The sequence below is a fragment of the Proteus hauseri genome (assembly GCF_040139125.1).
In the GTDB taxonomy this organism is placed as follows: domain Bacteria; phylum Pseudomonadota; class Gammaproteobacteria; order Enterobacterales; family Enterobacteriaceae; genus Proteus; species Proteus hauseri_B.
Genome location: NZ_JBEEUB010000008.1, coordinates 173,014 through 230,684, shown reverse-complemented (window position 1 = coordinate 230,684; position 57,671 = coordinate 173,014). Strand labels below are relative to the sequence as shown.

Here is a 57,671-nt window from a genome sequence, read left to right as displayed (position 1 = left end):
TCGCACTATGCGCTTTTATCATCTCTTTACTTATTGGGTGAATAAAATGCAGCTCGCTTGCATGTAGCATCAGTCGTGGAGTCTGTTCTGTACCCAGTAATAATCTGCCACCATACAAATCACAACCCAAAATAGGATGACCTAATAGCTGACAATGTATTCTGAGTTGGTGAGTGCGTCCTGTTTCTGGTGTGAGTTGAACCCGCGTTAATGGCAGTAATGTGCCGTTTTCTAATTGGCGATAAAAGCGTTCAATCACTCGATAATGAGAACGCGAAGGTTTGCCGTGGATTTCAGAAATGGTCATCAACGGAAACAATGCGGGATCTTTAGCAATTGCTGCATCTATTATCCCTTCGTTATCGTCTACATGCCCACAAAGTAGTGCGCTGTAGACTTTGGTTACGGTACGCTGACTAAATTGCTGACTAAGTTCGGCATTTATCGCTTTATTACGAGCTACTACCATCAATCCTGAAGTACCAAAATCAAGGCGATGAACTAATGTGCAATCAGGGAATAACGTTACTAACCGATGATGCACTGAATCGATATTTTGTGGATTTTTTCCTGACAAACTAAGAAGCCCTGAAGGTTTATTGATAAGTACTAGATGAGCGTCTTGATAGAGAACCTCAATTTCATCATGGCAAGGTGGGGCAATAAAGGTATCAATAATCTTAGACATCAGGCTATCCGAATAAAAAGTAGGTGTGGATAATAGCGAATTTTAAGCTGACTAGCGACAACCCATCTTGCGGCTTATAATGTTCAAATATTCTATATTACAGTTTCCATTTTTAAGCGACTACGATGTAGGCAATAATAGATATCAGCATTAACCCTTGAGGGCGACCTATGAATAATGAAATACCATTTAAATATTATGACATCGTGGAAGAATATGCGATGGAATCTGCAAAACCAGTAGATGAAGCAGAAGAAGATGCCCTGGCACGTTATTTTCAGTTACTGCTCACTAGCTTGACGAATAACGAAGAAATCAGTGAAGATACGCAGAAAGAAATGGCGAAAGAAGCGGGAATTAATGCGCAACGCATTGATGATATCGCGACATTTTTAAATCAATGGGGTAATGAATAACTCTGATTGATAGCGTTATTAGATGAGCAACAATATCTTCAATATATTGTTATTTATCACTATTTTTTAAAGCGGTCGATAGTTCGACATTTTGTGGCGAAACGTCCGCTTTTTATTACAGCTTTCTTGTTCTTTATTTTTTTCTTAGATTACTTAATAATCATCCTAACTCACAAAATTGCTATGTGAATCCCTGCATAAGCATATGATTTAACGTATACTCAATCTCTTGACGAGAAGCTATAATTTCATATATTACGATATCATCAAAGGCAATTTATTAGGTGAGATATGCTGGATTTTTTAAAAAATTACGACAATTTAACGGTCAGCGAAAAAAAAGTATTAAAATATCTCACTGATAATATTTCTGATATTCCATTTTTAAATATTAATGAATTAGTAGAGAAAACATTTGTATCAAAAACCGTAATCATTAACTTATCGCAAAAGTTAGGGTTTAGTGGATTTAAAGAGCTTAAATTTCAAATTAATAATTATAACTTAACAAAAAATAAAGTAGAAAAAATCAATTCTTCATCTTATAAAAAACAGCTAGAAAAAAATATTAATAAAAGTTTTACCTTAATTAATGAAGAACAGATCCATGATTGTGCCAAAACATTACGCCATTCTAGAAATATCTTTATTGTTGCAAGAGGCACCAGTAAAGCGGTGGGGTATTACCTTGAGCATCTATTGTTTGCGTTAGGACTTCACTGTTTTTTTATTAATGATTACAACTTATCTGATTCTTTTACTCGACTCGTTAATGAAGATGATACGGTGATTTTTATCTCCCTTTCTGGTGGAACTAAAAAAATTATTGAAACGGCTAAAATTGTGCAGTTAAAAGATGCCAACATCATTAGTATGACCGCCTTTCATACCAACGAACTTACCGCTTATGCAAACAATACCCTGTTTTGTTTTGCAGATAGTCACGACACTAAAAGAGATGATACAAAATCTAGAATTGGTTTTTTTATTCTAGTGGATTTACTTATTAATGAACTGGAAAATTTACTTTAGTTTTATAGCAATAATAAGTTTTTCTAGAGATGATAATTTATTTACAATTATTAATTGATTAATATTAATCAATAATCACTTATATTTAAAAATCAAAATAAAATATTTATTCAATAATAACAGCTATTTTCTTATTAACTTATTTTTCTTAAATTGGAAATATATGAATGATATAAAACTATTTTATATCAGTTATTGCTATTTCATTTTTAATCTTAAGACCTAGGTCATAAATAATGACCTAAGATAATATTTAAAACCGCAACGTCATTCATTTTATAGAACACCCAGTGCTAGAGTAGCTCTGTAATTTTTTATATTCAGAGTCATAAGGAAAAAAATATGGCCAGAAAAAAGTTCAGTGAATCCATTCAACGCTTTGGTAGAACCCTACTGCTACCTATCGGCGTTTTAGCGCCAATTGGTATGATACTGGGGATTAGTGGTGCTCTCGTTCAGTCTTATATGATTGCTCGATTTCCATTCTTAGGGAATGAAACAGTCAATGCATTATTAGTCAGTATCCGCTCTATTGCCGGCGTTATTTTTGACAATATCCCGCTCCTATTTGCCATGGGGGTCGCTTATGGCATGAGCCATAAAGATAAGGGGATAGCGGTCTTTGCCTCCGTCGTCGGATACTTAACCTTGATAAGTACCATCAATATCTGGTTGGTATTGACGGGTAAACTTGCGGATCCTGCGATTATGACGCAAGTGGGGCAAATCAAGGTTCTAGGCATACAAACCATGAATATTAGTGCCGCAGGAGGGATTATCACTGGATTAATTGCCGCTTGGGCGACCGATAAATTCTATAATCTTGAGCTTCCTACCGCATTTGCCTTCTTCTCAGGTAAAAAATCCGTCGCCATTATTATGGTCGGGTTAATGATTGGTGTTGGTTCGTTACTACCCTTTATTTGGGAAGTCTTAGTGATGGGATTAACTAAGCTTTCAGCCGTATTTTTAAGCCCTGTAGGACCTTTCTTTACCGCAGGGGGTGAACGACTGTTTATTCCATTTGGCTTACACCATGTATGGAACGTTCTGTTTAGATTCACTGAAGCCGGTGGTTCTTACATTATTGATGGACAAACCTATGTCGGTGTTGTTCCTGCAATGACAGAAGTGCTGTTTAACCAAGGACCAAGCAGTGAATATTGGGCGATGATGCCAAGCTTGACTCGCTTTATGGCACAACAGCAAATGCTGGTCACGCTATTCTTATTCCCTGCTATCGCATTGGCAATTTACAAAACAGCTAAAAAAGAGAACCGTGCTGAAGTTAAATCAATGCTGGTTACCATGGTATTAACCGCGATGCTCGGAAACGTTACTGAGCCGTTGGAATTTACCTTTGTCTTTATTGCACCGCTCTTATATTTAATTTACGCCATTATTGTGGGTATTGGTGCGGTTTTACTCTCTTTCGCGGGTGTTGCTATTGGTTATATCCGAGGAACGGTCTTTGACTTCACTATCTTTGGTTTGCTTTACGAAAATACAAACTGGATTTTCTTAGTCATTATTGGCACCAGTTTAGCGGTAGTGACTTACTTTATCTTCTGCTGGGCTATCGTGAAATTTGATATCAAAACACCAGGAAGAGAAGAGTCTAGCAACCTTAAAAATACATTAATCAAAGAAAAACGTTATGGCGAAATTGCAGAGATCTTAATTCAAGCATTAGGTGGTAAACAAAATATTCGTAACGTTGATAACTGTATTACAAGACTTCGTATTGATATTTCAGAAGTGAATCAAATAGATAAAGATCTAATGTTGGAATCAGGTTGTACAGCATTCTTTATACCTGCGGCAAATCATGTCCATGTTGTTTACGGACCAAAAGTAGAGTTTGTCCGAAATGCTGTTGATGAAGCAATGAAGAAATAAAAAGGATACATGATGAGAGCGTTATACGATTCTAAAAGTAAAACAATTGATGATCGCGGTATAAAAGAGCTGCTATCCAATGAAGCCAAATATTCAACTTGGTTAATGTTTGAATCAATGTTAGCTCAAGCTCAAGCAGAACAAGGTTTTATTCCACAATCTGCCGCAGATGAAATTAAAGAAAAGGCAGTTATAGAGAATATAGACTTTGAAGAGATGAGCCGTATTTATCAAAAAATCGGTCATGGTTTTGTGCCTTTTTTAAAGGTATTAGTGAACGCATGTTCAGAAGAGAGTGGTAAATATATCCATTACGGTATTACCACACAAAATATACAGCAAAGTTCACAGCTCTATATGATGAAAACAGTGCACCATAAATTTATGTTGCTCTTAAGTGAGATCATCGAAAACTTATCAGGTTTAGCTGAGAAGACTAAGCATATGGTGATGGCAGGAAGAACGCATGGACGCCATGCGATTCCTATCACTTATGGTTATAAAGTCTCTGTATGGATAAGTGATTTTATCGACTGTTATCAGCGCATGAAAGAGTGCGAAAAGCGAGTATTTACTATCATGATGGGTGGTGCTGTTGGTGCATTTAACTCAATGCCTGAAGTGGGAATGAAAGTCCAAAAACGTGTTGCTGAATTAGTGGGTATGGAGGCGATGGAAGTGCCATCGCGTAATCTCAGTACGCATAAATTAGAATATATGGCTAATTTAGCGCTAATGGCAAATATCTGTCATAAAATTGGCGAAGAAGTGTATAGCACTACACTAGAAGAGATAGCCGAGGTTTCTGAAGGATTTACTAAAGGTACAGTGGGTAGCAGCACTATGCCTCATAAAATAAATCCAAAACTGGCAAAAGGAATTATTGCTAACTCACAAAAACTCTACTCTTTACCGAGTGTTGGTATGTATTCCGCGGTGAGACCTTATGAGGGTGATAGCAGCTCTTATATGTTATTTGATGGATTACTTGAAGAAGCCTTAGAGCTGACAACGGAAATTCTATTAAGAACAGAAGAGCTTTCTAGAACAATCGTGCCTCATGAAGAAAGAATGCTACATAACGTATTAAGAAACAAAGGATTAGATAATACTGAATACGTTATGATGAAAATGGCAGAAAAATTAGGTAAAGATAAAGCGCACTCATTGCTCTATGAAGAGGCAATTAAAACTGCCGCTGATGGTGAAGATTTTTATACCAACTTGACCAAAAACGAGGTCATTACCGCCGCATTTAGTCATGATGAAATCAAAGCAATGTTAGATCCTCGCTCTTATATTGGTTTATCTGTCGAAATTGCAGAGAAAGAGTCAAAACGCGGGTTAGCGATTGCTCAAGAAATTAAGCAAAACTATAAATAAAGTCATCAAGTATCCATAAATAAATCATTATCAGTTAAGTTTAGAGCCACTCAAATGAGTGGCTCTTTTTGTTGTCTCCTCGCTAAGATAATACCTTTTTATATAAAAAGAACGACATGCTCAAAAAACTAAAACAATGTTTTATATTTTTATTGATGGTTGTGTTTTTTATTGATATCGTGTCTCTATAAAAGTGATGCATTTTCACACATTATCATTAATGCCTATCAAGGCTAGGAATTGAGGTTCATTATGCAAACTCGTCAAAGCATTCATAGCGACCATGCCAAACAACTTGATACCGAAGGCTTGCGCCGCGAGTTTCTGATAGAAGAGGTTTTTAGCCCCAACAAACTGACGATGACTTATAGCCATATTGATCGCATTGTATTTGGCGGCATTATGCCAGTAGGTTCTGCGCTAACTTTTTCTAATGAATTAGGTAAATCTTTTGGTGTCACATACTTCTTAGAGCGCCGTGAATTAGGTCTTATTAATATCGGCGGTGCGGGTGTTATTACCGTTGATGGCACAGATTATGAGGTGGGTAAAGCGGAAGCACTTTACGTGGGTAAAGGTGCTCGTGATGTGAGTTTTAAGAGTATTGATTCCACTCAACCTGCTAAATTTTATTACAACAGCGCACCCGCACATACAACGTATCCAACACGTAAAATCACACAAGATCAGGCTTCTCCTGAAACATTAGGGGACGCAAGTACCAGTAATCGCCGTACTATTTATAAATATTTAGTGCCGAATGTATTACCTACCTGCCAATTAGTGATGGGTATGACCCAGCTAGAGGAAGGAAGCCTTTGGAATACCATGCCTTGCCATACACACGAACGCCGTATGGAAGTCTATTTTTATTTCAATATGAAAGAAGATGCTGCGGTATTCCATATGATGGGTAAACCTGATGAAACTCGTCATCTATTAGTCCATAACGAACAAGCCATTATTTCGCCAAGTTGGTCTATTCATGCTGGTGTTGGAACACAGGCTTATACCTTTATTTGGGGTATGGTGGGTGAGAATCAGGTCTTTAGCGATATGGACCATGTTGCGGTTCGCGATCTGCGCTAATCAGATAAATGTATTACTCATAATAAAGTAGCTGCCAAGTATATGAATTGGCGGTACATATTTTCTATATTCGAGGTAATAGTATGATCCTGAATGCATTTGATCTGAAAGGTAAAGTCGCCATTGTAACTGGCTGTAATACAGGTTTAGGACAAGGCATGGCATTAGGTCTTGCTCAAGCGGGTTGCGATATTGTGGGAATTAACCTTGTTGAACCGACAGAAACTATCGCTGAAGTGGAAGCATTAGGTCGTCGCTTTTTGAGTATAAAAGCGGATGTTAGCAAAACCAGTGAGTTACCTGCATTAGTTGATAAAGCGGTTGCTCATTTTGGTCATGTCGATATTTTAGTCAATAACGCAGGTATTATTCGCCGAGAAGACGCGATCAATTTTACAGAGAAAGATTGGGATGATGTGATGGATCTCAATATTAAAAGTCTCTTCTTCATGTCTCAAGCGGTGGCTAGAAAATTTATCGCACAAGGTACGGGTGGCAAAATTATTAATATTGCGTCAATGCTCTCTTTCCAAGGTGGTATACGTGTACCGTCTTACACGGCTTCTAAAAGTGGCGTTATGGGTGTCACCCGTTTGTTAGCGAATGAGTGGGCAAGTAAAGGCATTAATGTTAATGCTATCGCTCCGGGCTATATGGCAACCAATAATACAGCAGCGCTACGTGCTGATGAAGAGCGCAATGCGGCTATTTTAGAACGTATCCCCGCAGAGCGTTGGGGTGTTCCGAGTGACATGATGGGACCTGTTGTTTTCTTAGCATCATCAGCTGCTGATTATATTAATGGCTATACCATCGCAGTTGATGGTGGTTGGTTGGCTCGTTAATGCACTATTATTGAAGAAGGCGCCCAAAGGCGCCTTTTTTCGTTGCGCTAGGAATAGGGGAAATCGCATGTTTTTTGAAAATTATTGGTTTGCCCAAGGGATCGGTGTTCTGGGTTGCCTTATTGGTGCCACTGCCTTTATGCAACGACAAGATAGTAAACTCAGGTTTCAGCTCACGTTAAATGGCTTTTTGATGTCGATTCACTTCTTTTTAATCGGTTCAACGGTAGGCGCCATTAACTGTTTACTTTGTGCAATACGAAATTGGGTATCGGGCTATTCGCGTAATATTGGGATCATGTTGATCTTTATTGCTTTGGCATGGTTTTTAGTGATCCCAAACATCATCCATCCAATACAGATCTTAACGTTACTTGCGACAACATTAACAACCTATGCATTATTTCGCTTTAACGGCATTGTCCTTAGATTATGTATGTTGACGAGCACGTTGTGTTGGTTAACACATAATATTTGGGCGGGTTCAATTGGTGGGATTATACAAGAAAGCCTATTTTTGGTAGTGAATAGCCAAACCATTTTTAAACTCTATAAAGCCAAATTACAGAGTTCTTAATCATGATGTGTAAATAAAAAAATCCATCAATATAAAATTAATGGATTTTTATTATTAATAGTGAGTTATAAGCGAATCTTAAATGTTTTCAGCGATGGCATTGGTATCTGTGTAGCTAAAAGGGTAGTCATGAAAACCTAATCCCGCTGAAATATTCGCTGCCGCTTCATGCAGTTGAGAGATTAGCGTTTCTTTGTTCTCTTCTTGGAAGCGAATTAAAGGAAGTGATAACGACAGTCCGGCAATAATTCTGCCCATACGGCTATAAATAGGCACAGCAAAGCAACGTAAGCCGTGTTCCATTTCTTCTTTATCTTCGGCATAGCCTTGTTTGCGAACTTGTTCTAATTCAACAAGTAACGCGTCAATATCTTTCAGTGTGTATTTTGTAAAAGGTTCAAATGTTACGTTGGCAAGGATCGCGCGAATTTCTGTTTCAGGTAGCCAAGCGAGCATGATTTTACCTAGCCCAGTGCTGTAAAGCGGACGACGACGACCAATACGAGAATACATTTGTAGATTATATTCAGAATCTATTTTATGCAGATAAACAATGCTGTCTTCGTCTAATGTACCTAAATGCAGTGTTTCTTTAGTCAGTTTTCCAAGACGATACATCTGTTCATCAGCCAGCTTAATTAAGTCTTGGTTTTCGAGCGCCTTGGCGCCTAACTCAAATAATTTTAAGTTAAGAGAATATTTATCCGTTTCACCTTCTTGGGAAACATAGCCTAATGTTTTCATGGTTTGTAAAAAACGGTAGACGGTACTTTTAGACATCATGATCCGTAAGGATAACTCAGTCACACCAATGACTTTTTGCTCGCCAAGTGCTTGTAATATAGCGAATACTTTAAGTACGGATGATACTGATTCCGGTGAGTTTTCTATTTCAGACATTGTGAGTCCCAAAAAATGGTTTATTGTTTCATTATATTTGAAATGCTACAAAAATTATAGCGATTAGCCGTGATCATTCAATAAGCTTAACGGCTTTTCATAAGGTAACGTGCTGGTAGTCACACTATTTTTATATAAAAAATATCTAATATTGATCTCTTTTTTATGGTTATCACTTTGAATTTAAACTAAATCAAGATAATAAATCGTGATGATTTTGTGTACCTTATATGATGTTTGAATACGATATAACAAGGTAAGTACTTAATTGCTTTTTATGAATTTTGTTTTTAAGCATAGCGTTCAGGTGTTTTAAAAATTATATCGCTATCACAAAATTAATGAAATATTGTTTTAAATCTTTTTAATTAAATGTATTTAAAATAAAATAGCATCACTGCTAATGTGAAAATGGAAAGCGCTATGGCTATCAATGTTGCTGTTATTGGCGAATGTATGATTGAACTCTCTGAAAATCAGGCGAGCATTGTGCGCCATTTTGGAGGCGATACCCTTAATACGGCGGTTTACTTAACTCGAGCAAATCCCAATTTATCGGTCCATTATGTGACTGCATTAGGGACGGACTCAATGAGTAGCACCATGTTAGAACAGTGGCAAAAAGAAGGTGTACAGACTGAATTAGTCCAAAGGTTAGAAAATAAGTTACCTGGGCTTTATTTGATTGAAACGGATGAGCAGGGAGAACGTACTTTTCATTATTGGCGCAACGATGCCGCTGCTCGGTATTGGTTACAAACACCAGAAGCGCCTCTTATTTTTCAACGATTACTGGATTTTGATTACATCTATTTAAGTGGCATCAGCTTAGCGATTTTATCGCCCGAAGACCGAGCGTTACTTTTACAACAATTGGCTAAGTGTCGTGAAAAAGGCGTGAAAATTGCCTTTGATAATAACTATCGACCAAGACTATGGGAAAGTCTCAATGCTGCACAAAAAGCCTATCAAGCTATTCTGTCATTAACTGATCTTGCTTTTCTCACATTAGATGATGAATTTCTTCTTTGGGGTGATAGTAAAGAAGAGCATTGTGTGTCTAGGACCATGGAATTTGGGGTCAGAGAAATTGTTATTAAAAAAGGTGCTGAGCCTTGCCTGATTATACATAAAGGGCAATGTAATGAAGTTCCCGCGATGAAACTCAATAAGAAAAATGTGATTGATACAACTGCCGCGGGTGATTCCTTTAGTGCGGGTTATCTTGCTGCACGTTTAGCTGATAAATCAGTGCTTGAAGCTGCACATTATGCGCATTTGCTCGCAAGTACAGTTATTCAACATCGTGGCGCAATTATTCCTCAAGCCGCTATGCCACTCTCTTCGATAGACGTATCGTCTATTCACTTAACGAGACACACTATGCCAACACTCCTTGAACAACTTACCGCATTAAAGATTATTCCCGTTATTGCGATTAAAAATGCAGATGATGTGGTCGCATTGGGTAAAGCATTGGTTGAAAACGGTATGCCTAGTGCGGAGATAACCTTTCGTACCCCTGCTGCTGCAGAGGCTATTCGTCAATTAAGAGTTGCGTTTCCTAATATGATTATCTGCGCAGGTACAGTATTAACGAAAATGCAGGTCGATCAGGCAATGGAGGCTGGTGCTGATTTTATTGTCAGTCCCGGTTTTAACCCTCGAATTGTGCAGTATTGTCAGCAACGCGGTATTCCTATTATTCCGGGTATCAATACGCCAAGTTTAGTCGAAGAGGCAATGGAGTTGGGCATAAATGTGTTGAAGTTTTTCCCTGCGGAATTGTCGGGGGGCATTGCTATGCTAAAGGCACTTAGTGCGGTTTATCCGGTTTCATTTATGCCAACAGGCGGTGTAAATCCAAATAATGTGAAAGATTATCTCGCATTGCCTCGTGTTTTTGCTTGTGGCGGTACATGGATGGTGCCTTCAAACCTTATTGATAACCAAGAGTGGGACAAAATAGGGGCACTTGCGAAAGAAGCAATGACAGCGTTGTAATTGAATTTAAACATTAATTTAAAAGGGTTAGCAGATGATCACCGGAAACTTAAAGCAACTTGATGCAACGATGTTACCACCTGCATTATGGAAATTACTCACTCAAGATGAGTTATCGTTAAATGCATTACAAGCGAAAACGGAAGGAACATATCGCATCATTAATGATGATGTTTTTTATATTATCTCTACGCCAACAACGGACTGTGAAGGAAACTTAAAAAGCGAATTTCATGATCATTATCTTGATATTCAAATTGTGCTTAAAGGTCAAGAGATGATCTCTACCAGCACAACGATTTCTTATCCTCATCAATATCAAGAAACAAAACCAGATTTAATCTTTTTAGATAATCCACCGATTACGACACGCTTATTATTAGAAGCAGGGGATTTTGCCATTTTCTATCCAGGTGAAGTGCATCGTCCAACATGTCAGGTTAATGATCCACAAAAAATAAAAAAGGCTGTTTTTAAAATCAGCAAAACGTGGTTAGCCACGCAGTAATAATAATTCGGCTATTTATCCTCTTATTTGCTCTTCTAAACCTGATTATCGGCTTCTGTTTCGTTTAATTAATCGTCGATAATTCAGGTTTAAAGAGACTTAATCATCGATGTCTTAAATCTAACTTTCTTTTTTTCTACGTCATAATTATCTTTATAATAAATAATTAATGCTTATTTTTTAATGTGTTATGGTTTATTTTTGATTTCAGATTTAAAAGTGGTCGTCTATTTTCAAAAAATAGGAACGCCATTTCATTTTCTTGAATTCGATCACTGAAATAAAGTGAAATTCAAGTAGCATAAACACTATCAAAATAAGCAAACCCATAAGGGGTTCACATGCATACAATGAATGTTTTGCCTAAGTTATCTCTTATCAGCACCGTTGTAGTTGCTAGCCTTTTTTTATCGGGATGTGGTGAAGACGAAAAAACAGATAGTCCTGTCATTTTGAAAACCGCGTTTAACCAATCTGAAAATAATCCTCAATACAAAGCATTGGAGGATTTTAGTCAAAAGTTAGAAGCGGCAACGGGTGGTAAATATAAACTCGAAATCCATCCTAACGAATTATTAGGTGACCAACGTGCGGCACTTGAATTAGTCCAATCAGGTGCTATTCAATTGGCAGTGGTTGCCAATCCTCTTGTTGAAAACTACAACAAGAACTTCTCTGTTTTGGCAATGCCTTATATTTACAACGATTCAGAACACCAAAGAAAAGTGTTTACTGGTGATACGTTAGACGGGCTATTTGGTGCAACCAAAGGTAATGGTTTTGTAGTAATTACAGCCTATACAGCGGGTGCTCGTAGTATGTATGTGAAAGGAACGCCAGTTAAAACACCGGAAGACATGAAAGGAAGAAAAATCCGAGTTATGCAATCTGACACCATGGTGAAAATGTTGTCTTGCATGGGAGGAACGGGTGTTCCTATGGGGCAAGGTGAAGTCTATTCCGCTATCCAACAAGGTGTTCTTGATGGCGCTGAAAATAATGAAATCACTTATGCTGACTTAAAGCAGTATGAAGTGGCACCTCATTTCTCTTATACCCGTCATGTTATGGTTGCTGACTTATTAATAGCTAATGAATCCTTCTTAAATAAGATGAGCCCAGAAGATCAGGCTACTTTCCGTAAGTTAGCCAAAGAAAGTACCGTGACGGAATTTAACTTATTTAATCAAGCATTAGATACCGCTCGACAATCGGCTATTAGCCAAGGTGCAACGTTCACTGAAGTTGATATCAAGCCGTTCCAAGAGCGTTGTAAACCGCTACAAGAGTCGATGCTGACCACACCAGAACAGAAAGATATTTACAATAAGATCCGCGCATTAGCCAACTAATGCCGTTTGTTACAAGGGGCTAAATTTTAGCCCCTCTTATAAGGATCAACCATGGAACCTTCAGAGAAATTACCTTCTTCAAATGACCCTAATACACCTGTTGTGAAAAAGGATTTTTATACATTTCTAACGAGTGTTAAGCAAAAAATCGATCTTGTCGTCGCTTATTTTTGTATTTTTCTTGTGGGTTTTATGACGATACTCGTGACTTATCAAGTTGTGACTCGTTATTTATTTAATGATCCTAGTGCAGTCAGTGAAGTGCTTTCTCGCTATCTATTTATTTGGTTAATTTTAATTGGTAGTGCTTATGTCTTTGGGTTACGTGAACATATCGCGATTACGTTTATGCGTGATCGTATGCCTCATAAGATACGTATCTATTTAGAAATTTTAAGTGAGTTCGCCACAACAATGTTTGTATTATTGGTGCTCACTATCGGTGGTTACATTGGCATGAGTCGCCAAATGGGACAGCTTGATTCCGCATTACAAATCCCTATTGGCGTGATTTATGCGGTCATACCTATAAGCGGTGTTCTCTCTGTTTTTTATTGCTTATATAACCAATATGGATTGGTTAGACAACTCTTTTCAAGGCAAAAGGTGTAACCATGGATATTGCAATTGTTGTTGCCCTAGTCATGTTTATCGGTGCATTTCTTCTGTTATTTATTGGGACACCAATTAGCGTCAGTATTGGGTTGTCATCTTTTTTCGCCATGGCAATGATATTGCCTTTTGACGGTGCAATTCTTACCTCTGCGCAACGCGTTTTTGTTGGGCTAGACTCTTTTGCACTTTTAGCGATCCCCTTCTTTATTTTGGCGGGGAATTTAATGAATAACGGTGGTATCGCTATTCGTTTAATTAACTGTGCTAAGTTAGTGAGTAATTTTTTACCAGGACCTTTGGCACAAACTAACGTTGTCGCCAATATGCTATTTGGATCAATCAGTGGCTCTGGTGTTGCTTCTGCCGCTGCGATTGGTGGCATTATGTCTCCAATCCAAAAGAAAGAAAATTATGATCCTGCCTTTAGTGCCGCAGTTAATATCGCTTCCGCACCGACAGGTATGCTAATTCCACCGAGTAATACACTTATCGTTTATGCCACAGTCGCAGGGAGTGTATCGATTACCGCACTGTTTATGGGGGGATATATTCCCGGTATTCTGTGGGGGCTTGGTGTGATGTTAGTGGCAGGTTTTATTGCTAAACGTCGCGGTTATGTTGCTGAAAAACGCACAATGAAAGGGCAAGCATTTAAACTTATTCTTGATGCTGTACCGAGTTTAATGATGATTGTGGTTGTTATTGGCGGTATTTTAGGTGGGATATTTACGGCGACAGAAGCATCTGCAATTGCTGTTGTATATTCCATGATCTTAGGGATGTGCTATAAAAATATCAAAATAAACCATCTGCCTACCATTTTCTTATCTACAGCGAAAATGACCGCCATTGTTATTCTGATGTTAGCCACATCATCGATTATGTCTTGGGTAATGGCATTCACTAAAATACCTGCGATTATTGCATCAGGTTTGCTCTCTTTTACCGACAGCTTTTTAGTCATCTTACTTATTATGAATTTAGTGTTACTGTTGGTGGGAACTTTTATGGACCCAACACCCGCCGTATTAATCTTCACCCCGATTTTTCTACCGATTTGCGCACAATTTGGCATGGACCCTGTTCAGTTCGGTATCATGATGGTTTTTAACCTTTCATTAGGTACGATAACGCCACCTGTTGGTCCTATTTTATTTACAGGTTGTAAGATAGGTGAAATTAAGATTGAAGGTGTGATTAGACCGTTATTACCGTTTTTTGCTGTTATCGTTCTCGTGCTGTTATTAGTGACATATATTCCTGCAATTTCAATGTTCTTGCCTCAAGCAATGGGATTAGTGGGATAATAAAAGTGATATAGAGTATCCAAAATAAAATAAGTCTTATTATCATTGCTGTAATTATTAAAGAGAGGGCTAAATGACCCTCTCTTTTTTGTTTAATCAGCTTGTGTTGCAGATAATTGATGATTAACCAATCAGACCATGTACTAAAATAACACCAATACATAATGGACCGATATAACGCCATACCAGCAATAAGCACTGGCGTTTTAATCCTGAGATATTTTCAGGGATCAATGCATTTGCACGGCGTGACCAGCCAAAAATCAGACACATTGCGATACCAAACAGCGGCATCAGAATATTTGAGGTCAGATAATCCAATAAATCAAATATCGTTTTACCGCCTAATGTTACATCGCTCATAGGACCAAAAGATAATGAAACGGGAATACCCATCAACATAATAGAGGCGGTAACAACTAATCCAGCTCTACGGCGAGTCCACTGAAAACGCATTTGGACATAAGCAACAATATGCTCAAGTAATGAAATAGCGGAGGTTAATGCTGCCATTAATAACAAGACAAAAAAGGTTACCGCTAAAATATTGCCACCGGGTAAGTGAGCAAAATAAACCGGCATTGTCATAAAGGTTAAACCAGGACCCGCATTAGGCTCTAAACCAGCCGCAGATAACGCAGGGAAAATCATCAAGCCAGCTAATACACATACTAAACAAGAGAGGATAACAACCCACATACTTGAGTTGGCAATGCCTTTATTGTCTGCTAAATAGGCGCTATAAGTGATGTGAATACCTAACCCGATAGATAAAGAGAAGAATGCTAATCCCAATGCATCTAATACGCCTTGAGGAGTTAATTTGCTAAAATCAGGATATAAAAATAATTTTAAACCTTCAGAGGAACCCGGTAAGCTAATGCCGACAATAATCAGTAAAATCATAATGATAAACAGCATTGGCATCATGATTTTTACAGCTTTTTCTAATCCACGTTGCACACCAGCTAATACGACAAAACAGGTTAATCCAGCAAAAGTAAGATGAGCCAGAATCGGCCATAATGGATTACTAATAAAACGGGTGAAAATGCCAGTTAATTCAGTGCTATCAGTGATATTTAATTCACCGGTTGCTGCCATGACGGTATAACCAATCGTCCAGCCACCGACAACACTATAAAAACTATAAATGCACCATGAACTGAAAACACCAATAACCCCAATAACCGCCCAATTACGACCCATCATCTTTTTAAAAGCATTAACAGCTTCGGCTTGAGTGCTGCTCCCCAAAATATTTTCGGCAAGTAATACGGCAAGTCCGATAATAAAACTAAATAATAAGAATACGACGAGAAAAGCGCCACCGCCATTATTTGCGGCAACATAAGAAAACTTCCAGATAGCACCAATACCAATCGCAGAGCCTGCGGCTGCTAAAATATGCCCAAATCGAGATGTCCATTGTTGGCTCATTTTTCCTCCGATTTAATAATGTTAATAGTGGAGGTTATTGCCAAACAATAGATTGTTGGTAATGCGTGGTAATTCATAATCCTTGTGGTGAAACTAAACATCATAGAACTCCCCTAAAAAATCAGTTCCACCAGTAGGTTACAAATAAAAAAGCCACCTTACTGGTGGCTTTTGCAAAAGATGAATAAGCTTTGCCACCTAACGAAGTAGTAGGTTTAAGCTTAGTAGTCGTAAATTGTTGATACGTGCTTTCATACTTTTGCTCTTTATTGATATGAATTTGGTTAAAAGCAGGGTTTTTGTGGATGCCACTGCTAATGAGACCCTTTTTTTATATCACAAAAATAAATTAAAGAAAGTCCTATTTTTAAAATTGTTAGCAATTAGCGTATTTTGTTTTTCTCGCAGCTACCATCATTTCAATAAAAATGGGTATTAAAAGCTAGGTGTGTTTTATTAAGGACGAGGCAATATTTAAAATACGATGGAGAGAATACTTGGTTGAGTTTTTTAGTTATAAATAATTCTATTGAATATGATTTAATGATTCTTTTTTAGATTAGTTTTAATTAAGATAAATATTACTTTTTGTAAAACTTTATGACTTTTATAATCATTATTCACGGTGTTTATTTTTAGCTAAAATCTATATTAAGTAAAATTAACAGATTAATAATCTGCGTTTTAACTTTTGTGCATAATGGTTTTTTAACATTACTATTCTTTTTATAGGTACTTTTCAAGTGAAAATATATTTGTATGCATCATTATCTGACGAGTTAAATGAAATCAATATAAAACAGTCAGTTATATTTTTTCATTTAGCTTCTTTTGATGGTTCTATTTTTATATAAACGATTGTTTAATTTATAAATCATTTTTTAATGCTTTGATTTTATTATAAATAAATGGGTTATTGCTTTTTTTAGAAGATAATGTGAAAAGAAAGGAAGTAAAGTCATTGACTCTATCTTCTTGTTGTTTTTTTTATGCCGTTTTATTTTTATAAATCACTATTAATATGCTTTTTTTGATATTTTACACTTTTTTTACAATAGAGAATTGTAAGGACTATATAAATTAATCTGATATTTAATTTTTGATAATCCACTTTCTCATCTATTCACATCCTCTTGCATTTCCTATTTTGAGTACAGTTACTTATTGCTATAGAGTTTTCTCATCACTTCATAAGTGCTCATTAATCTTTCTAGTTATTCATAATATAAAAATATTGAGGATATTATAAATGTCAGTTTCAAAAAAAATTGTCTCTAAATTATGTATTGCGGGGCTTCTTGCGAGCTCTTTTTCAGCATTAGCATTAGATACTAGCGGCAAAGTATTATTCCAAGGTTATATCTACTCAGCGACATGTGAGGTTGATATCAATGGACAAGGTCCTAATAGCGCAATTATCGAAATGGGACGCTACTCAACAAGTGAATTTAGCGGTACTGATAGTGAAGTAGGTGGTTCGGGTGGAAAAGGTCAAATTAAGATCTCTCTAATTAATTGCCCAGATAAAGGTACGTTAAGCGTTAAATTTAGTGGTAAACCAGAAGCGAACAATAGTGAGATTTTATCATTACTGGGTGATAGCAGTGCTGATGGTGTAGGTATTCATTTATATAAAGCGAATGATTTAACCAATCCACTTACTATTGATGGCACCAAAACACTAACTTATAACATTGGCGATGAAGAGAACCAAACGCCTGATCTCCATGTCAACTTAGTTGCTAAATATGTTGCAACTCAAGATAAAGTCACCGCCGGTGATGGTAATTCTGAAATGGATTATACAATTCAATATAACTAAAAAATAAGAGAGGTTATATCCCTTATGACCTCTCTATTCTAAGAGTAAATGATTATGGTAAAAAAAATTAAATTCCATTCATTCAAATTAACATTCATATTAATATTTACATTATTTAATATAACATTAGCTAATGCGAGTGTTGGATTAGAAACAACAAGATTAATCTATAATGAGAATGATAAATCAGGTTCGCTGGTTGCATTTAACAACAATAAAGAATTGAATTATCTGATTCAATCTTGGATTGTTGATAAAGATAATAATCTTAGTGACGACTTTATTGTCACGCCACCAGTATTAAAAGTTCAGGCACTAAATAAAAATACATTAGATATAACAAAGATAATATCACTGCCTGATAACCAAGAATCTTTATATTGGGTTAATGTTAAGTTTATTGCACCCGGAAATAAAAATGATGAAAATGTATTGCGTTATACGATCATCAATAAAATCAAATTGATTTATAGACCTACTGTTCTTAAAGATCTGATCCCAGAAAAAGCAGTAGAACAGTTAACTGTTAAAACAAATAATGGATTTGTTTCTATTTATAATCCAACGGGTGTCTATATTAACCTTTCCGGTGCACTTGATGGAGATAAGAAAATAGAAACACCGAGTTATATTGAGCCATTCTCAGAAATAAAAGTATCTGCACATTTAAATAAGTCGTTTAGTATTAATTATATTAACGATCTTGGTAAGGTATTGAATCATCAATTCAACTAAATAATAAATTTAACTAAATAAATTAAATAAAATGAAAATAAAAACGATAGCAGGGTTTATATTAGCTTTCGGTGCTTCTTGCTTAGCTGGCGCTGATGAATATTTTCCACCATCATTATTAGATATTAAGGCTAACGGCAAAGTCATTCATTTTAATGAAGATATTTCTGTACTGGAACATAGCGATGTTCCTCCGGGAAGCTATTTAGTTAATATTTATATTAATAATAAAAAAATAGGGCAAGAGATAACCGCGTTTACTCTGCAGGAAAATAAGCAAAAGCAGCTAACGCTAAGACCTTGCTTATCAATAGAAACAATGGAAAGCTATGGTGTTTTAGTGCCTAAAACAGTAATAGAAACTAAGTCGTGTATTGATATTAATAGCTTTGAATATGCAGCTGAAAATTTTGATTTTAACAAGAAAAATTTATTTCTATCTATTCCGTTGCAATATATTTCAGAAGAAAAACATAATGATTTAAGAAAAAAATATTGGTCTGATGGTATTAGTGCTTTTTTACTTAATTATAATGTATCAGGATTTAATAATTTCAACTCAGAAAGTAGCTCTAATACTTATTATGCTAATTTGCAACCACAATTAAATTTTGGCGCTTGGCGATTAAAAAGCTACATTACTTATTATCATTCAAAAGATAAAAACAAATGGAACACGGTTAACACTTATGTTAGCCGAGCGATAAGAGCATTAAATAGTGAAATCGCGTTAGGTGAAATTTATACACAATCTTTAATTTTTGATGCGACTAAAATTATTGGTACGAATCTGTACTCATCAACTCAGATGTTACCGCAAAACTATACACGTTATGCTCCTGCTATTAGCGGCATAGCCAATAGTGAGGCGATAGTTACTATTAAGCAGAATGACGTTATTATTTACAGTAAATCTGTCCCTGCTGGACCTTTTTCCATTACTGATTATTCGCCACCAAGTTCATCAGGTAATTTATATGTCACAGTAAAGGAAACCGACGGTACAGAGAAAAGCTTTTATATTCCTTATACTATGAATAATGTTTTATTACGTAAAGGAATGATGAAATACAATCTTTCATCAGGGCAATATAACGGTCAAGGAAATGCCAAGCCGATAGTAACAACCTTAGAGATGATCTATGGGCTTACAGATAGATTAACCATACTCAGCGGTGTTCAGATTACCGATAAATATCAATCTGTTTCTGTGGGTAATGGTATTAATATGGGCGCATTTGGTGCTTTTTCAGGTAATATTATCTATTCGAATGCCAAGTTGGATGATAATAAAACCAGTCATGGCAATGCAATTAAACTTGTTTATACCAAAGACCTTGTTGAATCAGGGACTAATTTATCTGTTGTTGGTTATAAACACTTCGACAGTGATTTTTACTCCTTTAATGATTTTATTAATTATAATAAATACGATAGTGCCAATAAATTAAAAAATGAATTTACAGTTTCAGTTATGCAAAACTTAGGAACTGATTTTGGTCAAGCCTCACTAGCAATGACAAAGTATCAATATCGTAATGGTAGTGTTAGTTCTTATATTGCTGGGTATATAAATTCATTTAAGCGTGTAAATACAAACTTTAATTTCAACTATATAAAAGATAGTAATAAAGAAAATAAAAATGATTATGTTTTTAGTATGAACTTAAGTATTCCATTTAACATTAACGATAATAACTATTGGATAAGCTATGGGAGCTCTATTAATAGAAGTCATGAAACGGTCAATACTGTTCAAATTGGTGGTGTGAATGGTGAAACATCTCAGATGTCATGGAATGCTTATCAGGGTTACAACAGTATAAACAGTTTATACTCTGGTGGCGTTGGTGGTGCTTATCGCTCTAGTTATGGCAATGTAAATGCCAGTTATTCTTATACTAAAGACTCAAACTATACCAACTATGGTGCATCTGGTTCATTAATTGTCTCTGAATATGGTGTTGTTGCTGGTGCGCCATTACAGCAATCTAATGTATTAGTAAGAGTAGATAATGGCGAAGGGGTTAAAGTCAGAAATAACCTTTCCGGAGAAACCAACTCTTTTGGGTTATTAATTTCCCCAGGGTTATCGGATTATAGAGATAATAGTATTGAACTTAATAGTGCGACAATTCCAGATAATATTGAAATTGAAAATAAAATTATTAGCAATATCGTTCCAACTAAAGGTGCTTTAATTTTAGCTAACTTTGAGAATAAAGTAGGCTATAAACTTTATATTAATTTAAATAAGAAAAATGAAATACCTAATGGTGCAACTGCACGTATTGGTGAATATACGGGACATGTTTCATTAAATAATAGTCTCTATATTCAGTCATCAGATAAAACCGGTACAATTAATATTAACTGGGTTAAAGATGACAATATGAGCAATTGTAATACTACATTTAATTTAGATGATACGACTCCTATTAATGGGATCTATATTCTTAATCTTTCTTGTGAGTAGATTATGTTAAAAATAACACACTATAAAAATCGATTACTGATGATGTTAGCTTTAACTTTAGTTCTCTATAGTAATGCGTCATTCTCTAGAAATTGTGAAGCGGATTCTAATAGAGTGGGGGGGGTTACAAACTTTTCAGGTACAAAAAATTATCTCAATATTGGACCTAACGTTAAAAAAAATGATCGCTTATTAGTTATTCCATTTGGGATAAATAATACCGAAATGGAAGACTACCACTGTTACAGTGATTCAGTTGTTCATGGGATGATCCCACGTTATGGTATTGAGCCTTATCCTGAGCTTTTAGAGGGGCGACAAGCGTATTATTTACCTGATTCTAATAAAAATTATGCTTATGTTTTTATTGATAATGCCACCGATCAAACATATCCACAAGGTTCGACGATCACCTTACCCATCGTTGACTCAACTTACAGAATACGTCCTGCATCACTTATTGTTTATGCAGCTAAAGATAACCCAGACTCATTTTCATCAAGAAAACGATTAACAGTAGCCGAAGTTCGTTTTACTCCTTATGAAAATCGATTTGTGTTGGAATATGCATTAGCACCTAGTGATCTTTCTATTGTTGAAGGTCCTGTAAGTTGCAGTATTGAAGCAGGAAGCGATAATTTAACCATGATTTTACCGCGTATTTCGACATCTAAATTTACTCAAATCGGTTTTCCATCAGATAATGTTTTTGCAACAGATAGAATCAATGTTAATTGCACGGGTAAAATGTCAGCTAAGATAAAAATAAATACCAATAGTGAAAATATTAATGGTCGAAATAGCCTGATAAAAATAGATGATGAAGGAATTAAAAATAATGCATCAGGAATTGGTTTTGTATTAAGTGGTCAATTTCTTGGTGATAACGAATTAATATCAACTAATGAATGGACATCTTTGGGCGATTTAGAATATGGCCCATCATCTATTGAATTAAAAGCACGTTATTATCGTTATAAAGATCAAATATCTGCGGGTAATGCATCAGCTTCTGCGGAGTTTATCTTGCAATTTGATTAGTTTTTATTATTAAGAATTAATGTTTGTTGATGATGTTTTACGTTAAGCCACCTAATAAAAGGTGGCTATTTTTTTTCGTCAAAAATGTCGAAGTGAATATATTCTTTACTAGGAATATCGCTATTTCATTGATTATTATTAAAATATTTATTGGCATAATTTGTGCTTAATTGAAAGTTCTTTATGACTCTTTTACTCCCTAGTTAGGGGAAAGGATATCACATGAACAAAATCAACTCCGTCTGTCCTTATTGTGGCGCTGGCTGCAAAATCAATCTCTGTGTCGAAAATGGTAGAATAATTAAAGCTGAAGGTGCCAATGGTGTCACCAATCAGGGCGAACTTTGTTTAAAAGGGCTCTATGGTTGGGATTTTTTAAATGACAATAAATTGCTGACAGCCAGAATTCATGAACCCATGATCCGCCGACAAAAGGGAGGTGATTTTGAAATAGTGAGTTGGAATGAAGCTATTAGTTTCACCGCTCAAAAACTGCAAGAAATAAAAGATAAGTACGGTGCAAAATCGATAATGTGTACAGGTTCTTCTCGTGGTACAGGGAATGAAACCAACTTTGTTATGCAGAAATTTGTACGAGCTGTCTTAGGCAATAATAATGTCGATTGCTGTGCGCGAGTTTGCCATGGTCCTTCTGTTGCGGGCTTACAAGAAACATTAGGCAATGGTGCAATGAGCAACTCGATTGCCGATATTGAAGATTCTGATTGTTTATTAGTCTTTGGTTATAACTGCGCTGATTCTCACCCTATTGTGGCGCGTCGAGTGGTTAAAGCGAAACAAAAGGGTGCCAAAATTATTGTGTGTGATCCGCGTAAAATAGAAACCGCTAAAATCGCTAACCAATATTTACCATTAAAAAACGGTACTAATATGGCGTTAGTTAATGCGTTCGCTTATACGCTAATTGAAGAAAATCTTTATGATAAAGATTATGTTAGCCGTTATACCGAAGATTTTGATGAGTATAAAAAGCAATTAGAAAATTATAGCCCAGAAGCTGTTCAAGATATTGTCGGCATTCCTGCGATAGAAATTCGTAAAGCGATGCGCACTTATGCAAATGCTAAAACCGCAACCATTATGTGGGGGATGGGTGTTACACAATTTGGTCAGGCTGTTGACGTTGTAAAAGGTTTATCGGGGCTTGCATTATTAACCGGAAATTTAGGCAAACCGCATGTAGGTGTTGCCCCCGTTCGTGGACAAAACAATGTCCAAGGGGCTTGTGATATGGGTGTTTTACCGAATATGTTTCCGGGTTATCAATATGTCACCGATGAAGGCGCGCGTAAGAAATTTGCTCAAGCGTGGAATATTCCCGTTGAAAAACTTGACCCAGAAGTGGGATATCGCATCACTGAAGTACCTCATTTAGCCATAGAAGGCAAAGTGAAAGCTTATTATATTATGGGGGAAGATCCTCTCCAAACCGAAGCAGATTTAGGGTTGGTTAGAAAAGGCTTTGAAGCACTCGATTTTGTGGTGGTACAAGATATTTTTATGACCAAAACCGCAGAACAAGCTGATGTGATCCTACCTTCTACTAGTTGGGGTGAGCACGCGGGTATCTTTACTTGTGCTGATAGAGGTTTTCAACGCTTTGAAAAAGCGGTTGAAGCAAGAGGCAATGTAAAACGTGACTGGGAAATTATCAGCTTGTTAGCCACAGAGATGGGCTATCCAATGTCTTATGCTGATAACGAAGAGATTTGGAATGAAGTCAGAGAACTATGCCCACTGTTTTATGGTGTCACTTATGAAAAACTTGCTGGTTTAGCGCATATTCAATGGCCTTGTACTGATATCGAAGATAAGGGTACACCTTATTTATATTCAGGTAATCATTTCACTACACCATCAGGAAAAGGGAAGCTCTTCGCGACACAATGGCGTCCACCTGCTGAATTACCTGATGCCGATTACCCAATGATTTTATCAACTGTGCGTGAAGTCGGGCACTACTCTTGCCGTTCAATGACGGGCAACTGCAAGGCATTGGCTTCATTAGCGGATGAACCTGGTTATGTACAAATGCATCCAGCTGTAGCGAAAAAAGCTGGGATCCGTGACCAAGAAATTGTTTGGGTTGAATCACGCCGTGGAAAAGTGATGTCTCGCTGTAATGTCAATGAAACCATTAATGAGCAAGCCATTTATATGACTTACCAATGGTGGATTGGTGCTTGTAATGAGTTGACACAAGATAATCTTGATCCGGTTTCAAAGACGCCAGAAACAAAATATTGTGCCGCTAAAGTGATAAAAATAGATGACCAGAAATGGGCTGAAAGCCAAGTTTCTCAATGCTATCACACTATGCGTAGTCGCCTAATTAACTTAGTTGAGCAAGCAAAAACAGCCGCACATTAAGCGTTATATGTCTTTATGGCAGAGAAATGGAGGCGTTGTGCCTCCATTTTTTTCTCACATAGTAATTAAGCAGTTTATTATTTTTGTGTTGGTTTATTTTCTGCGGCTTTTTTTTCTTCTTCTAAAATCTCACGATACCAACGTGGGTGATGCTTTTTAGCCCAACCCCGTGTTACCCAACCTTCAATCATGCTACGAATCGAACCTTTAACCCAAAATGCGGCATAAGCATGAACGAAAACCGTAATTATCAGTAAGATTGCTGAAATTGAGTGAGCTAACAGCGCAATACGAATAACCGGAATAGAGAAATAATCAGCGAAATAGGGACGCCAGATAATAATGCCACTGATAGTCAGTACAATAAGGCTGATACTTAATGTCCAGTAAATTCCTTTTTGACCAAGGTTATAGTGCCCAATATCACCAGCTTCTTCATTTTGCAGCACTTTATGAATGTTTTTAGCCCACACTAAGTCATCTTTATCAACAAAGTTGTGCTTCAAGTATCTGAAGAACATAAAGATAAAGAAGAACACCATCGCAAGTCCGACAAAAGGGTGCAGCAAGCGTGATAGTTGTGGTGTACCTAAAATATTCATAAACCAGTTTAGTGAGGGAAAGAAAAAACCTAATCCACTAAAGGTGGTAAAAATAAAAAATATAGCCACTACCCAGTGGTTAATACGCTCTGACGCGGTATGGCGAAGAATTTTATCGCTTTTTTTCTTCATTATTTTTGCTCCTCTTTATTTGCAGAGCTTGATGTTTTAGAAGATGCTTCCATCTCTTTCAGCGCTTCTTCTTCGTCTTCTTCTGTTGTGTGGTTTGGACCAATACCTAAGTAGTGGAAGATTGCACCAGCAAAGGTTGCCGCAAAACCAACCGCAGCCAGTGGTTTCCAAATGCCTTTCCAGAATTTAACCGTTGGGCTAATTTCTGGGTTATCGGGTAAACCGTGATACAGATTTGGTCTATCGGCATGATGAAGTACGTACATAACGTGCGTACCACCAACACCTTGTGGATCGTATAAACCCGCTTTGTCATAACCACGAGTGTTGAGTTCTGCAACACGTTCATTTGCCAGATTGATCATTGATTCTTTAGAACCAAAATGAATCGCCCCCGTAGGACAGGTTTTTACGCATGCTGGCTCTTGACCGACTTCAACACGATCAACACACAGAGTACATTTATAAGCGCGGTTATCTTCTTCGTTAATGCGAGGCACATCAAAAGGACAGCCCGCAATACAATAACCACAACCGATACAGTGTTCAGATTGAAAATCGACAATACCGTTAGCGTATTGAACAATTGCACCTTCCGATGGGCAAGCCTTTAAACAGCCCGGATCAGCACAGTGCATACAACCATCTTTACGGATTAACCACTCCAGTTTGCCGTTCTCTTCAACTTCTGAGAAACGCATTACTGTCCATGATTTAGCCGTTAAATCCATCGGATTATCATAAACACCGACGTTAAGACCCACTTTATCGCGAATATCGTTCCATTCAGAACAGGCAACCTGACACGCTTTACAGCCGATACAAGTTGTTACGTCGATAAGTTTTGCTACTTCTTCCTTAAAGTCACGTACCTGTGGTGCAGGCGTGAGGGAATTGGTTGCAGAACGACGAATAATATCTTGAGATTGCAATGACATCAGTTTCCCCTTATGCCTTTTCGATGTTAACTAAAAACGCCTTATATTCTGGTGTGAACGAGTTCGCATCACCAACAGACGGCGTTAATGTATTCGCAAGGAAACCTTTACGTGTTGCACCTTCAAAGCCCCAGTGACAAGGAATGCCAATAGTATCAACTACTTTGCCATTAATCGTCAGTGGTCTAATACGTTTAGTGACCACTGCTTTGGCTTTGATATAGCCACGTTTTGCACTCACTTTGACTTCATCACCTGCTTCAATACCTTTACGCAATGCCAGTTGTTCACCAATTTCGATAAACTGATCAGGCTGTGCTATCGCATTGATTAATGAATGCTTAGTCCAATGACGGAACAGTTCAGTAATTGAATAGGTCGTTGCCACAAAGGGGAATTCGTCTGCTTTGCCTAAATGGTCAGCATCGTAGCTAAATAAACGTGCTACTGGGTTACGTGAAACCTCAGGGTGTAAAATATTATGTTCAACCGGTGATTCAAACGGCTCGTAGAATTCAGGGAAGGGACCATCTGCCATTTTATCAACCGCAAATAAACGCCCCATACCTTCAGGTTGCATAATAAATGGACCAACACCGCTATTTGGCGCGGCATTACTATAGTCAGGTACATCAGGACCAACCCATTGAGAGCCGTTCCATTTGATAAGCTGGCGTTTTTCATCCCAAGGTTTGCCTTGAGGATCGACAGACGCGCGGTTATATAGCACCCGGCGGTTTTGTGGCCATGCAAAAGCCCAACCCGGTGTACAACCTAGGCCTGATGGATCCGCGTTGTCACGGTTAGCCATTTGGTTGCCTTTCTCAGTCCAGCAGCCAGAATAGACCCAACAGAAGCTTGCGGTTGAACCATCTGATTTAAGTTGATGGAAACCATCAAGTTGTTGTCCTTTCTTGAACAATAACTTACCTGCATCATCGTAAATATCTCGAGTTGCTTGACCATTTGCTTCTCGTGCCACTTCTTCTGGTTGAGGATCATAAGGGTCAACATAATCCCAAGAGAGATTCATCACCGGTTCTGGGCAAACACCGCCTTCTTCACGATATAGCTCGCGTAAGCGCATTAATAAATGCCCTAAAATTTTACCGTCATGCCATGCTTGCGCCGGTGGTTTAGCGCCTGCCCAGTGCCATTGTAACCAACGACCAGAGTTAGCGATGGAACCATTTTCTTCAGCAAAACAAGATGAAGGTAAACGGAATATCTCTGTCTGAATATCTGCAGAAGTGACATCGTTCATCTCACCGTGGTTTTGCCAGAAGTTAGAAGATTCTGTCACGAGGGGATCAATAACGACCATATATTTCAGTTTGGCTAATGCGGCGCTGCATTTGTTTTTATCAGCAAAGGCAGCTAATGGGTTAAAACCTTGAACGATATAACCATTCATTTTGCCATCGATCATCATTTGCGTTTGCGCCATGATATCGTAGCTTTTATCCCATTTAGGTAACCAGTGATAACCCCACTGATTACTTTCTGTCGCGTGTTCACCCCAGAAACTTTTTAATAAGCTAATAAAAAAATCAGGAGTTCTTTTCCAGTAGTTAACTTGGTCCGCAACAACCGTTTTAGGGGTAACTTGAGATAAATAAGTCTCTAATGAAGTCTGTTTTTCATTCGGTAAAGGCATATATCCGGGAAGATTTAATGATAATAATCCTAGGTCACTATAGCCTTGAATATTTGAGTGACCACGCAGTGCGTTAACGCCACCACCCGGCATACCCACATTACCTAATAAGAGTTGGATCATACCTGCGGCACGAATGGTTTGAGCACCACCAGTATGGTGAGTCCAACCTAATGCATAGAGAATGGTTGACGTTCTATTTTTAACACTTGTTGATGCTAATGCTTCACAGATATAGAGAAAATCGTCTAGAGGTGTGCCGCATAAAGAGGTCACTACTTCAGGGGTATAACGTGATACGTGGTGTTTTAATAAATTCCAAACACAACGAGGATGTTGCAGTGATTCATCTTTGACGGCATGACCATTTTCATCGAGTTCATAGTGCCATGAGCTTTTATCATAGCGTTGATTCTCTTGATCAAAACCGCTGAAAAGGCCTTCATCGAAGCTAAAATCTTCACGTATAACTAAAGAGGCATTGGTATAAGCCTTCACATATTCATGTTGTATTTTATTGTTTTCAATTAAATAGTGAATAACACCCAATAAGAAAGCGGTGTCAGAACCTGCACGAATAGGGGAATATAAATCTGCAACAGCTGCACTACGGTTAAAACGAGGATCGACAACGATAACTTTAGCGTTATTCTTGGTCTTCGCCTCAATGACCCACTTAAAGCCTACTGGGTGTGCTTCAGCAGGGTTGCCACCCATAATTAATACGACGTTGGCATTTTTAATATCAACCCAGTTATTGGTCATTGCACCGCGACCAAAGGTTGGTGCTAATGCGGCAACGGTTGGCGCATGACAAAGTCTTGCCTGACAATCGATAGCAATCATGCCTAATGAACGTGAGAATTTATTATCTAAAATCCCGGTTTCATTGCTTGCCGCAGAAGAACATAACATACCTGTTGTTAGCCAGCGGTTAACTTCTTGCCCTTTTTCATTATGGGTAACGAAATTCTCATCACGGTCTTTTTTCATTAAACGGGCGATTTTATCTATCGCTTCATTCCATGAAATACGCTCCCATTTATCAGAGCCTGGTTTGCGGTATTCAGGGTATTTTAACCGGTTTTCACTGTGAATATAGTCTACAAGACCCGCACCTTTAGGGCATAAAGAGCCACGGCTAACGGGATGGTCTGGGTCGCCTTCAATGTGATAAATGCTTTTGTCGACGTTTTTTGCACCATCGCCTAAGCTATACATTAAAATGCCACAACCGACAGAACAGTAGGTGCAGTTATTGCGAGTTTCTACAGAGCGTAATAACTTATATTGACGAGAGCTTGCCGCCACTTCTGGCGAAAAGCCGAGTAATGCCGCAGATGTACCAGCCATGCCGCCAGCACAGATCTTAAAGAACGATCTCCGACTGATTTGCATCAGAGTCTCCTGGTTAATTGATAAATAGCATCCCTATCGGGCGTTTTAAAACGTCCAATAAAAGGTGTGTTTTCATTTTTCAATCATTCAAGACAGACCTGAGTATCTTTAAGCGAACTCAATGTGATGAACTACTACTTAAAATGACGAAGGAATTATAACGAGTAAAAAAAATAAATCCATACTAACAATGAGGATACAAATTATATTAAAAAATAACAATTTAGTTTGATTGTAGTCATATTAAATAACTAATTTTTCAATTAGCACACAAGGTAAATTTATGGCTTATGAATTTCTGACACAAACAACATGTAGAAAACTAGCAACAGGTGAAGAGTGGCTAAAACAGCGTAATGATAGCGCGATAATTGATGTTAGCTTAAATGCAGGGCAACTCGCCGTGAACGAGAGAGCCGCAGATAAAGATTTTATCACTATTGTTCAGCAACTTGATGTTTATTGTCGCCAGCTTGAGGGGTTATTTCCCTTTATTGAATTTACCAAAAATACAGAGTTTCACTCTACGTTACTCGCGATTTTTAATCAGAAACAGCAAGATTTTGCTGGTCATAAAGTAATGCTATATCAATGGTGTAGGGAAATAGCTCACCTATTTACTCAGCACAATACCATTGAACTTATTTTTAGCAATGTGGTGCTAACATCAAATGGTAGTGTGGTATTAACGGCTATCTCGTCAGAACTAGAATCTTTTCGCCAAATGGTTTATAAAAAAATTCCTATTGATGGCTGTCTACATAAAAATATTATTCACCTTACCTTAGGGCGATTAAGTAAAAATACATCGTCAGAAAATATAAAAAATTTTTACGACTATATTAGCAATAATAATCTAAATACAATTTTCTCATCAGAAATACCCTCTTGGAAAATTGAACAACCTAAGTTTGTTATTAGCCAAGGTTCATTATCTAGTGAAATAATTTCAAATATCACCCATGATTTTAATCAGCTATGGTTTGATGCTTATTAATTTATAAATAAAAAATGCCACCATTAATTAAGTATAAAATTATTGGTGGCATTTTTATTGAGTAGTTTTTTAGTTAATATATTGGTGCAGATTAGTGATCAAGTGAAACAGAGTGAACATGTTCTAACTGTTTCAGTGAGCAATAAAATTCAGGTAAGGTAATTTTTTGGCGAACTAAAAGTTTTAAATTCACCTCTACCCGTTCTTTTTTAATATCTCGAATAGTCAGATTTTCAATCACATCTTTATGGCTGTTTAAATACTCAATTAATAGCGGTACTCCACTTTCATGAGTAAATAGCATCCGCACTTTTATTTTTCCTAATCGCTGATTTTTCATCTGAAATAGCACCACTTGCGGGCTAAGTTGAATAGCCAGAAAAAAGAGCACAGTAACAATAATGGCATGCCAATAAAATCCAGCACCGCAGGCGATACCCACACCAGCAGAAGCCCAAACAATGGCTGCCGTTGTTAATCCTGATATGGCATCATCACGACGATGTAATATAACTCCAGCACCTAAAAAACCGACACCACTGATAATCTGCGCAGCTAATCTCATTGGGTCACTACGAATATTATCGGAAATATTGGCATAATATTCAGCAGATTGAATGGAAACAATAGTTAATAGACAACTGGCAACAGCAATAATGACACAGGTTTTAAAACCGACAGGCTTACCCTTTGATTCACGCTCTAAGCCAATAAGGCCGCCTAAAATAAAGGCGGCGAGTAATTTAGCAATGCTTGATAGTGATAAAGGGCCAACGGTATCAACAAACTGTATTAATGCATCCATGGTTTGCTCCTGATGTTGGCTTGTTCCTTTATTTTAAGACTATGGTGTTGCAATACCTTCTGGTGTTTTTTTACCTTCGCTATTTTTCTTTTTCGATACATCATCTTTAAAGAAGAAGATAAAGAACACCGTTACAACAGCGGCAACAATCGCTGGATATATCCAGAATGTTGACCACTGTGGTAATGCAGCATCGCCTGTTTCTGTTACGGTTGAATTAAAGATTTGACCACAAATAGTGGAAGCAAATAATAAGCCGAAACCATTAGAGACAATAAAACGTAAACCTTGCGCTTGAGCACGAATTTCTGGTTTGGCTTTGCGGTCAACATAGATATCACCAGCGGTAAAGAAGAAGTCCCAACATAATCCCTGTAGCATTAAGCCGATAACGATAAAATAAAACTCTGTATTTACCGCTGCATAAGAGAAGAATATTGAGCGAATAATCCAGCTTACTACGCCAAGCAATAATGTAATTTTAAAGCCAAACTTCATTAAGAAGAATGACAATACAAACATAAACAGCACTTCACAGGCGATACCTATTTGCATAATAGAAGCGGCGTTATCAAATCCTAATGCTTTAATAAATACGGGAATATAAGCGGAATAAGCCGTTTTAGGGATCATTAAAATAAAGATGCTAAACATTAAGATAGCGAAATAACGATCTTTAAATAATGAAAGTGCATCTAAACATAAAATATCACGAGCAGAGAATGGCTTACCTTTCGCTTTAGGTGGTGTATTAGGTAAAGTAAAGCAGTAGAAACCAAGTAAAACACCCACAGCAGAAGCGATATACCAAGTCATGGTACTGCCAGAGAAGCCCATTTCTCCTAATATAAATCCGATAGCCATAAAACCAAACGTACCGAATACACGAATAATAGGGAAATATTTCACACCATTAATATGGGAGAAACTAATGCTGTTTGAAAGCGCCGTTGTTGGATAGAACAATAATCCAATAATGAATATTAAGAATAAGGTCATGCCGCTGTTTTGCGCTTCAATAAATTGAGGTACACAGACAATCACCGCGGCATTAATAAGGTGTAGGATGCCCATGACTTTTTGTGAAGCAAAGAAGCGGTCAGCAACCATACCAATAAACAGTGGCGAGATAATGGTAGCAACACCTAATAACGCGTAAGCATTACCAATAATACTTGCCATACCATAGCTGCTTAATACTAATCCCATCGTCATATTCCATGCGCCTTGCATAAAATATTGAACAAACATCATGATTAGTAAACGAGAGGTAATTTTCATATCCATCATCGTTCTCCTCTTAATTTGTTTCTAACGTTAATCCGTCGTATGCAACGCGGATATTATGAGGAGTACAAATTGCTTCTAATTTATGGTGAAGCAATTTACCACTGTGTGAGATATGGGAAACCGCAATCTGGCTATCTTGATGTAAACAACCTTGTTGTTGCAGTTTTTCTTTCGCTGCAAATACAGTCTCTAGGCTCATATGGTTATCAGTGCGATCTTTACCATTTAACCCATAAGTGCATTCAAAAACGACCATATCTAATGGTTTGTTTTCTAACCATTTCCATGTTAATTCAGGGAACCAACCAGAATCATGACCATAAAAAATAGTCTTGCCATCTTTTTCAATATGATAAACATAGCAAAGTTCCCATTTAGCGTGATTAGCCAATAATGGGGTAATTTTATAACCGTTTCTTTCTACGGTAACAAAAGGAATTAAACAGTGAAACGCGAAGCGTTCTTTACTGTAGCCAGGTAATACTTCAATACAGCCATTAATGGCTCTGTCATTACCAAAAATATGCAGTGCATGGTTAATTTCAAAACCATAACCTTCCATGCGGCTAAAGAGATCGCCCACATTAAAATGATCTGGGTGAGTATGAGTAAACAACAAGCTTTCAAGACGAGTTGCATCCATGCCATCGCGCATTAGCTGATAGGTAAATGTTGGTGATACATCGATCAACATCAGATCATCAATGATTGCACTAGAGTGCGTTCTAATATCTTTTCCTGCAAGTTCTCGTGCTTTCAGACAGTGTTCACAACGGCAGAATGGGTTTGGTATGCCTTCAGAGGCAGCCGTCCCTAAAAAATGAAGTTTCATAGAAATCCCCTTATCTTATTGTTTTATTATGAGTTTATTAATTCTCTGGTGCTGGTTATCTATAATGAATAGATTAATTTGAACGTTCCAATAATAAATTGGCTATTAAAGTTTGCCAATCAGTGAAGTTAAAATCAGTGATCTTATTCAAATAATATTTTTTATCTATTTGATTAATATGATTATTAAATCTAAGTGATATTGATAATTATTAATGTGGCTGTAAAATCTATTTGGTTGTTTTATAAACGAAATGTTAGTGGAACGATCAAATCAATTATCAGTAGTCGTGATAAATAATTCAGGTATGCTATTGAGTGAGAAAATTGAGGTGGAAATAGATAAATGGCAACGATTAAGGATATTGCAAAACTAGCGGGTGTTTCTCATGGCACGGTTTCTAACGTATTGAATAAACGTGGAAATGTCAGCGTAGAAAAAATTGAGGCAGTGTATCAAGCGGCTAAGCAGATGGGTTATCAGCTAAATACACAAGCTCAACTTTTGAGAACCAATAAGAGCCATAAAATTGCGATCCTCTTGCCCCAATTAGTTTCTGAGAAATATGCTGTTTTCTTTAATTCACTCAGGCAATCTATCGCTCATTTTCCAGAGGTAACTTACGATCTATTTTTAACGGATGACCTTGAAACCGCAGAGTTAGATGCATTACAAAAGATTGCAGCAGGGGGATATAAGCAGGTTATTTCAGTAAGCTGTCTTAAAGATGCCTCGATCTATTTTGAAACGTTAAAATTACCCCCTTCTCAAATTGCTTTTATTTATCGTCGTCCTTTAAATGCCGTGCGTTTTTTTACCTTAGATTTTTCACAAGCAGCAGATGTTATTTGCCAGCAGTTAGCTCAAACTACGGGTAAATTAGTAGGGATATTTATTGGTAATCGTGACTATTTGAATAGTCAGATTTTTGTTAGTGAATTACAAAATAAAATTAGTCAATATTCACCAGATAAAAATGTGGTTGTGCTGAGTGCCTCTGATGAAGAGAGTTATAAAATTGCATTTGATTTCTTTTCTATGGAGCAAGTGCCAGATATCTTCATTACACAGGATATAGAGAAAGCCCGCTATTTAACTCAAGCCAGTTATTTTGGTAGCCATAATGAATGCTCTCCTATTTTTGCCTTAAGTGACAATATTCCACCTGTTTTAAAGGGACTATATTATTTCCCGATGAACTATGCGCAATTAGGATTAGAAGTCATAGATTGTCTGATGCAAGAATTAGATAACGATGACGATATTGCAGCTGACAATATAATTTGTGTACCTAATCAAGGGGAACATCTTTATACAGCAACACCTGCAAGAATTAATCAGAATGAGCAAGATATTAGTCTTAACCTATTGATATTACCTAGCCCATCAACCAGCGCATTAAAAAAACTATTACCGCATTTTTATCGTCAAACAGGTATTCAAGTTAATTTGGCGGTTCATCCTTATGATGAGGTTTATCAGATATTAAGTCAGTTACACCTTCATCCTTATTATGATTTATTACGTATTGATATGGCGTGTTTTCCTTGGTTCGCAGAGCGAGTATTGCAACCATTGGATAAAATAGGCAATGGATTAACTGATCTGCTAAATAACTTCTCTTTACCGACACAGCAAAAATTTAGCGTGGTTAATAATACTGCATATGCAATGCCATTTGATGCGAGTGCACAATTACTGTTTTATCGTAAAGACTTATTTGAAGACACTATTTTAAAAAGAATGTATTACGAAAAAACGGGGAATGAATTAACTGTACCTACGACATTTGAAGAGTACGACCAAGTTACTCAATTTTTTACACAAAATTATGAAGTAGGGCAATTCTCTCGCCCAATGGGTGCATCAACAACGCTGGGTAGCGCGGGTCTTATTGCAACAGAATATTTATTACGTTATTACGCACAAGGTGGGCGACTAATTGGTGATGATAATATTCCCAAACTAACAATGCCATTAGCTGGCAATGTGCTTAAAGAGTATCTGCATCAGTTGTCGATCACCGAAAATATTCATAATAAATGGTGGAGTGAGTCAGTTAGGCAATTTGAGCAAGGTAATCTTGCTATGCTTGTTGCTTATATGAACTTATTTAATGATGTAGCACATAGTGATATTTTACCAAAAATTGGTTTTGCACCTGTACCCGGAGGTGTTCCTCAATTAGGTGGTGGTGTATTAGGTGTTTCTCGCTATAGCCAAAAAGCGCAATATGCTGAACAGTTTTACCGCTGGTTATATTCTCCTGTTGTCATGGATCATCTGATTTTGTTAGGGGGAAATAGTAACCATCAAAACTTCAACCATAATCAGGAAATTAGCCATCGTTATCCGTGGATGACATTAGCTTATCAAGAGATAAATAAAGGGATCCGTGAGTCTTCAGTTCCAAATGGTAAGCTATTTAACCTGAGACAGGCTGAAATTATTATTGGGCAGGGTATTACTAATGTGGTTAATAATATTATGACCATAGACGAGACTATCGATTATATAAATCAACGCTTATTAATTGATACTCAAGGTGAGCGGTGAATTCATTTTTTATTAATAGAGATAACAAGGATACGAGATTAAAAAGGTGTCTTCTTTTCTTTTAGGGAGTTTTTGTGGGATTTGTTATTGATATATCTAATAATTTAGTTACTGTTGATCATGCTCATAATGATTTTTGTATTACAACTCCTCACGGAAATCCCGCTGTTCTTTTCCTTGGAAATCTAAAAGTTACATCTATTTTTTCTCGAACTAAAGGTAAGCGAGATCGCGCTTTACCCGGTGATAATAGCCCAATGCTTTATGCTTTATGCTTTAAAGGGCATGCATAGCCTTATGACTAGGCCGCGTGATATTGGCATGTTATGCCTGAGTTTTCGCCAAATTCTCCCTATTTTTTTAAATAATACATCTCAGTGGGATTGGATTGTTCCTTTACCTTCAAGTAGCCCTGTATGTAGTCGATTTGCTGGTATGATCCAAAAGCGAACTCAGATAGGGATCTGTCAGACTGAAGCTTTAGACAAAGTGACTGCGGCAGACGTTTTGCATTGCGTTCGAAGTTTGAGAATATCCTCTAAAGATAAAAGTGCTATTTATGAAGATGTTAAGCGATTTATATCGTTGAATAGTCTAGATGCTCCATTTCAAATAAAATCCATAAAGAGAACAAAATTACGTAAATATGTTAACCCTCTTATGTGGGGAAATATTCCATATGAGACTATACCGCCACAAAGAGTATTACTAGTTGATGATATGATAACGACAGGAACATCTTTAGTTTGTGCAGAGAACATCATTAGAGCCCGTTATCCTGATGTACAAATTGAAGCATTAACAATATTTGGGTCGTCTCGGTAATGGACGTAGGCGACTTGCATTGTATTTATTATCAGTATATTATTTGCACTAGAGCTGGTATGAGCGGCCCTGCTCTATAAATGATCGAACGTCGCCCGCGCTGCACCCTGATATACGGTCAGATCGTAAGGATCAAAATGTATATTCCTTAGAGAGCGGATAAGGCAACAAGCAAGGTTGTAAAATATTGCAAATTCGAATTTGTATTGTTTCAGCAAAAAGCACCTCTTGAGGTGCTTTTTGTCGTTTAAGAGGTCAAACTTAGGGAGGGGATACTCTTAGAGTCTATTTATTTACATTAAGCGGACAGTGCTCGTAATAAAGCAAACGCTTCTTTTACCTGTTCTTCTGTGACAACAAAGGCACGTAGTATATGATTTTCATCAAAGCCTTTAGCGATAACACCCGATGGTGTTGTATTAATACTCCACGTTAAGTCATTACGAGCGGTTTCACCGGCAAGATGCAGTGGCATTAATGGTGTTTTTACCCGAATAATCATTGGCGGTAGATTAAGAGGTGCATTATTTTCACCCACTAATGATTTTGCTAAATGCATCGCACTTAATTGAATAGGTTGTAAAAAAGGTAATACATCGCCTTTGATTTGTGCGCAATCGCCTAAGGCATAAATATCTTTATCACTGCTTTGCAGATATTCATTCACCATAATCCCACGGTCAGTATGTAAACCTGCAAGGTGAGCTAATTCTCTATTTGGTGCAAGCCCTGTTGCCGCAATAACACAATCAACTGTTAATTGATGATGTTGATTAAAAGTCGCTAAAATAGCGTTATCAGTTTGGGTTAATGACTGTAATGGTGATTTCAGCATTAAGCGCACACCAATTTCAGTTAGGCTCGATTGTAAGCGACCACTGAGATCGGATGGGATCAGGGAAGATAGTAATTGCCCTGAAATATCGGCAAGGATCACCTCTTTACCTGCGCGACAAAAATCCATCGCTAATTCTGTACCAATTAACCCAGCACCTAAAATTAATACTCGTTTGGCATTATGAATTTGCGTTTCATAAGTGCGATATTCTTGCTGGCTATTTAGGGTAAACATTAATTCATGCCCTGGAATAGCAGGGCAATAAGTTTTGGCACCTGTTGCTAATACTAGTTTATTGTAATGCCATTGTTCACCTTCGGTACTCTGAATACATTTTTCATCCGTATTAATATCAATAATTTGTGTATAAGGATAAATCGCTAATTGATATTGTTGTGCAAACTCTTGCGCTGTTTGTTTTGTTAAATCATCAGCACATTGAGCCTGACTTATTACATGGCTTAAATCCGGTTTGTTATATTCATCAATGCTGTCTGATGCAATGAGAGTAATAGGAACATCTGCATTAAATTTGCGAATGTTTTTGACTAATTGGCGCGCTGCAAAGCCCGCGCCAATAATGACAATCCCATTACTGAGTCGCTCTGTACTCATTTTGCCTCCTTTGCTATTGCATCAAAAACATCTTTGCCTAATGAACATTCAGGGCATAAGAAGCTATCAGGCACTTCACACCATGGTGTGTTGGGTTGAACGTTTTGCATTGGTTCACCTATTGCAGGATCGTAAATCCATTGGCAAACACTACACTGCATGCAAGAACCTAAATCGACAGCTTCAACATTTGTGGTAACTTTAGGGTGTGATGAGGCTGTACAACAAGATTGAGTTGCAGGAAGTGGTGCTAATGCCCATTGGCGAGCGAGTTCTCTGCCATACTCACGACAAATTTCTTGAGCATCCATATCAGGACGCCATTTGGTTTTTAATGCCAACGCGGTTTCAAAACCCGCATCCATTAAGCGAGTTTGAATACGGTCAACTGCGCCACCATTCCAGCCATAGCTACCAAATGCCGCGGCTTTTTTATTGCGAAAACGTAAGCCAGTCATCTCTTCAAGCATGGCGGCAATTTTTGGCATCATGACATTGTTCATAGTAGATGAACCCACTAATACGCCTTTAGAACGAAATGCACTGGTAATGATGTCATTTTTATCACTTTTGGCGACGTTATAGCTTTTTACAAACACATTTGGGTCTATTTCATTGATCCCTTGAGCGATAGCATCAGCCATCATGCGAGTATTGTTTGACATGGTGTCGTAAAAAATAGTGATGCGATCTTCTTGATAGTCAGCTGCCCATTTTAGGTATAGCTCGACAATTTGAGTGGGATTATCTCGCCAAACTACGCCATGAGAAGTGGCAATCATATCGACAGGTAAATTAAAGCCGAGAATTTCAGTAATTTTTGGGGTAACAAGGCGGCTAAAGGGTGTCAGAATATTGGCATAATAGCGTTGGCACTGTTCAAAGAGTTCTGTTTGATCAACTTCATCGTTAAATAAACGTTCATCGCAATAGTGCTGACCAAATGCATCATTGCTAAATAAAATCGCATCACCAGTAAGATAGGTCATCATGCTATCAGGCCAATGCAACATTGGCGTTTCAACGAAAATTAGCTGTTTACCATTGCCAATATCTAATGTATCGCCCGTTCTAACGATATTAAAATGCCACTCTGGGTGATGGTGATGACCATTAATCGAGTCGATAGCATTCGCAGTGCAATAAATAGGAGTATTAGGAATAAATGACATTAATTCAGTTAGTGCACCGGCATGATCTTCTTCTGCGTGGTTAATAATAATGTAGTCGATATCTTCTAAATTAATTTGTGCGCGTAGATTTTGAACAAACTCACGACTAAATTTATGATCAACGGTATCAATAAGCACATTTTTTTCTTCGCAAATCAAATAGCTGTTATAGCTGCTACCTAATAGTGTTTTGTATTCTGTGCCATGAAAATCACGAACTTCCCAGTCACGTTGACCAACCCAGTTAACATTATTTTTTACATGAATAGCCATTTTGTACGCTTCCTTCTCATTAATTTTTTATCGGGATATGTATTGATATAATCAAGAAGCGTGCCAGTTTTTATCGTGTTGTTTTTAATCGTTTTTTATTTATTTGATAATTTAGATGTTGTCAAAATGACTGTCTTTATCATGTCAAAATGACCATAATAAAGGTCATAATGACTATGAGGTGTTTTTATGGGATTTTCTGTTGATGTGCTGGCTAGAATAGCCATTGAATTGCAAAAAGATGTTGGTCATCAAGACCGTTTTCAGCGTTTAGTGACAACACTTAGACAAGTACTTGGCTGTGATGCCGCGGCATTGCTGCGTTATGAGCCTTATCAGTTTATTCCATTGGCGATTGATGGTCTTGTGCCTGATGTGTTAGGGCGTCGGTTTTTACTTGAAGGACATCCTCGGCTTGAAACGATTGCCCGAGCTGGCGATGTGGTGCGTTTTCCCGCCGATAGCGACTTGCCTGATCCTTACGACGGACTTATTCCTGATCGAGAACATTTAAAAGTTCATGCTTGTGTCGGTTTACCGTTATTTGCTGGGCAAGATTTAATCGGCACATTAACGCTTGATGGTATGGATCCTAATCAATTTGATACTTTTAGCGATGAAGAATTGCGTTTAATTGCCGCATTAACGGCTGGTGCATTAAATAACGCATTACTGATTGAACAGCTTGAAAATCAGAATATGTTATTTACCCCAACCTCGTCATTTAAACCTACAGTAAAAACAGAAATTATTGGTCTATCTCCGTTAATGATGCAGTTAAAAAAAGAGATAGAGATAGTTGCGCCCGCAGAAATGAATATTTTAGTCACAGGTGAGACGGGAACAGGTAAAGAGCTGGTGGTGAAAGCGATCCACGAAATGTCTAATCGTGCAGATAATCCATTAGTCTATTTAAATTGTGCAGCACTACCTGAAAGCGTTGCTGAAAGTGAATTATTTGGTCATGTAAAAGGGGCATTTACTGGCGCAATTAGTCATCGTAGTGGAAAGTTTGAAATGGCGGATAATGGTACGCTATTTTTAGATGAAATCGGTGAGCTATCGTTAACTTTACAAGCTAAATTACTAAGAGTATTACAATATGGTGATATTCAACGTATTGGTGATGACCGTAATTTACGCGTTAATGTACGTGTATTAGCCGCAACTAACCGTGATTTATGGGAAGAAGTTTTAGCCGGAAATTTTCGTGCTGATTTATTTCATCGCTTGAGTATTTTTCCACTTCATGTACCGCCATTACGTGAGCGTAATGAAGATATTTTACTATTAGCAGGCTATTTTTGTGAACAGTATCGTCAGCGGTTTAATTTATCGCAAGTGGTGATTAGCCCTGAATTACGTCTCTATTTATTGCACCATTCTTGGCATGGTAATGTGCGCGAATTAGAACATACCATCCACCGAGGTATTGTGTTAGCAAGAGCAGGAAGTAAAGCGGATAGCCTTATTTTACAGGTGGGCCATTTTGCCTTGAGTTCAGAAAACCAAGTTATTCCAACATCTCATTCTCTGCCTGCAACAGATAAAAACTTAAAACAAGCCACAGATGAGTTTCAGCGTGATTTAATTAAACAAGCATTGCTAAATAACAATCATAATTGGGCAGCAACAGCACGAGAGCTTGCGATAGATCCCGCTAATCTGCGTCGTTTAACTAAGCGATTAGATTTAAAGTAATATTATTCTGTGTGAGTATTTCGCTAGTAAAATAGAAAAAGGTAATTTGGGTGCGTGGTCCAAATTACCTTGAGTCATTATGTTAGGATGATAAGTCTTTAATAAATATTACTTTCTAAATTCATTCACCGTGATGGATACCAGTTCTGTTAATGCACTATAAAATTGGCTATATCCACTCATCTTTAATTTATTTAAATATAAGGGAAGCCAGGTTTTTAAATGGAGGGTCAATAACTCATTGACCGCAGCCTCTCTGTTTTCAGAGGCTAATACGGCAGCCTGAAAAAGCACTAAACCAATATGGTCAACAGGTTCAGGAAACGGAGTATTTACTTTTAAACGTTCGCGTTTTAAAAATTCACTGAGTGCGAATGTTGAATCACCTTGTAATAAACCTTCTGGATCTAAATAGACCGAACCCCAAGGTGGTGCTGGTAATGCATTGGGACCAACAAAAAGATTGCGCCATTGGGTTTTTAATTGTGCAGCATCGATAGACACTGCATAAATTAAACGTTCACAGAGTTTTTCATCCAACTTACAAGGCCACTGTGCTGCAAAATCCCCAGTCTTAAAAAAATTGAGTGCTGTGCGATTGGTTTCATCGTCAGGTGGAAATAAATAGCATATTCCCAATAAATTAAATGCAGCCGCATAATAAGAGAGTCTGCTCATAATTTTTGCTACTTCCTTAAGCAAACCCCAAATATTAATTTGAGGTCTGCTTTTTTATTATTTAAAAAACGTTATAAAGCGTGATTAATGAATAGAGTAAAAAACGTAACGCAACATAAAATCAGCAATAATTGCTAATACACAACCAACCACAAATAGAGATCCAGTTGATGCGGATTTTGTCTGGTTCTTTTGTGTTAGGTATTTTACTAAGCTATATCCACTAGCAATCACTGCAAGAGTCGCTATTACCCAACAAGTGATGCGAAGTGTGCCAATGGAGTGATAAACCTCGATAGGCGATAACGGAAATGTCACCGATTTTTGGCTATATAACGTGCTGGTTAAATATTGCTCATAAAAAGGTTGATACAGTAATCTGGCAAGTAAGCTAAATGCCATTATTCCCCATAATTGCCATTTCCAGCGAGTTGGCAGTGGCGCTTGTGGAAGTTCGATACCTAATTTATGACCTACACGCTGTAATGCTTTGAGTAGTAAAAAGAAAATAGCAGCGCCAAGTGTCAACATAGCACCAAAGAACATCACATAAGTATTATGATCCATCCATGTGAGTATCGATGTATGGCGATAAATAGACGCCATGCAGTAAATATCAAATAGACCAATCAAAATGCTGGTTGTTAATAACAGCATTGAGAGTTTGCGAGTACGCCATAGCCATAAGAAAGTTAATCCTAAGCAGCCGACAAAAATAGCGGTTACCACAACTTCGCGACTTAACCATGCTGAGAAAACATTTCTTACTGCATTCGGTGCATTTAATGGCACACCTAAGTGAGTGATAGAGGCGATAGAGCCTAATCCAGCGAGTGCACAAATCACAAACAGGGCGAGCAACATAAAGCGATAATAGCTTTCTGCGTTAAGATAACCAGCAAGACGACGAGCAAAAATCCCCGTCGTTAGCGCTAATCCAATCGTGGCATTCATCATGAATGTGAAGATTAACAACGACCATTCATTCATTTTCTTTCTCCCTTATTATTTATACCGTCATTATTCGCACCCTGATGTGGATTAATAACGAGGTTGGGATGTGTTATTGATGGATCAGGTAAACCCGTTACGTAATCTAAATCACCATAACGTTCACGAAGTTCATCGATAGGACCAAATTGAATTGCACCAAGAGGACAAGTGGCAACACAAACGGGTTGCTCCCCTTTTTGCTGTAGGTCGATACAAAAATCGCATTTTGACATCTGTTTGGTTTCAGGATCCATTTGTGGCGCGCCATAAGGACAAGACCACGCACAAGCACCACAACCAACGCATTTATCGGTATCAACCATAACAATGCCATCGCCTTCACGTTTATGCATTGCTGTTGTTGGGCAGTTTTTTACGCAAACGGGATCAGCACAGTGGTTACATGAGATTGATAAGGTGTAAGCAAACACGTTGTTAATTAACGCGCCATTGGTATTGCGAGTGTAACCTCCCCCCGTAATTTCATAAACACGACGGAATTTACGTCCAACATCAAGGTTGTTTTTATCTTTGCAACCAACCTGACAGGCTTTACACCCAGAACAGCGGGCGCTATCAATATAAAATCCTAACTGTTTGCTGCTCACAGCGGGATAAACGGTAAATTTACTCATGCTTTTGCTACCTCTACCAATAATGTTTGGTGAGCATTGCCGTGTGCCATTGCGGTGCTGCGAGATGATGTTAATACGTTGGCACAGCCACCTTGATCAATACCTTTTGCATCAGGTTGCCACCAAGCACCTGCTTGCAATGCGACAACGCCCGGCATAATACGTTGTGTCAGTTTGACAGGGATCATCGTGATACCACGGTCGTTATAGACTTTGACTTTCTCACCCTCTTTGATATTTCTCTCTTGTGCATCAAGTGGGTTAATCCATAACTCTTGGCGCTGAACCTCTTGTAACCAAGGGTTAGCAAATTGCGTCGAGTTAGCGCGGTTACGACCTTTCCACGTAATGAGTTGAAGTGGAAATTTACCCGTTAATGTATCTTCAGGACCTTCGATGGCGGGGACATAGTGTGATAGTGCTGGAATATCGACATTATTCATGTCGTAGAGACGTTTAGAAAAAATCTCAATTTTCCCTGATGGTGTCGGGAATGGATTGTTCGCTATATCCTGAATATTTTTTTCAAAGCCTACATTTTGGGTATGTGGGCGATGTTTTAATAAGTGGCGACGTTTAACCAGTAGCTCATTAAAGGTTGGAATCCCATCTTCAGGGCGCTTAACACTGGCATCATTGACTAAATACTCAATCCAATCACGGTCGGTTTCTTTGCCTTCGCTAAATTGTTCACCCACACCCAGTTTATCGGCAACTTCGCGTAACCAATCGTAATCCGTTCTACGTTCGAATTCAGGTTCGATAACTTTTTCAGATAAAATAATGTAGTCGCCATAACTCCATGTTCCACCAATATTCCAGCGTTCTAAGAAGCTAGTTTCTGGTAGCAAGATGTCGGCATATTTCGCACTTGGGGTGAGATAAAGGTCACTACAGACGATAAACTCAACTTTTGATTCATCTTCTAACACTTTGGCTGCATGAAGAATATCGGTGTTTTGGTTGGTCATGTAGTTACCCGCCATTGAGAAAATCATCTTGATTTCAGTATCAAGTTTCTCGGCGTTTAATAACCCATTTTGTGGTGTAACTAACTGCTTATCTTCACAAGCTTGTACCCAGTTGGTGATGTTTATTTTTGCTTTTACTGGGTTAGTTAATAAGCTTGGTCCGGCGATGGTTTTACGTAAATCTGGATTTAACGCCATACCGTAACCCGCCGCCCATCCACCGCGAACACCCACATTACCTGTGATAGTTGCTAATAATGTTGCTCCGCGAGCGGTGCGTTCACCACAAATATGGCGCTGAGGACCCCAACCTTGCATTAATGCCGCCGGTTTTGTCGAAGCATATTCACGGGCTAATTGGCGAATAGTATCAGCAGGTACTTTAGTGATAGGTTCTGCCCATTCAGGTGTTTTTACCACACCATCTTTCTTACCCATTAAATAGGCAACTAAGGATTCGTTTTCACCAACACCGTCAGGCATTTGGTGTTCATCAAAGCCTAAAGTGTATTTATCAATAAAGGTTTGATCATGAAGATTTTCGCTGATGATGACATACATCATCGCATCCATCATGGCGTTATCTGTGGTTGGTAATAAAGGTATCCACTGGTCTGCCAATGAAGAGGCGGTATCTGAATAACGAGGATCAACGACAATAAATTTAGTACCGTTTTTCTTCATTTTTTGGAAGTAGTGGTTGGTATGACCAAAAACCGTTTCGTTAGGATTATGCCCCCATAAAATCACTAATGGTGTGTTTTCTAAGGTATCTAAAGTGCTACCACTTGCTGATGTGCCATAAGTGTAAGGGGTAACCGCCATGGTGTTACCATTACTGACAGAGTGGTAGTTTTCAAGAAATCCACCGGTGATGTTAAATAGGCGGCGTAGCATATTAGCGCCAGAGAAAATACCCCCCGTAACACCCGTACTTAAGCTAACAAAACGCGATGCAGGACCGTATTGCGCGTTAATACGTTGCATATTTTGTGCAATAAGCGAGGTTGCTTCTTCCCAACTAATACGCTCAAATTTACCTTCACCACGTTTACCTACACGTTTCATTGGGTATTTTAAGCGGTCTGGGTGATAGACAAATTTACGATAGCCACGACCACGAACACAGGCTCGCATGATTGGCATCTCTTCATCTAAATCAGCGTCAGGGCGTGTGCTAATACGAGTGACTTTGCCATCTTTAACATGGGCACGAATATCACATTTACCACCACAGTCAAAGCTACTACACGTTGAAACAACGCGCTCGCCATCTTCTGTTGTTATTGGTTTTACTGGAATGGCATTATCAACAGTTGCAGCAATAGACTCTGATGCAAGGAAAGGAAGGGTAACTAATGCCGAGCTCGCTTGTAAAAAATGGCGGCGGCTAATATCGCTGAGAATATTCTTTTTATCACTATCGTGATCGGACTGATTGCTCATAATGAACTCTACCTTAAACATAATAGGCGGATCCCGATATACCCGATACTTGATATAAAGAATTAGTGTGGTTTTTCTAGGCTATGAATATAGGGAATGTCTGGTATCCGCTGCATTATTATTGAATGCATAGATAATTGCAGAACGCCCAAAATAACGTCTGCGAGAGGGATAGTAGTTGATTAATCTTTTGCCAACATTCTAAAACCAGACAACGACATCTGAATTTCAGCCTATTTATAAGCGGTGTTAAAAGCTCGTTTTTTGATTGTTAATAGGGTTTATTAAATAGATATCAGGAAGGTTTAAATTTAACATAAGTTAATGTCGTTATTTATTTAAATATATAACGAATTTAATAATATACCCTCGATTTGTTGGTGTGCGGATATGGGGATAGCTGCTATATTAAAAAAGAGAAAAACAAGAAGAGAGCGACCTAAATTGTGAGAAATGTACCTTTAAAAAGCGTTGATTCACTTGACCGAGATGTTATTGCGCTTGGTACAGATTATTTGCCTAACACGCTATTAGAAACGCATCAACATCGTCGAGCGCAATTTTTATATCCCGCAACAGGGCTTATTGAAGTAAGCACTGATGATGGTGAATGGGTTATTCCGCCTTCCTGTGGTGTGTGGATCCCACCACAAACAGGTCATGAAACGCGTATGCTTGAAGTCAGCACTCGCAGTTTATATATCGAGCCTTCAGCGGCACCACGTAATAGTAAACAGTGTGAAGTATTGAGTGTTTCACCACTATTTCGTCAACTGTTATTAGAAGCGGTTGATGTACCTGCTGAATACGATAAAAAAGGTCGAGATGGTATTTTAATGCAGCTAATCTTATGTGAATTAGCTAAAGCTAAACCACTGCCTTTTTTTGCTCCCATCCCTCAAGATAATAAATTAGCGAAGTTGTGTCGTGATTTTATCCGTAATCCTAAAATAGACTCTTTACCTCAACAATGGGCAGATAAATTACATAAAAGCGAACGCTCTTTTAGTCGTTTTTTCCGCCAACAAACAGGAATGTCATTTTCACAATGGCGGCAACAAGTCTGTTTATTAAATTCATTAACACAAATCTTATCAGGACGCGGAATTACCGAAATTGCCTTTGATTTGGGTTATAACAGCGCCGGTTCATTCTCTACTATGTTTAAAAAGCAGATGGGACAATCGCCATCGCACTTTAGTATGGATGCACTGGATATTGATAGGTTTTAGTTGATAAAGATATCCGTTAGTCATTAAAAACGCGCCATTTCGGCGCGTTTATTTTGCATAATATCTTTGCTAATTTAAGCAGGTTTTCCTCACCGTATTACGTAAACAATAAGGCAAAAAGAGTAAACTGAGTGCGGTAATAATCGCAGTGGCAATTAAAACGACTAAAAAGGCTTGCTCAAAAGCGGTATTGGCTTGAGTAATTAATAGTGTTGATACGGTGTCTGGTAGTTTTTCAGCGACAATGAGCGCTTCATCTAAACTGTCATAAGCGACGCGATTTACTGTTAATGAGTCAGGTAATACCAATTTTAAGGTGTATACAGTACTCATTAGGCTTCCCATAAAGGTTACGCCAATTACACTGCCTAATTCATAAGCCACATCTTCAATAGACGCTGCCATACCAGCTTGTTTATCCGCAACACTTAACATAATTGAAGTGGATGCGGTGGTAAAGATGACCCCTAAGCCAAATCCGACTAAAAATAGACAGCCGATTAACACCATGGGCGAGGTCGCTTGATAAACCGCAATTAACCAAAGATTACCGATTAATGTAAGAGTGAATCCAGCAATAATAAGTCTAACTTCACCTAATCGAGCTAAAAAATAACCTGTTAATGGGGATGCTAAAACGGAGCCTATTGGAATAGGTAAAATAATCAAGGCGGCATTTAAAGGGGTAAAGCCTGCAACTAGTTGTAAGCGTTGACTTAGCAATAATTCGATACCAACAATAATCACCATTGAAAGCACTGCCATAGTGATGCCAATACTAAAAAATCGATTTTTAAATAACCCAAAATCAATCATTGGGTGGTGTTGTTTTCTTTGGCGTAAGGTAAAAATAGTTAGAAAAATAACGGCAGTTATTGTTGCGATAGCCGCTTCATTCCATTGTGTATAAGGTTTACCAATCTCTTTTAATGCATAAATTGCGCTGACTAAACCAACTAGAATAAGCAGAGAACTTAAGTAATCTATTTTATGTTTACCATGACCGGCATATTGAGGAATAAGCCAAATGGCAAAAGGTAAAACCAGTAGCACTATCGGAACATTAATTAAAAAGACCGAACCCCACCAGAAGTTATTGAGTAAAGCACCACCAATTAAAGGTCCTAAAGCCGCGCCACCAGAAGCTACTGCCGACCAAATACCGATAGCAACCGCACGCTCTTGTGAGTCACTAAATACTTGGCGAACTATTGAAAGCGTGGCGGGCATACTCATTGCTGCTCCAACAGCTAAAAAGCCACGAGAAGCAATTAGAGCCGTCGCTGTAGGTGAAAATGCAGCACAAAGAGAAGCGATAGCAAATAGCGGTAATCCGCTAATAAATAAGGCTTTATGACCAATTCTGTCCGTTAACATACCCGCAGCGGGTAAAAGCCCCGCTACCATTAAGGGATATGCATTTATTATCCATAATTTTTCTGAAGCACTAGCGTTTAAATCATGGGTTAAACGCGGCAATGCGGTATATAGCACCGTGACATCAACAACGATTAGAAAAAGCATACTGGATACTAAAAGTAATACTATCCAGCGTTTATAATCTCTCATCATACAAAAAAATCTCAGTTATTATTATAAGTACTTATTTGGTGCGAATGGCTATAATATAAATCCATACGAACGTATTGAAAAGGGGTTTTTTAAAAATGGGACGTCAAAGAACAATTGATAGAGATAAATTGCTTGAGGCCATTTTTGATATCGTAATGGAGCAGGGTGCTGCGGCATTAACGATAGATACAGTTGCTAAAAAAATGGGGATCTCAAAAGGGGGAGTTCAATATTGCTTTAGTAGCAAAGAAGCGATGATTGATGCAATGTTTGAACATTGGGAAGGTGGTTATGACGCGCGATTTAATGAAATTGCGGCGAAAGAAAACTCACCAGAAAACCGTGTTTTTGCCCATATGTATGCAACTCATAACCATGACCAAGTCTCTTTTGCTAAAGGTGCCAGTTTAATGGCTGCACTACTGCAAACGCCTGAATATTTGCAGAGTACAAAAGAGTGGTATCAACAACGATTAACGGGTTTAGATACCGCAACAGAAGCAGGGAAACGTGCAAGATTGGCATTTTTAGCGACAGAAGGTACCTTTTTATTGCGCTATTTTGGCTTGATGGATATTGATGATAATGAATGGCAATCAATATTTGAAGACATCAACTCAACACTTATTCAAGCAGAAAAAAAATAATAAAAAAGCATGTTATTTAAGATGAAAATAACATGCTTTAGTATTTATTGGATCAGTAATACATCGCGATGAGCTTGTTATCAAGCTCTTTGACTTCAACGGGTGTATCAAAAATATCTTCAATAATTTCAGCTTTCATGATCTCTTTTGGTGAACCATGATAATAGAGCTGCCCGTTACGCATTGCTAAAATATAGTCAGAATAAACTGAAGCAAAATTGATATCATGGATCACAATAATGATGGTTTTTCCTAACTCATCGGCGGCTTTTCGCAGAAGTTTCATCATTATTACCGCGTGTTTCATATCAAGGTTATTGAGCGGTTCATCAAGCATAACATATTCAGTATCTTGGCAAAGTACCATTGCCACATAAGTGCGTTGGCGCTGTCCACCCGATAACTCATCAAGATAACGGTGACGAAATTCATTTAGATTTAAAAAATCTAACGACTCATCAATGACTTTTTTATCTTCAAGGGTAAGGCGACCTTTGCTATAAGGATAACGACCAAAACCGACTAACTCTTCTACGGTTAAACGGCTAACAAACTGATTTTCTTGGCGTAGAATAGATAAGTTTTTTGCAAGCACATCGCTATCTGTTGCCGCAACATCCATACCATTAACACTGACCATGCCACTTTCTGGAATTAATAAGCGTCCAATAACAGAAAGGAGCGTAGATTTACCTGCGCCATTAGGACCAATGATCGAAGTAATACCGCCACGTTGAATCGTTGTTGTAATGTTATCTAGCACAGTTATGTCTTGATAGTGTTTCGATATTTTGCTGATTTCAATCATGTTAAAGTCTTCTTAATACCAAATAGATAAAGAACATCCCACCAATAAACTCGATGACAACAGAAAGCGTACCTGTCATTTTCAAACCGTATTCTAATACTAGCTGTCCACCGATTAAGGCGATTGTGCCCAGTAAAAAGGCAACAGGCATAAGAAAACGGTGTTGGCTGCTGCCGCTAATATGATAAGCAAGGTTTGCAACAATTAATCCTAAGAAGGTTAACGGTCCAACTAATGCGGTAGAAACAGCGACGAGTACAGAGATTAACAGCAGGATATAGGTAGTCTGTTTACGGTAATTAATTCCAAGGTTAATGGCATTGGCTTGACCTAATGCCATAACATCAAAGCTATAGCGCATACGCCAAAGTAACACGCCCACAACGACAATAATGGCTAATGCACAGAAGATAAGATCAGGCGTTGCTCTGGTAAAGGTGGCAAACATACGACCTTGTAAAATAGAGAACTCGTTAGGGTCCATTAAACGCTGTAATAAAGTGGCGGAACTGCGAAAGAGAGTCCCTAGAATAATACCAATCATCAAAACTAAGTTGATGTTAAAGCGAACCGAACTAAATAACCAACGGTAAAGCAACACAGAAAATAACACCAATAACGCTGATTCAATAAAGAATTTGGTGATATTAAGCATCCACGATGCAGGCATGTCGCTTTCAAAAAAGACAAACAGAGTTTGTAGTAATACAAACAGTGCTTCTAATCCCATTAATGATGGGGTGAGAATGCGGTTATTGGCGATAGTTTGAAACAGTATGGTCGAAACACCTGCGGAAAAAGCGACAATAATCATTGTCAGCACAATATAAGCGCGGTGTGTCAAAATATAAGCGATATTACCGCTTAGATTAATTGACATAAACAGAGCGATAGCGAGTAACGAGGCACCAAGTAATAACCAAATTCGGGTGATAGGCGACAGACGCTTTTTCTCGCGTAATGCGGCGCCTGTACATTTGCTGATAAGTGATGAATTAACTTTTTGCATAACGTTGCTGCTTTAGTAATAAGAACAGAAAAATCACTGCACCAACAGCCCCTAAAATTACACTGGCTGGAATTTCAAAGGGATAGCGAATCAGGCGACCAATAACATCACAAAGTAAAACTATTGCTCCACCACTTAAACAGACCCAAGGGATGGTTTTACGGATATTATCACCCATTACTAAGCTCACTAGATTTGGCACAATCAAACCAAGAAACGGCAACGCACCAACAACGGAAACCACGACACCACTAATTAATGCGATAATCGACAGACCAATTATCATCACTTTACGGTAATTTAACCCAACGTTAATTGAGAATTCGCGACCCATTCCGGCGACCGTAAAACTATCTGCAACCCAACACGCCATTAATGCCAATGCGCCTACTAACCAAAGAAGTTCATAACGACCTTGTAGTACGCTAGAGAAATCGCCACTTGTCCATGCATCTAATGATTGCAGTAAATCAAAATAGACAGCTAAAAAGATGGTTAGTGCACCAATAACCGCACTCAGCATAATGCCAACAAGAGGAACAATGAGCGTGGTTTTTAGGGTTATTCTTTGCAGTAGCATCATAAACAGTATCGTACCAAGCATGGCAAATACGGTTGCTACCATCATTTTGGTAAAGATACCGGCTGCTGGGAATAACAGCATCACCACTAATAAACCCAGACTGGCAGATTGAGTGGTTCCCGCAAGAGAAGGTTCTACAAAGCGATTTTGTGTTAGTAGTTGCATAATCAATCCAGCAACACTAATTGCACCACCAGCAAGTAATAATGATAGGGTTCTTGGAACACGGCTGATAAAAAAGATATCGCGCATATCGGGATCAGTAAAAAGCGAAGCAGGAGTAATATCTCCTGCGCCGATAAATAGACTGATCATTGAGAGGATAGCAACAATTCCTACCCCCAATGATAAATGGAACGTTTTCATTCAGTTATTTTATTTTTTATTATCTAAAGCCTGATTAATAGTATCCATTAAGCGAGAATACGTCTGAATTCCGCCTGAAATATAAATCGAGCTTGAATCAAGGTAGATAACTTGGTCTTTATTCCAAGCATTCACTTTTCTAACCAGTGCGTTATCTAAAACTTGCTGTGCAGGTTGTGAATCTTCACGACCAATTGCGGCATCGCGGTCAATGACAAACATCCAGTCTGGGTTTAATTTCAGTAATAATTCAGAGTTAACGATATTACCGTGTGAACCTGGGCTTTCAAAAGCATAAGCAGGTTCAAAACCTAATACATCATAGATAAAGCCAAAGCGAGAGCCTGGACCATAAGCAGAGATTTTTCCGCCACTGACTAATACCACCATTGCTTTACCTGCATCAGGTGTTTTCGCTTTAACGGTATCAATTTTGCTATTGAAATCAGCAAGTAATTTTTTAGCTTGTTCTTCTTTGCCAAAAATTTGACCGAGTTCTGTTGTGCGTTCTGACAGGCTTTCAACAAAACGTTTAGGGTCGATATCCATCGAAATAGCCGGGGCAATTTCACTTAATTTGGCATACGCATCACGAGCACGACTTCCACTTAAGATAAGGTCAGGTGCGGTGTTGCTCAGTTTTTCGTAGTTAGGCTCAAATAATGCGCCTTCGTTGATATAGTCGTTTGGATTGATGTATTTTTCTAAAAATTTAGGTAAATGAACATTCGTCTGTGGAAGCCCAACAATAGGCACACCTAACGCATCGATGATGTCTAAGGTTTCCATATTCATTACAACCACTTTTTGTGGATGTGCTGGGATTTCGGTTGTCCCTTGAAAATGTTCAATGGTGATGGTTTTTTTCTCAGCAGACTGAGTCGTTGATGTGTCTTGTGCGTTATCACAACCCGCGATAACAAGTGTAGAAAGCAGTAAAAATAGTGGGCTTAATGATTTTTTAAACATTCTCTTTCTCATATTGTTGCAACACAAAATAGACGGTTTCCTACAACCGTGACCGTAACAGACGGGTCACAAAGAAGTGATGATAACATTAAAATGCTAAAGAATAATGATACTAATTCACATTCTCATAATAATAAAGAATTAACTTGATTAAAATGGCTATTCTTTGTGTAGATCATATGGGCTTGGTTGATGCTTAAAGGCGATAAACAAGTAGAAAACTAAAGAGTATTTGCTCAATTTGTGAAGGGCGTCAAAAGAGTAGGTCAAGGAGAGACAATTCTAATCTGCTAGGAAATATCGTTACCTAGTATCATTGCGTATACTTTATTCAAGCAGAAACAATCCCTATTTTAATCTTACTTCTGTTTCTGTACTGACACAGTAATGAATGCACATGAGAAAGCGTGGTTATCTCTAGGGCAACTCGTTGCAACTCAAGAGGGTTTTATGCAAAAGAAATATATTTATCTATTTTGTTCTGCCGGCATGTCAACATCTCTTTTGGTTACAAAAATGCGCGCGCAAGCAGAAAAATATGATGTTCCTGTCGTGATTGAAGCATTTCCTGAAACATTAGCGGGGCAAAAAGGGCAGGAAGCTGACCTTATTTTACTTGGACCTCAAATCGGTTGGATGCTTTCAGATATTCAAAAATTATTACCCAATAAACCCGTCGAAGTTATCGACTCTTTGTTATATGGAAAAGTGGATGGTTTAGGTGTGCTAAAAGCCGCCGTTGCCTCCATTAAAAAAGCAGTAGCACCAACAAATTAATTTTTTCTTTTTAAATTTTATTTTTATTTCAGTCAAAGAGTGAATTTTTCAGCTAGCCGTGCTGTTAGCGGCATTTTAAGGGTATTTTTCTATGAGTAAGTTCATTGGTTCACTTGAAAAGGTACTCCTTCCTTTTGCGGTTAAAATTGGAAAGCAACCTCATGTCAACGCCATTAAAAATGGTTTTATCCGTTTAATGCCGTTAACCCTAGCAGGGGCAATGTTTGTTCTTATCAATAACGTTTTTCTTAGTTTTGGTGATGGCTCCTTCTTCTATTCTCTTGGTATTCGACTTGATGCATCAACAATAGAAACACTCAATGGTTTTAAAGCGATTGGGGGGAATGTCTATAATGGTACATTGGGCATAATGTCATTAATGGCGCCGTTCTTTATTGGGATGGCATTGGCAGAAGAGCGCAAAGTAGACCCCATTGCTGCAGGATTACTCTCTATTGCCGCCTTTATGACGGTCACTCCTTATAATGCGGGTGGCGCTTATGCGGTTGGGGCTAACTGGTTAGGTGGTGCAAATATTATCTCCGGTATTATTATCGGGATTGCAGTTGCCGAAATGTTTACCTTTATTGTGCGTCGTAATTGGGTTATTCGATTACCAGATAGCGTACCAGCCTCTGTTTCTCGCTCTTTCTCTGCGTTAATTCCTGGCTTTATTATTTTATCAATAATGGGAATTATCTCTTGGGGACTTGCACACTATGAAACGCATTTCCATCAAATCATTTTAGATTCAATTTCAACACCATTAGCTTCTATGGGAGCTGTTGTTGGTTGGGCATATGTGATTTTCACTTCACTGCTGTGGTTCTTCGGTATTCACGGTTCGTTAGCACTCGCAGCACTTGATAGTGGTATTATGACGCCTTGGGCGTTAGAGAACGTGGCAATCTATACCGAATATGGTTCTGTTGACGCGGCATTAGCTGCAGGTAAGAGCTTCCACTTGTGGGCTAAACCAATGCTAGACTCCTTTATCTTCTTAGGTGGTACAGGGGCAACATTGGGGCTTATTATTGCTATCTTTATCGCGTCACGTCGTGCTGATCATCGTCAAGTTGCAAAACTGGCATTGCCAGCAGGTCTATTCCAAATTAATGAGCCGATTATTTTTGGTCTGCCTGTCATCATGAACCCAGTAATGTTTATTCCCTTTATTCTTATTCAGCCAGTTTTAGCAGCAATTACTGTCACGGCTTATTATTTGGGGATTATCCCACCAGTTACCAATATTGCGCCATGGACAATGCCAACGGGGCTTGGGGCATTCTTTAATACCAACGGAAGCATTGCTGCATTATTACTAGCACTGTTTAACCTTGGTGTCGCAACCGTGTTCTACTTACCTTTTGTCATTATCTCAAACAAAGCACAAAGCGAGATTGAGAAAGAAGAGAGTGAAGAAGATATTGCCAATGCATTGAAGTTTTAAGTTATAGAAAAAATAGGTGCAGAGTTTTCTCTGCACCTAAAAGTCAAAGAGGAAACACGATGTTAGATATTGAAAATGCGGTAGGTGGTTCTGCAACAGAAGATGAATTTGAAGAAATCATCATGGGTCTTATCATTAATTCGGGACAAGCTCGCAGTGTAGCTTATGGTGCATTAAAAAAAGCCAAAGAAGGTGATTTTGAGGGCGCTAAAAAATTGATGGAGCAATCTCGTGAAGCGTTAAATGAGGCACACAAAATTCAAACCCGCTTGATTGGTGATGATCAAGGAGTAGGAAAAACCAAAGTGAGCTTGGTATTAGTACATGCACAAGACCATTTAATGACCTCAATGTTAGCGAGAGAATTAGTCACAGAGCTTATCGAGTTACATGAGAAGATAAAATAAGGTGAATACTGTGGTGCAGTTATTAAGAGCTCAACCAGAAATAAGAATGGTTTATGAAAACCAACTCTTTAATGGAAAAAACTTTCATGTATTTATTTATAATAAAACCGAGAGTGTTAGCGGGCTGCATCAACATGATTATTATGAATTCACCATTGTTTTAACTGGGCGTTATTATCAAGAGATAAATGGAAAGAAGATTTTATTAGAACGAGGGGATTTTGTCTTTATTCCTATCGGCTCTCATCACCAAAGTTTTTATGAATTTGGTGCAACTCGTATTTTAAATGTGGGTATTAGTAAATCTTTTTTTGAAAAACACTATTTATCTTTATTACCCTCTTATTTTATCGCATCACAAGTTTATGAACTAAAAAATGAGTTTCTCTCTTATATTGAATCTGTTATTAGCTCATTAAATTTTCGTCATACCGAATTTAATGAATTTATCGAAATAGTCACTTTTAATGTGGTCAATCGCCTACGGCACTATAAAGATAACCATATTGAAGATGATATTCCGTTATGGTTACGAGATACAGTAGGAGAGATGCATGATAAGCAGAAGTTTGGGGAAAATGCTTTAGTTAATATGGTGATGTTATCAGGGAAATCACAAGAGTATTTAACCAGAGCAACGCGACGTTATTATGATAAAACACCAATGCAAATTATTCATGATATTAGAATTAATTTCGCTAAAAAACAGTTGGAAATAACCAACTATTCGGTAACGGATATTGCTTTTGATTCTGGCTATAGCAGCCCAAGTTTATTTATTAAAACATTTAAAAAGATAACCTCACTAACACCAAATAATTATCGGAAAAATTTATACAGTATTAAAGAAACAAATTAATTCGTTATTAAGCGTAAAAATTTAATTAATAAATAAGTTATTTTTATTTAGCCATTGAAATAAAAAGGAAAATTAATTGATTTTTCTTAAGGGCTTTTTACGCCTGAAATTTACCATTAATACACAAATAACAGCATCACTGTGCTGTATGGGAGTATTTTATGAGTCATAAGTTAAAAGTGGTTACCATTGGTGGTGGAAGTAGCTATACCCCTGAATTATTAGAAGGTTTTATTAAGCGCTACCATGAATTACCAATTACAGAACTGTGGTTAGTGGATGTTGCCGAAGGTAAAGAGAAGCTCGATATTATTTTTGAGCTTTGCCAGCGTATGGTTAAAAAAGCGGGTATTCCTCTAACCATCCATAAAACACTTAATCGCCGTGAAGCATTAAAAAACGCGGATTTTGTTACAACACAATTACGTGTAGGGCAGTTAAAAGCCAGAGAGCTTGATGAGTCTATACCGTTAAGTCATGGATATTTGGGTCAAGAAACTAATGGTGCTGGTGGCTTGTTTAAAGGTTTACGTACCATTCCAGTTATTTTCGACATTATTAAAGACGTAGAAGAAATTTGCCCAGATGCGTGGATAATTAACTTCACCAATCCAGCAGGAATGGTAACAGAAGCTGTTTATCGACATACCAAATTTAAGAAGTTTATTGGTGTTTGTAATATTCCTATTGGTATGAAGATGTTTATTACCGATGTTTTGAATCTTACGGATAAAGATGAGCTTTCTATTGATCTATTTGGTTTAAATCACATGGTGTTTATTAAAGATGTGATTGTGAATGGTCAGTCTCGTTTCCCTGAGTTATTAGATGGTGTTGCTTCTGGCACATTAACCGCAGGTTCGGTAAAAAATATTTTTGATTTACCATTTAGTGAAGGTCTCATTCGTTCGTTAAATATGCTGCCTTGCTCTTACTTACTGTATTACTTTAAGCAAAAAGAGATGCTCGCGATTGAAATGGGTGAATATTATAAAGGTGGTGCTCGTGCCAAAGTGGTGCAAAAAGTAGAGAAACAGCTGTTTGAGTTGTATAAAGATCCTGACTTAAATATCAAACCAAAAGAGCTGGAATTACGTGGTGGTGCATATTACTCCGAC

General features: G+C 37.9%; 49 protein-coding genes and 1 pseudogene (2 of these 50 only partly in view). 30 read left to right on the top strand and 20 right to left on the bottom strand.

Features of this window, described 5'->3' with window-relative positions:
- Window positions 1–688, bottom strand: the 5' portion of a protein-coding gene (locus tag ABN099_RS14455) for an RluA family pseudouridine synthase (RefSeq protein WP_349464581.1). Its footprint begins 11 nt before the window's first position; only the first 688 of its 699 coding nucleotides appear in the window; the start codon lies at window positions 686–688; its stop codon lies off the left edge, out of view.
- A 170-nt stretch (window positions 689–858) separates the two neighbouring features.
- On the opposite strand from ABN099_RS14455, the gene ABN099_RS14450 reads away from it, so the two are divergent.
- The 7 genes from ABN099_RS14450 (at window position 859) to ABN099_RS14420 (ending at window position 7,929) form a co-directional block, all read left to right on the top strand.
- On the top strand, window positions 859–1,104 hold the full coding sequence (locus ABN099_RS14450) for a DUF2543 family protein (protein WP_349464580.1): 246 nt from the start codon (window positions 859–861) through the stop codon (window positions 1,102–1,104).
- A gap of 291 nt (window positions 1,105–1,395) precedes the next feature.
- Window positions 1,396–2,136, top strand: a complete 741-nt coding sequence (locus ABN099_RS14445; RefSeq protein WP_349464578.1) for a MurR/RpiR family transcriptional regulator — start codon at window positions 1,396–1,398, stop codon at window positions 2,134–2,136.
- A gap of 342 nt (window positions 2,137–2,478) precedes the next feature.
- Window positions 2,479–4,035, top strand: a complete 1,557-nt coding sequence (locus ABN099_RS14440) for a PTS transporter subunit EIIC (RefSeq protein ID WP_349464576.1) — start codon at window positions 2,479–2,481, stop codon at window positions 4,033–4,035.
- A 12-nt stretch (window positions 4,036–4,047) separates the two neighbouring features.
- Window positions 4,048–5,418, top strand: a complete 1,371-nt coding sequence (locus tag ABN099_RS14435) for a class-II fumarase/aspartase family protein (protein ID WP_349464598.1) — start codon at window positions 4,048–4,050, stop codon at window positions 5,416–5,418.
- Window positions 5,419–5,670: 252 nt separating this feature from the next.
- Complete coding sequence (gene kduI / locus ABN099_RS14430) at window positions 5,671–6,507, top strand: 5-dehydro-4-deoxy-D-glucuronate isomerase (RefSeq protein WP_349464575.1); 837 nt, start codon at window positions 5,671–5,673, stop codon at window positions 6,505–6,507.
- A gap of 83 nt (window positions 6,508–6,590) precedes the next feature.
- Window positions 6,591–7,352 (top strand): 2-dehydro-3-deoxy-D-gluconate 5-dehydrogenase KduD, encoded by a 762-nt coding sequence (gene kduD, locus ABN099_RS14425; protein WP_349464574.1) that lies wholly within the window; start codon window positions 6,591–6,593, stop codon window positions 7,350–7,352.
- Window positions 7,353–7,419: 67 nt separating this feature from the next.
- On the top strand, window positions 7,420–7,929 hold the full coding sequence (locus ABN099_RS14420; protein ID WP_349464572.1) for a YgjV family protein: 510 nt from the start codon (window positions 7,420–7,422) through the stop codon (window positions 7,927–7,929).
- Window positions 7,930–8,007: 78 nt separating this feature from the next.
- Here the strand turns inward: ABN099_RS14420 and kdgR are convergent, their stop codons facing one another.
- Entirely contained in the window at window positions 8,008–8,829 is an 822-nt protein-coding gene (gene kdgR, locus ABN099_RS14415; RefSeq protein ID WP_349464571.1) for a DNA-binding transcriptional regulator KdgR, read from the bottom strand.
- A gap of 423 nt (window positions 8,830–9,252) precedes the next feature.
- Here kdgR and ABN099_RS14410 point away from each other — a divergent pair.
- The 6 genes and pseudogenes from ABN099_RS14410 to ABN099_RS14385 all read left to right on the top strand — a co-directional run.
- Window positions 9,253–10,167: pseudogene (locus tag ABN099_RS14410) on the top strand (sugar kinase); the annotation flags it as partial.
- Window positions 10,162–10,833: a bifunctional 4-hydroxy-2-oxoglutarate aldolase/2-dehydro-3-deoxy-phosphogluconate aldolase gene (locus ABN099_RS14405; RefSeq protein WP_349464597.1), complete on the top strand. Its 672-nt coding sequence runs from the start codon at window positions 10,162–10,164 to the stop codon at window positions 10,831–10,833. The pseudogene ABN099_RS14410 and the gene ABN099_RS14405, both read left to right, overlap by 6 nt.
- Before the next feature lie 34 nt (window positions 10,834–10,867).
- A complete protein-coding gene (locus tag ABN099_RS14400) occupies window positions 10,868–11,341 on the top strand; it encodes a YhcH/YjgK/YiaL family protein (RefSeq protein ID WP_349464570.1) in 474 nt (157 codons plus the stop codon).
- Window positions 11,342–11,682: 341 nt separating this feature from the next.
- Window positions 11,683–12,693: a TRAP transporter substrate-binding protein gene (locus tag ABN099_RS14395; protein ID WP_349464569.1), complete on the top strand. Its 1,011-nt coding sequence runs from the start codon at window positions 11,683–11,685 to the stop codon at window positions 12,691–12,693.
- Between the two features lie 51 nt (window positions 12,694–12,744).
- Complete coding sequence (locus ABN099_RS14390; RefSeq protein WP_349464568.1) at window positions 12,745–13,305, top strand: TRAP transporter small permease; 561 nt, start codon at window positions 12,745–12,747, stop codon at window positions 13,303–13,305.
- A gap of 2 nt (window positions 13,306–13,307) precedes the next feature.
- On the top strand, window positions 13,308–14,615 hold the full coding sequence (locus ABN099_RS14385) for a TRAP transporter large permease (protein ID WP_349464567.1): 1,308 nt from the start codon (window positions 13,308–13,310) through the stop codon (window positions 14,613–14,615).
- A 123-nt stretch (window positions 14,616–14,738) separates the two neighbouring features.
- Here the strand turns inward: ABN099_RS14385 and ABN099_RS14380 are convergent, their stop codons facing one another.
- A complete protein-coding gene (locus tag ABN099_RS14380) occupies window positions 14,739–16,055 on the bottom strand; it encodes a sodium-dependent transporter (RefSeq protein ID WP_349464566.1) in 1,317 nt (438 codons plus the stop codon).
- 1,249 nt (window positions 16,056–17,304) lie between these two features.
- Between ABN099_RS14380 and ABN099_RS14375 the strand changes: the two genes are divergently transcribed.
- The 5 genes from ABN099_RS14375 (at window position 17,305) to fdhF (ending at window position 24,520) form a co-directional block, all read left to right on the top strand.
- A complete protein-coding gene (locus tag ABN099_RS14375; protein ID WP_349464565.1) occupies window positions 17,305–17,877 on the top strand; it encodes a fimbrial protein in 573 nt (190 codons plus the stop codon).
- 54 nt (window positions 17,878–17,931) lie between these two features.
- Window positions 17,932–18,612, top strand: coding sequence for a fimbrial biogenesis chaperone (locus ABN099_RS14370; protein ID WP_349464563.1), 681 nt, complete (start codon window positions 17,932–17,934; stop codon window positions 18,610–18,612).
- A gap of 31 nt (window positions 18,613–18,643) precedes the next feature.
- The gene (locus ABN099_RS14365; RefSeq protein ID WP_349464562.1) at window positions 18,644–21,088 is read left to right on the top strand and encodes a fimbria/pilus outer membrane usher protein; all 2,445 of its coding nucleotides are present in this window, start codon (window positions 18,644–18,646) and stop codon (window positions 21,086–21,088) included.
- 3 nt (window positions 21,089–21,091) lie between these two features.
- A complete protein-coding gene (locus tag ABN099_RS14360) occupies window positions 21,092–22,129 on the top strand; it encodes a fimbrial protein (protein ID WP_349464561.1) in 1,038 nt (345 codons plus the stop codon).
- 222 nt (window positions 22,130–22,351) lie between these two features.
- Window positions 22,352–24,520, top strand: coding sequence for a formate dehydrogenase subunit alpha (fdhF, locus tag ABN099_RS14355; RefSeq protein ID WP_349464560.1), 2,169 nt, complete (start codon window positions 22,352–22,354; stop codon window positions 24,518–24,520).
- A 77-nt stretch (window positions 24,521–24,597) separates the two neighbouring features.
- Here fdhF and fdoI read toward each other — a convergent pair whose 3' ends face one another.
- Genes fdoI through fdnG form a run of 3 tightly spaced genes read right to left on the bottom strand, consistent with a single transcriptional unit; the run spans window position 24,598 to window position 29,247 of the window.
- Entirely contained in the window at window positions 24,598–25,257 is a 660-nt protein-coding gene (gene fdoI, locus ABN099_RS14350; RefSeq protein ID WP_349464596.1) for a formate dehydrogenase cytochrome b556 subunit, read from the bottom strand.
- Window positions 25,254–26,192: a formate dehydrogenase subunit beta gene (gene fdxH, locus ABN099_RS14345; protein ID WP_349464559.1), complete on the bottom strand. Its 939-nt coding sequence runs from the start codon at window positions 26,190–26,192 to the stop codon at window positions 25,254–25,256. The genes fdoI and fdxH overlap by 4 nt, the downstream gene beginning before the upstream one ends.
- Window positions 26,193–26,202: 10 nt before the next feature.
- Window positions 26,203–29,247 (bottom strand): formate dehydrogenase-N subunit alpha, encoded by a 3,045-nt coding sequence (fdnG, locus tag ABN099_RS14340; protein ID WP_349464558.1) that lies wholly within the window; start codon window positions 29,245–29,247, stop codon window positions 26,203–26,205.
- Window positions 29,248–29,530: 283 nt separating this feature from the next.
- On the opposite strand from fdnG, the gene ABN099_RS14335 reads away from it, so the two are divergent.
- The gene (locus tag ABN099_RS14335; protein WP_349464556.1) at window positions 29,531–30,244 is read left to right on the top strand and encodes a hypothetical protein; all 714 of its coding nucleotides are present in this window, start codon (window positions 29,531–29,533) and stop codon (window positions 30,242–30,244) included.
- 91 nt (window positions 30,245–30,335) lie between these two features.
- Here the strand turns inward: ABN099_RS14335 and ABN099_RS14330 are convergent, their stop codons facing one another.
- The 3 genes from ABN099_RS14330 to ABN099_RS14320 are packed head-to-tail and all read right to left on the bottom strand — an operon-like array spanning window position 30,336 to window position 33,171.
- Complete coding sequence (locus ABN099_RS14330; protein WP_349464555.1) at window positions 30,336–31,049, bottom strand: MgtC/SapB family protein; 714 nt, start codon at window positions 31,047–31,049, stop codon at window positions 30,336–30,338.
- A 39-nt stretch (window positions 31,050–31,088) separates the two neighbouring features.
- Window positions 31,089–32,336: an MFS transporter gene (locus ABN099_RS14325; protein WP_349464595.1), complete on the bottom strand. Its 1,248-nt coding sequence runs from the start codon at window positions 32,334–32,336 to the stop codon at window positions 31,089–31,091.
- Window positions 32,337–32,349: 13 nt separating this feature from the next.
- Window positions 32,350–33,171, bottom strand: coding sequence for an MBL fold metallo-hydrolase (locus ABN099_RS14320; RefSeq protein WP_349464554.1), 822 nt, complete (start codon window positions 33,169–33,171; stop codon window positions 32,350–32,352).
- Between the two features lie 345 nt (window positions 33,172–33,516).
- On the opposite strand from ABN099_RS14320, the gene ABN099_RS14315 reads away from it, so the two are divergent.
- From ABN099_RS14315 to ABN099_RS14305, 3 genes are all read left to right on the top strand, one after another.
- Window positions 33,517–35,727, top strand: coding sequence for an extracellular solute-binding protein (locus ABN099_RS14315; RefSeq protein ID WP_349464553.1), 2,211 nt, complete (start codon window positions 33,517–33,519; stop codon window positions 35,725–35,727).
- A 74-nt stretch (window positions 35,728–35,801) separates the two neighbouring features.
- Window positions 35,802–36,020: a hypothetical protein gene (locus tag ABN099_RS14310; RefSeq protein ID WP_349464551.1), complete on the top strand. Its 219-nt coding sequence runs from the start codon at window positions 35,802–35,804 to the stop codon at window positions 36,018–36,020.
- 4 nt (window positions 36,021–36,024) lie between these two features.
- Window positions 36,025–36,552: a phosphoribosyltransferase gene (locus tag ABN099_RS14305; protein ID WP_349464550.1), complete on the top strand. Its 528-nt coding sequence runs from the start codon at window positions 36,025–36,027 to the stop codon at window positions 36,550–36,552.
- 298 nt (window positions 36,553–36,850) lie between these two features.
- Here the strand turns inward: ABN099_RS14305 and norW are convergent, their stop codons facing one another.
- Window positions 36,851–38,005 (bottom strand): NADH:flavorubredoxin reductase NorW, encoded by a 1,155-nt coding sequence (gene norW / locus ABN099_RS14300; protein ID WP_349464549.1) that lies wholly within the window; start codon window positions 38,003–38,005, stop codon window positions 36,851–36,853.
- Window positions 38,002–39,450 (bottom strand): anaerobic nitric oxide reductase flavorubredoxin, encoded by a 1,449-nt coding sequence (norV, locus tag ABN099_RS14295; RefSeq protein WP_349464547.1) that lies wholly within the window; start codon window positions 39,448–39,450, stop codon window positions 38,002–38,004. Before norV ends, norW begins: the two co-directional genes overlap by 4 nt.
- A 189-nt stretch (window positions 39,451–39,639) precedes the next feature.
- Between norV and norR the strand changes: the two genes are divergently transcribed.
- The gene (norR, locus tag ABN099_RS14290; protein ID WP_349464546.1) at window positions 39,640–41,151 is read left to right on the top strand and encodes a nitric oxide reductase transcriptional regulator NorR; all 1,512 of its coding nucleotides are present in this window, start codon (window positions 39,640–39,642) and stop codon (window positions 41,149–41,151) included.
- Window positions 41,152–41,259: 108 nt separating this feature from the next.
- Here norR and ABN099_RS14285 read toward each other — a convergent pair whose 3' ends face one another.
- From ABN099_RS14285 to ABN099_RS14270, 4 genes are all read right to left on the bottom strand, one after another.
- Window positions 41,260–41,829 carry a molecular chaperone TorD family protein gene (locus ABN099_RS14285; protein WP_349464545.1) on the bottom strand — a complete coding sequence of 190 codons (570 nt, stop codon included), beginning with the start codon at window positions 41,827–41,829 and terminating at the stop codon, window positions 41,260–41,262.
- 84 nt (window positions 41,830–41,913) lie between these two features.
- Window positions 41,914–42,819 (bottom strand): dimethyl sulfoxide reductase anchor subunit family protein, encoded by a 906-nt coding sequence (locus tag ABN099_RS14280; RefSeq protein WP_349464544.1) that lies wholly within the window; start codon window positions 42,817–42,819, stop codon window positions 41,914–41,916.
- Window positions 42,816–43,457: a DMSO/selenate family reductase complex B subunit gene (locus ABN099_RS14275; protein ID WP_349464543.1), complete on the bottom strand. Its 642-nt coding sequence runs from the start codon at window positions 43,455–43,457 to the stop codon at window positions 42,816–42,818. The genes ABN099_RS14280 and ABN099_RS14275 overlap by 4 nt, the downstream gene beginning before the upstream one ends.
- The gene (locus tag ABN099_RS14270; RefSeq protein ID WP_349464542.1) at window positions 43,454–45,874 is read right to left on the bottom strand and encodes a DMSO/selenate family reductase complex A subunit; all 2,421 of its coding nucleotides are present in this window, start codon (window positions 45,872–45,874) and stop codon (window positions 43,454–43,456) included. The genes ABN099_RS14275 and ABN099_RS14270 overlap by 4 nt, the downstream gene beginning before the upstream one ends.
- A 446-nt stretch (window positions 45,875–46,320) precedes the next feature.
- On the opposite strand from ABN099_RS14270, the gene ABN099_RS14265 reads away from it, so the two are divergent.
- The gene (locus tag ABN099_RS14265; protein ID WP_349464541.1) at window positions 46,321–47,106 is read left to right on the top strand and encodes an AraC family transcriptional regulator; all 786 of its coding nucleotides are present in this window, start codon (window positions 46,321–46,323) and stop codon (window positions 47,104–47,106) included.
- A gap of 69 nt (window positions 47,107–47,175) precedes the next feature.
- On the opposite strand, the gene ABN099_RS14260 is transcribed toward ABN099_RS14265, so the two are convergent.
- A complete protein-coding gene (locus ABN099_RS14260) occupies window positions 47,176–48,678 on the bottom strand; it encodes an MFS transporter (protein ID WP_349464540.1) in 1,503 nt (500 codons plus the stop codon).
- A 95-nt stretch (window positions 48,679–48,773) separates the two neighbouring features.
- Between ABN099_RS14260 and ABN099_RS14255 the strand changes: the two genes are divergently transcribed.
- Window positions 48,774–49,325: a TetR/AcrR family transcriptional regulator gene (locus tag ABN099_RS14255; RefSeq protein WP_349464539.1), complete on the top strand. Its 552-nt coding sequence runs from the start codon at window positions 48,774–48,776 to the stop codon at window positions 49,323–49,325.
- A 52-nt stretch (window positions 49,326–49,377) separates the two neighbouring features.
- On the opposite strand, the gene ABN099_RS14250 is transcribed toward ABN099_RS14255, so the two are convergent.
- The 4 genes from ABN099_RS14250 to ABN099_RS14235 are packed head-to-tail and all read right to left on the bottom strand — an operon-like array spanning window position 49,378 to window position 53,060.
- A complete protein-coding gene (locus tag ABN099_RS14250; RefSeq protein ID WP_349464538.1) occupies window positions 49,378–50,133 on the bottom strand; it encodes an iron ABC transporter ATP-binding protein in 756 nt (251 codons plus the stop codon).
- A gap of 1 nt (window position 50,134) precedes the next feature.
- Complete coding sequence (locus tag ABN099_RS14245) at window positions 50,135–51,142, bottom strand: iron chelate uptake ABC transporter family permease subunit (protein WP_349464537.1); 1,008 nt, start codon at window positions 51,140–51,142, stop codon at window positions 50,135–50,137.
- Complete coding sequence (locus tag ABN099_RS14240; protein ID WP_349464535.1) at window positions 51,129–52,091, bottom strand: ABC transporter permease; 963 nt, start codon at window positions 52,089–52,091, stop codon at window positions 51,129–51,131. Before ABN099_RS14240 ends, ABN099_RS14245 begins: the two co-directional genes overlap by 14 nt.
- Window positions 52,092–52,100: 9 nt before the next feature.
- A complete protein-coding gene (locus tag ABN099_RS14235; RefSeq protein WP_349464534.1) occupies window positions 52,101–53,060 on the bottom strand; it encodes a siderophore ABC transporter substrate-binding protein in 960 nt (319 codons plus the stop codon).
- A 450-nt stretch (window positions 53,061–53,510) separates the two neighbouring features.
- On the opposite strand from ABN099_RS14235, the gene ABN099_RS14230 reads away from it, so the two are divergent.
- The 5 genes from ABN099_RS14230 to ABN099_RS14210 form a co-directional block, all read left to right on the top strand.
- Window positions 53,511–53,837 (top strand): PTS sugar transporter subunit IIB, encoded by a 327-nt coding sequence (locus ABN099_RS14230; protein ID WP_349464593.1) that lies wholly within the window; start codon window positions 53,511–53,513, stop codon window positions 53,835–53,837.
- A gap of 91 nt (window positions 53,838–53,928) precedes the next feature.
- A complete protein-coding gene (gene chbC / locus ABN099_RS14225; protein ID WP_349464533.1) occupies window positions 53,929–55,287 on the top strand; it encodes a PTS N,N'-diacetylchitobiose transporter subunit IIC in 1,359 nt (452 codons plus the stop codon).
- A 59-nt stretch (window positions 55,288–55,346) separates the two neighbouring features.
- The gene (gene chbA / locus ABN099_RS14220; protein ID WP_349464532.1) at window positions 55,347–55,694 is read left to right on the top strand and encodes a PTS N,N'-diacetylchitobiose transporter subunit IIA; all 348 of its coding nucleotides are present in this window, start codon (window positions 55,347–55,349) and stop codon (window positions 55,692–55,694) included.
- A 10-nt stretch (window positions 55,695–55,704) separates the two neighbouring features.
- Entirely contained in the window at window positions 55,705–56,553 is an 849-nt protein-coding gene (gene chbR / locus ABN099_RS14215) for a transcriptional regulator ChbR (protein WP_349464531.1), read from the top strand.
- A 161-nt stretch (window positions 56,554–56,714) separates the two neighbouring features.
- On the top strand, window positions 56,715–57,671 hold the 5' portion of the coding sequence (locus ABN099_RS14210; RefSeq protein WP_349464530.1) for a 6-phospho-beta-glucosidase. Its footprint extends 399 nt past the window's final position; 957 of the gene's 1,356 nt are visible here — the first part of the coding sequence; its start codon is at window positions 56,715–56,717; the stop codon falls past the right edge of the window.

What these genes read in the sequence shown, in the direction of transcription:
- fdxH (WP_349464559.1), bottom strand. Translation starts at nt 26,192, where the DNA reads ATGTCATTGCAATCTCAAGATATTATTCGTCGTTCTGCAACCAATTCC.
- ABN099_RS14315 (WP_349464553.1), top strand. Translation starts at nt 33,517, where the DNA reads ATGGCAACGATTAAGGATATTGCAAAACTAGCGGGTGTTTCTCATGGC.
- ABN099_RS14435 (WP_349464598.1), top strand. Translation starts at nt 4,048, where the DNA reads ATGAGAGCGTTATACGATTCTAAAAGTAAAACAATTGATGATCGCGGT.
- fdhF (WP_349464560.1), top strand. Translation starts at nt 22,352, where the DNA reads ATGAACAAAATCAACTCCGTCTGTCCTTATTGTGGCGCTGGCTGCAAA.
- ABN099_RS14325 (WP_349464595.1), bottom strand. Translation starts at nt 32,336, where the DNA reads ATGGATATGAAAATTACCTCTCGTTTACTAATCATGATGTTTGTTCAA.
- ABN099_RS14370 (WP_349464563.1), top strand. Translation starts at nt 17,932, where the DNA reads ATGGTAAAAAAAATTAAATTCCATTCATTCAAATTAACATTCATATTA.
- kdgR (WP_349464571.1), bottom strand. Translation starts at nt 8,829, where the DNA reads ATGTCTGAAATAGAAAACTCACCGGAATCAGTATCATCCGTACTTAAA.
- kduI (WP_349464575.1), top strand. Translation starts at nt 5,671, where the DNA reads ATGCAAACTCGTCAAAGCATTCATAGCGACCATGCCAAACAACTTGAT.
- ABN099_RS14445 (WP_349464578.1), top strand. Translation starts at nt 1,396, where the DNA reads ATGCTGGATTTTTTAAAAAATTACGACAATTTAACGGTCAGCGAAAAA.
- ABN099_RS14405 (WP_349464597.1), top strand. Translation starts at nt 10,162, where the DNA reads ATGCCACTCTCTTCGATAGACGTATCGTCTATTCACTTAACGAGACAC.
- norW (WP_349464549.1), bottom strand. Translation starts at nt 38,005, where the DNA reads ATGAGTACAGAGCGACTCAGTAATGGGATTGTCATTATTGGCGCGGGC.
- ABN099_RS14390 (WP_349464568.1), top strand. Translation starts at nt 12,745, where the DNA reads ATGGAACCTTCAGAGAAATTACCTTCTTCAAATGACCCTAATACACCT.
- ABN099_RS14360 (WP_349464561.1), top strand. Translation starts at nt 21,092, where the DNA reads ATGTTAAAAATAACACACTATAAAAATCGATTACTGATGATGTTAGCT.
- ABN099_RS14250 (WP_349464538.1), bottom strand. Translation starts at nt 50,133, where the DNA reads ATGATTGAAATCAGCAAAATATCGAAACACTATCAAGACATAACTGTG.
- ABN099_RS14450 (WP_349464580.1), top strand. Translation starts at nt 859, where the DNA reads ATGAATAATGAAATACCATTTAAATATTATGACATCGTGGAAGAATAT.
- ABN099_RS14440 (WP_349464576.1), top strand. Translation starts at nt 2,479, where the DNA reads ATGGCCAGAAAAAAGTTCAGTGAATCCATTCAACGCTTTGGTAGAACC.
- ABN099_RS14320 (WP_349464554.1), bottom strand. Translation starts at nt 33,171, where the DNA reads ATGAAACTTCATTTTTTAGGGACGGCTGCCTCTGAAGGCATACCAAAC.
- ABN099_RS14280 (WP_349464544.1), bottom strand. Translation starts at nt 42,819, where the DNA reads ATGAATGAATGGTCGTTGTTAATCTTCACATTCATGATGAATGCCACG.
- ABN099_RS14385 (WP_349464567.1), top strand. Translation starts at nt 13,308, where the DNA reads ATGGATATTGCAATTGTTGTTGCCCTAGTCATGTTTATCGGTGCATTT.
- norR (WP_349464546.1), top strand. Translation starts at nt 39,640, where the DNA reads ATGGGATTTTCTGTTGATGTGCTGGCTAGAATAGCCATTGAATTGCAA.
- ABN099_RS14240 (WP_349464535.1), bottom strand. Translation starts at nt 52,091, where the DNA reads ATGAAAACGTTCCATTTATCATTGGGGGTAGGAATTGTTGCTATCCTC.
- ABN099_RS14255 (WP_349464539.1), top strand. Translation starts at nt 48,774, where the DNA reads ATGGGACGTCAAAGAACAATTGATAGAGATAAATTGCTTGAGGCCATT.
- norV (WP_349464547.1), bottom strand. Translation starts at nt 39,450, where the DNA reads ATGGCTATTCATGTAAAAAATAATGTTAACTGGGTTGGTCAACGTGAC.
- ABN099_RS14270 (WP_349464542.1), bottom strand. Translation starts at nt 45,874, where the DNA reads ATGAGCAATCAGTCCGATCACGATAGTGATAAAAAGAATATTCTCAGC.
- kduD (WP_349464574.1), top strand. Translation starts at nt 6,591, where the DNA reads ATGATCCTGAATGCATTTGATCTGAAAGGTAAAGTCGCCATTGTAACT.
- ABN099_RS14420 (WP_349464572.1), top strand. Translation starts at nt 7,420, where the DNA reads ATGTTTTTTGAAAATTATTGGTTTGCCCAAGGGATCGGTGTTCTGGGT.
- chbA (WP_349464532.1), top strand. Translation starts at nt 55,347, where the DNA reads ATGTTAGATATTGAAAATGCGGTAGGTGGTTCTGCAACAGAAGATGAA.
- ABN099_RS14400 (WP_349464570.1), top strand. Translation starts at nt 10,868, where the DNA reads ATGATCACCGGAAACTTAAAGCAACTTGATGCAACGATGTTACCACCT.
- ABN099_RS14395 (WP_349464569.1), top strand. Translation starts at nt 11,683, where the DNA reads ATGCATACAATGAATGTTTTGCCTAAGTTATCTCTTATCAGCACCGTT.
- chbC (WP_349464533.1), top strand. Translation starts at nt 53,929, where the DNA reads ATGAGTAAGTTCATTGGTTCACTTGAAAAGGTACTCCTTCCTTTTGCG.
- fdnG (WP_349464558.1), bottom strand. Translation starts at nt 29,247, where the DNA reads ATGCAAATCAGTCGGAGATCGTTCTTTAAGATCTGTGCTGGCGGCATG.
- ABN099_RS14260 (WP_349464540.1), bottom strand. Translation starts at nt 48,678, where the DNA reads ATGATGAGAGATTATAAACGCTGGATAGTATTACTTTTAGTATCCAGT.
- ABN099_RS14305 (WP_349464550.1), top strand. Translation starts at nt 36,025, where the DNA reads ATGACTAGGCCGCGTGATATTGGCATGTTATGCCTGAGTTTTCGCCAA.
- ABN099_RS14230 (WP_349464593.1), top strand. Translation starts at nt 53,511, where the DNA reads ATGCAAAAGAAATATATTTATCTATTTTGTTCTGCCGGCATGTCAACA.
- ABN099_RS14235 (WP_349464534.1), bottom strand. Translation starts at nt 53,060, where the DNA reads ATGTTTAAAAAATCATTAAGCCCACTATTTTTACTGCTTTCTACACTT.
- ABN099_RS14335 (WP_349464556.1), top strand. Translation starts at nt 29,531, where the DNA reads ATGGCTTATGAATTTCTGACACAAACAACATGTAGAAAACTAGCAACA.
- ABN099_RS14380 (WP_349464566.1), bottom strand. Translation starts at nt 16,055, where the DNA reads ATGAGCCAACAATGGACATCTCGATTTGGGCATATTTTAGCAGCCGCA.
- ABN099_RS14275 (WP_349464543.1), bottom strand. Translation starts at nt 43,457, where the DNA reads ATGAGTAAATTTACCGTTTATCCCGCTGTGAGCAGCAAACAGTTAGGA.
- ABN099_RS14245 (WP_349464537.1), bottom strand. Translation starts at nt 51,142, where the DNA reads ATGCAAAAAGTTAATTCATCACTTATCAGCAAATGTACAGGCGCCGCA.
- ABN099_RS14365 (WP_349464562.1), top strand. Translation starts at nt 18,644, where the DNA reads ATGAAAATAAAAACGATAGCAGGGTTTATATTAGCTTTCGGTGCTTCT.
- ABN099_RS14330 (WP_349464555.1), bottom strand. Translation starts at nt 31,049, where the DNA reads ATGGATGCATTAATACAGTTTGTTGATACCGTTGGCCCTTTATCACTA.
- ABN099_RS14375 (WP_349464565.1), top strand. Translation starts at nt 17,305, where the DNA reads ATGTCAGTTTCAAAAAAAATTGTCTCTAAATTATGTATTGCGGGGCTT.
- ABN099_RS14285 (WP_349464545.1), bottom strand. Translation starts at nt 41,829, where the DNA reads ATGAGCAGACTCTCTTATTATGCGGCTGCATTTAATTTATTGGGAATA.